The organism is Gaetbulibacter sp. NE (assembly GCF_025548475.1).
Taxonomy (GTDB): Bacteria; Bacteroidota; Bacteroidia; order Flavobacteriales; family Flavobacteriaceae; genus Gaetbulibacter_B; species Gaetbulibacter_B jejuensis.
The window spans coordinates 1-57,671 of record NZ_JAOQHY010000014.1 but is presented as its reverse complement, the minus strand read 5'-3'; the positions used below and the strand labels follow the sequence as shown (position 1 = coordinate 57,671).

The following is a 57,671-nucleotide window of genomic DNA, read 5'->3' as shown; positions in this document are numbered from 1 at the left end:
AGTCAGAAAAGTAGATAAAAATTCTGAAATAGCAGTGTTGGTAGGTGAGGCAATACCTTGGTTTTTTAAGTGTTTCTCCCCTTTTTTAAAAGCATCAATAATTAAACTTTTTAACATAATGTGTTGGTAATTAGTAATGTTAAAATTAAAGATTTCACTGGGAAAATTAAAGGAAAAACGTTTCTAAAAACTTTCCAAAGTGTTTCCAGTCAACTTTATATAATCTTTTTTCATTTGCTGTAGAATTAGTGAAAAACCTTAGTTGATATAAGGTTATGAAATTTAGTTCTACTTGATTTTGAATGGTATAGTATAGTGTTGCATGGGAAGACAATACATACTTGCTGTTTTAAAATCACACTTCCCAATTAAAGAGAAGAGCTCCTCTTTACCCAGAGAGTAGTGTTGCGTAAAGATTCTATCCGAGTAGAACTCGGAGGGCAACACCTATGTTTAATTTTTAACGAGTATCAAGATGAAAAAAGTATATGTAATAATATGTGTTCTTGGGGTCAATATGCTATTTTATGGCTGCAATCTTGAGAGTATTTCTGAAGAAGTAAACCCACAAGCGTGTTGTGGTGAAAATGGCGAAATTCCGCCACCACCTCCACCGCCACCACCTCCAATCGACCCAGTTGATTAAATAAAAAAGTTGTTATTTTAGAGGAATGAAACAGATACTATTTTCATTCCTCTTTTTATGTCTTGGATTAAGTTCTTGCTTTTCACAACAAGCACAGGATAGCTTATATTTTTACCAAAATAAAGTTCTCTATCCCAAAAACGCTACAGATGTATTTCAATCGTATAAATTCTTCAATGAAAGACTAAAAAAGGCTGAATTAAAAAACGATATACCTAGCCAATTAAATAGCATGTATTATTTGTCTAGTATCAATTATAAACTGGGAGCTTATGATGAAAGCGAGCAAATATCAGTTAAAGCTATAGGTGTTTTGAACAAGCATTCAACTATTCCAAATCGTATACATTATCAAAAAAGCTTTTATAATCTTTTGGGAATGCTTTATTATGAGCAACAAAATAAAAAGAAATCTTTAAGCCTTTATAATAGGGTGTTAGAGTTGTCGGTAAATGCAAAAGATAGTGCTATTGTCTATAATAATATTTCTAATACTTATAAAAAACATAATGATTTTAATAAGGCTAAACAAGCATTGTCTAAGGCTTATGATTTAACAAAGCGAATAGACGATACTTTAACTATTGCGCTTGTAATGGATAATTTAGGATTTATAAATTCAAAGTTATCTAATACTGATGAAGGATTAAGGTTAATGAAGCAAGCTTTAAAAATGAGGAGCTCTGTTAAAGATACAGTTTCTAAGTATAAAAGTTATACACATTTAGCACAATACTATTTTAATACAGGCAATAGTAGTTTGGCTAAAGAAAATGCGTTGAAAGCATTTGAAATAGCAGAAAAAATTAAGTCGGCATCCTACAGGCAAGATGCTTTAGGGTTATTAATAACATTAAATGAAGATCCTTATGTTACGCAATATAAAAAAGTAAATGATAGTATAAATAAAGCAGAAAAAGAGACGAAAAATAAATTCGCTTTGCTCAAATATGATTATTCTAATTTTGAAAAAAAACTACTATTAAGTCAGTTACAAGAACAAAAACAAAAGTCAAAAACCGTTATTGCTTCTCTAGTAGCTATTGGTGTAGTACTACTATCTTTAATTTTATACGTTTTTCTAAAAACAAAACATAACAAAGACAAACTCTTACAGGTTGTCGAAACTGAATCGCGCATTTCAAATCAAGTCCATGATGAAATTGCAAATGAAGTGTTTCAAGTAATGATAAAGTTCGATAATCAGGAAGAGAACTCACAAAAAAGTAAACTGATAAAAGAGTTAAACAATTTATACTATAAAGCACGAGATATATCTAAACAACACAGTGTCATAGATGTGAAAAACTCATTTGAAGATAGTTTGATAGAGTTAATGAATAGTTACAATGATACTGATACTAATGTAATTATTAAAGGTGTAAAAGACATTGTATGGAAGGGATACTCTGAAATAAATAAAATCACAGTTTACAAGGTGCTACAAGAGTTATTAATTAATATGAAAAAACATAGTAAGGCTTCTTTGGTAGTTATTTCATTTCTGGAAACTAAGGGTAAACTTGAAATAAAATATAGCGACAATGGAGTGGGCTGTACTATAAAAAAAGGAAATGGACTAGAAAATACGGAAAACCGTATTCAAGCAATTAATGGAACAATTACTTTTGAATCCAAAGAAAATAAAGGATTTAAAGCAATAATAAATATTTCATAATGTTTCAAAAAGTTTTAATAAATGACGATCACGATGCAATTCTTTCTAGTATAACACAAATACTGAAAAGCGCTGGAGTTAATGTGATAGAACGTGCACAGTATTGTGATGAAGCATATTTAAAACTAAAAAAGGCTCAGCTAGAAACTGCAGAATTTGATTTGTTAATAACCGATTTGTCCTTTAAAAGAGATCATCGAAATGCTAATTTGGAAAATGGAGAAGATCTCATTCAAAAAGTAAGAGAAGACTTTCCAAACATGAGCATCATAGTATATTCCATGAAAGATCAGCTTCAAAAAGTAAGGCTGTTGGTAAATCAATATGGTGTTAATGGATATGTCTGTAAAGATCGTAATGGCTCTAAAGAATTATATGAAGCTATTAAATCTGTAGCTTTAGGCAAGATGTTTTTATCTCCACAAGTAGACAGAGCCTTACACCCAAATGCTAATATGGAGATAGATGAGTTTGATATTCAGCTTATCAACCTTCTGTCCAAAGGATGGTCTCAAGATGATATTAGCGAAGATTTAAAAACGAAAAATATTTCACCCAATAGCTTAAGTACCATCGAAAAAAGACTTAATAAATTAAAAGTTCAATTTAAAGCCAATAATACAATCCATTTAGTAGCAATTACTAAAGATTTAGGATTAATTTAAGGACTGTTACGGATAACAGTAACGCTTATCAGTGTTTTGACTATAACTTTGTCTTACTATTAGTTTGTATTAAATTAATATATAGGGAGTAAAAGCGCATCATGTTTTTGGTGCGCTTTTTTGTGTTTTATATCGGTGTTTACGGAATTCCGTAAGGGATTTATTTTAAACATTACTAAGTTTGATTATATAGACTGTGAAAAAAAAGATGAGAGCTGTTTAACTAGTTTATTAGGTTTTAATCTTAATTATTATAAGGTTTATAATATCTCAAATATATTCATATATAATCTATGTGTTTTCAAAGAAAGTAATCATAAATCTATGATAAAGAACCTTTTTAAGTACTTAACTAAGCCAACAATAGTTAATTGGCAATTTTATAATTATAATACCTGTAATAAGCAGTTGTTCAGTCTTAAGTTGATTTTTGAGGGTGTTATTCAAATTAAAATCAACAATGTAAAAGTACCAAAAAGAGAATTGTATATTGTAGCAACTATCCCTGGGACAAACAAAGTTAAAATTGATTTAAGAAACATTTTTTTTAAAAACACTCTATTTCTTGAGGTCAATCCTAAATATTTCATCAATTTCAATTCTCCTAAAATACACTCTTTAAAAATTTACAACTTTCATAAAGTAAAGAATCTCTATTATAAACGAAAATTAACCTCTTTTTTAAGTAGAAAAAGAGCTTTAAACCTTGGGGTAAATATGGGTATAAGTGGATTAGAATATTCAAAAAAACTTGATTTGAAACATACTAGATTTCGTAGTATCTGCTTAAGCAATAATATTTATCTAGAACAAAAAGAATATACATTAAATGAAATAGTTGAACAATATGGATAAACTAACTTACCAATCACCAAAGCCCTCCAAATTCATGAAGCTTTTCTGGAAAGCAGCAGGAGGAGACGCTTACATCTTGAGTCAAGCTACATACAGTGACCAAATTAAATATTTTTGTCTTGGAGGGATAGTGATAGCAACTGCTATCATGGCAGGATTATCTGGAGGCTATGCGTTTTACACGATATTTAAGCCAAAACAATCTAATGTTACAGACCTATGGTCAATGACCGAAGGTAGTACCATTATTAATAATATTACAGGATTTACTGAAACAACTGATATTGGGACAATGCTTATCGCAATTCTTTTTGGAGTTATTTGGGGACTGATTATTTATAATATTGATAGGTTTATTGTTACAAGTACAGGCAAGGGTGATGGAACGGAAGCCATTACTTGGGGTGAATTTAAAAGTGCACTGCCAAGAATTATTATGGGGTGTATTATAGCCATATCTATCTCTAAGCCTTTAGAAATTAGAATTCTTAAAGGCGAAATAGACGCCAAACTTCAAGTAAAACAAGAAAGTTTAAAGCAAGAGGCAATTAAAGGAATTGAAAATAAGTATACAGCTAGAATTGCTGAAAAGAATACTAAGATTGCTGAGTACCAAAAGCAAATTGATAAATCTGAAGATGCGGTTACCCAAGCTGAAATGAATCTAAACGCAGAAATGACGCAAGAAAATAACAGAGGGTATGGTCCGCAAGCAAAGAGGCTTGACCTAATTATGCAAGATAGGCAAAAGGAAAGAGATAAGATGCGCTCAAATCTTGAACCATTGATAGCAGATTTAAATAAAGAAATTAAAGAATATATTGCTGATAAAAACAAGGAAATAGATAACTTAAGTTTTAGTTTATCTGGTTTAGATGGGCTTGCGGAACGCATCACAATTGCTGAAGAGGAATACCCAGCTGTTTCTTGGTTTTTAACATTACTTTTTTTAGCTATTGAATTAACACCAATTTTCTTTAAGTTAATGTTAATTAAATCACCATATGACTATATGTCGGAAAATTATAAAGCATTGGAGCTTGCTCAAAATGGAGTTTATGTAGAGGAAGATTACTATGAAGATAAAGAAGGAGTACAAAGAGAATTGGTTAGATTTCTAAAGGCTGAAAAGCTGATACAAGAGCAAAAAGAATTTCATGATGCCCAAATGAGGATAACAAAATATGCCATTGAAAAATTTGAGGAATCAGAGAAAAAGAAAATTGACGAAAATCCTGATGATTTTATCAAATACTCTTGATGAATGCGTCTTAAGTTTTTCGAATATAGTAAATTTTTGTGGTGGTTCGCTGGTGAAGACCCATTTATCCTTAAAAACTGTAACAAAACGGTAAGAGTCAAATTCAGTTTAATAGGAATTCTGGTTATAACAGTAATGATAACCACATTTATAAGCATTTCCTATGGACTTTATAAGCTACTTGAGTCTTATTATGTTGGACTTTTAATTGGGTTTTATACTGCCGTTTTAGTAATGTTTTTATATATGTTCATTCTTTACACAGTTACTAAAGACGTATTGCCACACAAGAAAGGAAAGTCAATTGAAATTTTTACCTCATACATTATAAGGTTTGGTTTTTTATTTGCCTTAGGCTTGGTGGTGTCGCAACCAATTGAATATATGTTGTTTTCTGATGAAGTAAATAAACTTATGAATGGGAAAATTATTGAATCTATCAAGGAAAAAAACAAGAGTTTGAATATTGAATATTCTATGAAAGTTAAAGAATTAGAGGAATTGAATATATCAAATAATGATTTGAAAAATGAAATTATAAGATTCCAAGAAGATAAGGATTTAACTCTTCAGCAATTTATGGATTACCAATATTCAAGAAATTTTTTCATTGAAAAGATGATTCTTATGGACAAACACTTAATTTATATTTGGTTTTTTTCAGCAGTATTCATAATTCTTTTTTCCCTACCTGTTTTTTTAAAGATTAAGATTGATTTTAATACAAATTATTATAAAAATAAGCGAATCATACAGAGAGATTTATTGGAATGGCATTATGATAAGTTTTTGGAAAGCTATAATGCAATTATCAAAGAAAAATTTCCAAGCTTCACTTTGACCTATAAGTCACCTTATGCTGACCCTCCATACAATACCCAAAAAATTTCTAAACCCCAACTGGCATCTGAGAGTGAATTTTCTAAATGGTTATTAAATGAAGGTAATTGAAATTGAAATAGATTTTGAAGACTTTCATTATGTGTCTGGAATTCTTGAACTCAAAGTATCGGGAACAAGAATTAGTGATGGTTTAAGTGAAGTATTTGATGTAAACGATGTATTGTCAGTAAAGTTTAATGCTAAAGAAAAGTTCCTTTCTCCTAATATACCTGAAGGTATTGCTAAAGATAGGGTTTTTGCACTATCATTACCCAAAGAAACTCCAGTTTACTTACCAGAGGACAGTTCAAAAGGGTATAGTGTCCATTTTGATAAAATAATCTGCGATGATAGGTATGTCTCAGAGAATGGCTATTTAAAAGTCGATAGGAAAAACACGACTAAGGATGGATTAAAAGTTTTTTCAACCATAGTCTTAGAGGCTTATGGCTTGATGAAAAAAACGAGGACTGAGGTTGAAAAAGTCACTTTCTATGAGTTATTTGATAAGGCAGTAGGACCTGGTAAAATTCTGATTGAACCAAAAAAAGAATTCTATGAAATTGGTGAGAAGGTTAAAATAAAGGCGATTCCTGATAAAGATGCACATTTTTATGGTTGGGATGGAGATTTTAATGAGCTCAGTTCTGATGAGGTAGATATTGAGGTAGAAAAGGACTACAAATTTTCTGCTAACTTTATAAAGACTGACAAAAAAGCGTATGTCACTAATGTTGTTAAAGATGTAGCCAAAGATATCTCCTCGAGAGACTTTTGGGATAGTTTATTATCTCCTCAATCGAGTACATCTTATTCTTCAGGTGGTTACAGCAATAGAAAAGTAAATTACTCCAAAGGGTTTTGGGGTAGTTTGGGAGATGGTATTTCTGCGCTCTTTATGATAATAGGGTATTTGTTTTATGCGGCTATCTTTTTCTTTTTTATAGCTGCTTTAATACAGACTTTAGGATGGAGTCTTCTATATATAATCGGCGTTATTTTTATCATTTGGCTAATCTCTTTTATTTCAAGACGTATTCAATTGTTTAGTTTGTTTGGTTATATCCTTAATGTTCTTTTCATTTTTTTTATTGGATTTGGGTTATTTAGTATGCTTTCAAATTTCAGTTTTGATTCGTCAGAATACAAAAGAACTGAGCCTAAACCGGAAACAATTGAAAGGGAAAAAGACAATTCAACAACGGATTATGTCCATCATGTTAGATGGAAGGATTTCAAGAACAATCACTACGAAACGTATTTAAAAGTAAATAGTGATTTTGTTTTGTATGAACAACAAATAAAGGAGACTTTACCTAGAATAAGAACTGAAAATGATTATAATCTAATTTTAAAACGCTTATATCAAGAATCTGAAGAGGCTCTCTACCATGTAGTTCATGCTTTAGATTCTGTCAAATCAAGTAATAAAATTAACCAAAAAGATTTCCCTCAGGTTGTGGTGAGTATGGTGCAAAGCATACCGTACTATGCTATATTAGATATGAGCTGTAACCCTTATGATTACAGAGATGAAACTATGAGGGATTTACTGTTGAATAATCCATGTCAAGGGTATGTGAAGTTTGGATTAAAGTCACCTTCAGAGTTTTTAAAAGATATTAAAGGAGATTGCGATACAAGAACCTTATTTCTTTTCTGTATTTTAAAACATTATGGTTTTGATGTAGCTATATTTGGTAGTGAAGTATATAAACATTCATTACTGGGTATTGTGATGAATGTTAATAGTCCTAATGCCTTATATAAAGAATACAAAGGCAAGAAATACTATCTATGGGAAACAACATCAAAAAACTTTAATATTGGACAAATACCTCAGGAAATAAGTGAAGTTCAATATTGGAATATAAATTTAAACTAAAATATTATGAATCAAGAAAAGTTTTATGTCTTAGGCGTTTTAGTATTATTCTACTATATGGTCACAATCATATTGGTCAATAGGGTAGTCCTTTATAAAAGTCTGAAAGCCTCAGGTTTGGAAGATGAGGCTGTTAGAAAAAAATTGCCTTATTTGATTTCAGTGAATGCAAGTTTAATCGTATCGTTTTTTATACTCTTCGATACGCTATTAAATATTATTACTTATCAACTCGATGAGGGAACAAGTGTGGTGGAGTTGTTAAGTTGGTCTTCGGTGATTTTATTTGTGAGTGTTTGTGCGCTTCTCATCTCTTACCTCTTGACCTTATTTGTTATGAAATTAGGATTGAAAATAAATAGTTCTATTCTGTTTTCCATACTTTGGTTTTGCTTCAACGCAATTTCGGTAGTAATGTTTAATTATATATATATTCAAATTTCAAAGAGTGATGCGTTTACGATATTTTAGTATTATAGGATTTTCTTTAGTATTAACTTTTTCATGTAAAAAGGAAAAAGAATTAGAAAGGTTTGATCCAGAAGAAATGTTAGAAAAAGAAAAGGATTCAGTTAAAAACCTATTGAGTTTATCAAGAGCTTTAATAGAGAAAGGAAAATATAACGAAGCCAAAAAGAATCTAACAATCATAATCAATAATTTTGGCACCTATCAAGAGGTTATAGAGGCTAATCAACTATTGATAAATCTTAATTTAGAGCTGCTTGTTAAACAGATAAGCAATACAAAAAGTATTGATTCTATAAATATTTGGATTAAAAATGTTAGCGACCCTGATATTCGTCAGTTGGCAGATAGCAGAATAGCGGATATACTATCTAATTCTGAAGATTTAGCCCAATTAGAAGATTATCTTGAGTCAGATGGTTACAAGGCGCATCAGGACTTGGCGAATCAAAGAGTAAAGGAATTAAAAGAAAAAAATAAGGAACAGGCATATCAAAATGCCTTAGCTGCAAAGGATTCTAAAAATTGGAAAAAATTTATTGAGGACTACCCCAATCATCCAGAAAAAGAAAAAATTGAAGAAACAATTATCCTGTTAGAGGTAAATGAAATTTTTGCTGGAGAATATGGAGAAATTCCACCAGCCCAATTGTTGGGAGATAAAAACTTCAAAGAATCTAATATGGAAATTACTAATGATACTCGATATACTTTAACATTAAGGTATAGTGGTCCAGAAATAAAAAAAATTGATATTCCCCCAGGGACAAAGAAAACTGTTAATTTTAAAAGTGGTGAGTATCGGGTAACAGCTTCTGTTAATGCGGCTGGAGTTAGAAATTTTGCAGGAAATGAGAGTTTATATGGTCAATACTCTAGTACATACTATATTTCATCAAATTAAATCGTTTTGAGAGTTTTATTATACTTGATAATATTTTGTTTCCTAAGTGCCTTTTTAAGTGCTCAAACACTTACAGGTAGAGTGGTAGCAATTACTGATGGCGACACATTTAAGCTACTAACCAAAGACTCAACACTTATAAGAGTGAGAGTCGCAAATATAGACTGTCCTGAAAGCAAACAACCATTTTCACAAAGAGCCAAACAATTCACCTCTAGTGCTGTATTTGATAAGCAAGTTGAAATAAAAATAATTAAAAATGATCGATACGGTAGGGCCATTGCCTATGTGTTATATAACGATAAAAATTTAAGTGAAGAATTACTCAAAGCAGGTTTAGCTTGGCATTTTGTTAAGTACTCTAATGATGAGAGTTTACAATCTTTAGAAGATAAAGCTAAACAAGATAAAATTGGGTTATGGATTGATTCAAAAGCAATGGCGCCATGGGAATGGAGAAGTTCTAAAAAGAAAAAGAAAAAAGAATGAAAACTATAAGAACAATTTGCGTTATTCTATTTTTGGTTTCTTCATTTTCTGTATTAAGCCAAACAGTACACATTACTAAAACAGGGGAGAAATACCACAAAAAAACATGCCGTTATTTAAAATATTCTCATAAAGAATTAAGCATTCAACAAGCCATACAGTTAGGCTATAAAGCTTGTAAGGTGTGTAAGCCTTCAGTAAAACAGAATGCACCAGAGAAAACAACAAATAATAATTCATTAACTGAGTCTACTGCGCCTAATCCTTTACCTTCAAAGAAAACTGTAGCAACACAATGCATAGGAAAAACAAAGGCTGGCAAACGCTGTAAACGTAAAACCAAAAATGCTAATGGCAGATGTTTTCAGCATTAGCTTTTAAAAGTCTTACGATATTTAAATAATTAATTTTTTAGGTATTGAGGAAACCCGTAAAGTAAACTTAATATCTCCATTTACTTTTGGTTTATATTAATTATAAATCAACTAAAAATGAAAAAATTATTTGTGGTATCTAGTTTGTCTGTTTTAATTTTATGCACAAGTTGTGCTTCAATATTTACAGGAGCTAAAAGAAATGTTTTGTTTGAATCTAACCCATCAGGCGCTAAAGTTTATGTCAATGGTTTTGAAAAGGGTACAACGCCTACACAAATTAAGGTTAAGGCAGATGATCATATAAACTTTAAACTAGATGGATATAAAGAACGAGTAGTGATAATGGACAGTAAGTTTAATTTAGTTGCAATTTTAAATGGAATTTCAATTATCGGTTGGGGAATTGATGCTTTAACTGGTTCCTTAAAGCGTGTCGATACTCAATATGTAAAAGTTGATTTAGAGTCAACAACAAAAGATGCTGTAAGCGTTACAGAATATTTGGAAAAAGGCAAAATTCAAAAAGTTAATATAAATACCAAAGATAAAGTTATTGAAACAGTTCTTATTTTAAATTAAAATATGTTAAAGAGGTAGTATCTCAACTACCTCTTTGCCTTTACGGAAAACCTCAAATTCACCTATTTGAATTTTTGTATCTTGAAATAAGTTATTAATTAAATTTTCAATAATGTCAGACAAAATTAAAATGACACCAAAGCGAATAAAGTTTATTGAAACGTATGCTGGCTTTAATGACCATGAAACACTTAAGGAAATACTATTTGCGCAACAACTACAAATTGAGAAATTAGAAAAAATTAGAAGTAACACATCAGTATTGGTTTGGTGGCTGGTTGCATTGCCTTTAATTTTTGGAATACTAATGGTGGTTTTTGGAATTGGATGAGTAGCCAAAATATAATTAACTAAAGGGGTTTAATCCAACCTTAATTTTCTATCTTTAATCTCCTTTAATAATTAATAGCGACTCACCACGAGGCGCTTTCTTTATGAAACAATTTTAACTAAATGTCTAAACAAACCAAAACCAAGTCCATAGAAGAAACACTGTGGCAATCTTGCGATAAACTAAGAGGTTCTATAGAACCTAGCGAATACAAACACGTTGTACTAGGTTTAATCTTCCTAAAATTTGCAAGCGATAAGTTTGAGGAACGCAAAAAAGAGCTCATAGCTGAAGGCAAAGAAAAGTACGTAGAAATGAAAGATTTCTACAATATGAAAAACGTGTTCTTTTTACAAGACACAAGTCGCTGGAGCTACATAAAAGCCAATGCCAAACAAGATGATTTGGCGCTAAAAATAGACACAGCATTACATCAAATAGAAAAAAACAATCCAGCACTTAAAGGTGCGTTACCAGATAACTATTTTTCACGTTTAGGTCTAGATAGAACCAAACTCGCATCACTTATTGATAAGATAAGCGAAATCAATACCATTGCAGATAAGCAAAACGATATTGTAGGGCGTGTGTATGAATATTTCCTATCCAAGTTTGCCATAAAAGAAGGCAAAGGAAAAGGAGAATTCTACACACCAAAGAGTATTGTAAACCTCATTGCCGAAATGATAGAACCGTACCAAGGCATCATTTACGACCCAGCTTGTGGTTCTGGTGGTATGTTTGTACAGTCCATAAAGTTTATAGAAAACCATCACGGTAACAAAAAGGAAGTTTCTGTGTACGGACAAGAGTATACCAATACCACTTATAAGCTAGCAAAAATGAACCTTGCCATTCGTGGTATTGCTGCCAATTTAGGTGAAAAAGCAGCAGATACGTTTGGTGCAGACCAACACCCAGACCTTAAGGCAGACTTTATTATGGCAAACCCACCCTTTAACCAAAAAGATTGGAGAGCCGAAAACGAACTCACCGACGACCCACGTTGGCGTGGTTACGAGGTACCACCAAAAAGTAACGCTAATTATGGTTGGATTTTGAATATGGTAAGCAAACTATCCACTAATGGTGTGGCTGGTTTTATCTTGGCCAATGGAGCGCTCTCTGGTGGTGGTGATGAATATAAGATTCGTAAAAAATTAATTGAAAACAATCTCGTAGAAGCCATTGTTATTTTACCAAGAAATATGTTTTATACTACAGATATTTCTGTAACCCTTTGGATTTTAAACAATAACAAAAACGAAAAAACCGTAAACAAAGGTACCGAAACGCGACACTACCGCAATCGTGAGGAAGAGATTCTCTTTATGGACTTACGCCAACAGGGAGAACCTTTTGAGAAAAAGTACATCCAATTTTCAAACACCCAAATAGAAGCCATTGCCAAAACCTATCATACTTGGCAAACAGTAGCCCCAAATAACGATACCGTCACTTCGAGTGTCCCGACTGAAAACGTCGGGATGTATCGAGAAGTTTATAAAGATATACCCGAATACTGCTACTCAGCAACCAAAGACGAAGTCATTAAAAAAGACTATTCCCTAGTTCCTAGTAAATACATAGAGTTTGTAAACCAAGACGAAAATATCGATTTTCATACCAAAATGCAAACTTTACAAACCGAGCTTAAAGACTTATTAGAACAAGAGGAAGCCTCTAAAGCCGAATTACAAAACGTGTTTAAAGCATTGGGCTATGAGTTATAAAATGCTTGGGGATTACATACAGCCTGTTAATAACAGGAATAAGTCGATTATTACTGAAGATTTAAGAGGTTTAAGTATGTCTAAAGAGTTTAGAAAGTCAACATCTAATATTGTTGGTGTAGATTTATCTAAATATAAATTGGTTTATAAAAATCAATTTGCTTGTGATTTTATGTCTGTAATCAGAGTTCACAAGTTGCCTGTCGTTTTACATTCTGAAGAAGAACCAGTAATTGTATCACCAGCCTATACGGTATTTGAAGTTACAGATGAAAACGTATTATTACCTGAATATTTAATGATGTGGTTTAGACGCCCAGAGTTTGATAGATATGCAGACTTTAGATGTGATAGTGCTATTAGAGGTGGATTTAAATGGGATGAACTTTGCGAAGTAACGCTACCTATTCCATCCATAGAACAACAACAACAAATCGTAGACGAGTACAACACGGTAACCAACCGTATACAACTCAATGAGCAAATTAACCAAAACCTAGAAGCAACTGCCCAAGCCTTATACAAACATTGGTTTGTAGATTTCGAGTTTCCCATAGACCTCTGTCAGTCTGAGCTTGTCGAAGACCCTAACTGTCACCTCGAGCACGTCACCTCGAGCACGTCACCTCGAGCGCAGTCGAGAGGCGAGAAGCGAGAGGTCTCTTTAGAAACTCTCAATAAAATAGATTTCACCAAAGGCTACAAATCTTCTGGCGGTAAAATGGTATACAATGAGGAATTGGATAAAGAGATTCCTGTTGGGTGGAGTGCGGAAACTGTTAAGGGTTTCTCATTAGATATGAAATCAGGAGCAACACCAAATAGAAGTAAGATAGACTACTGGAACAGCAATGACTATTCTTGGATAAAAACAGGTGAACTGAAAAATAGCGTTATTATTAACTCAGAAGAATCAATATCATCATTGGGTCTTAAAAACAGCTCTACCAAATTACTTCCAATAAATTCAGTCTTAATAGCAATGTATGGTCAAGGAAATACTAAAGGACAGGTCGGTTATCTGAAAATTGAAGCGACAACAAACCAAGCCTGTTGCGCAATGATATGCGAAGATGAAAGTCATTCTACATTTCTATATTATCATTTAAGAGTGAACAGGGATGAAATTGTAAAAGATGCAATTGGAGGTGCTCAACCCAATTTAAGCAAAGAGTTAATTGAAAAAATATCAATTATCAAACCTACCAAAGATATTTTATTAAAAACACCGTTTACCGAGATATTAAATAGTCGATGGAAAACTAGTTTAGAATCCCAAAAACTCAAAGACCTACAAAGCTTGTTATTAGCAAAAATGACACAGGGAGTAACTAAAACGGTAGGAGTGTAATTATGAAATCGTACTACAACCATATCGCAGATTTTTCAGATTCTGAAATATTAGAAGGTTTATTAGGTTATGGAATGTTTCCAAATAAAATACCACCATTTTTAACTAGTAAACCTTTTTATGATTATGTCATTGATAAATCTCCTGCATTTGCTAAAATAGGATATGATTATATAAGCTATGAAAATATAAGAAATATTAATGTACCTCGTATTTTAGCAATTCCACACCCTTTTGGTTATGCTAATTTATGTGCCTTAATTTCAAAGGAATGGTCAAACACACAAAACTATTTTAAAGATAAAACAGAGCATCAAACTCATAAAATAAGTAGGGTTCATTTAAGAAAAATGATGAATAAAAATTCTTTATTTGAGATGAACTATAAAAACTTTGATGATGATGGGTTTCCTGAAAACGACTTGTTAATTAGAAGTAATTACATTGTAAAAGCAGATATTTCAAATTGCTATCCTAGTATATATTCACATGCTATACCTTGGGCACTAATAGGTAAAAAGCAAGCCAAACTAAAATCTAAATCTAGGTTTAAAAATGAATGGTTTAATAAATATGATGAGTTATCCAGAAAAATAAAAAATAATGAAACTAACGGTATTTTAGTTGGCCCTCATGCATCAAATATAATATCTGAAATTATTTTAGTTAATGTAGATTACGTACTTGAGCAAAAAGGATATCGCTTTACAAGATACATAGACGACTATACTTGTTACGTTGGCACATATAACGACGCAGAACAGTTTTTAATTGATTTGTCAACTGAACTAAAAAAGTTTGAATTATCATTAAACCATAAAAAATCAGAAATATTAACCTTACCATTTGCGCTGTCTGAAACCTGGATTCGTAAACTTAAAGCATTTCATTTTCCAGAAATAAAAACTAAAGAAGGTAAGCACGTATTACGGATAGCAGAGTTGAAATCTTTTTTAGATTTAACTCTTGATTTGATGAAATCGGAAAAGGAGAACTCTGCAATTTTAAGTTATTCAATCAAAATTATTTCAAGTAAGTATTTGGGACATCAAGCTAAGGCTTTTTATTTTAAAAGACTTCATCATTTAATTTTGTTATATCCTTATTTACTGCCTTACCTAGATGAGTTTGTAATTGTTCCGTTCAATTATAAAAAGGCACAAATAAAAGAACTTTTAGATGATATCTATGATTTTAGCATTCAAAAAAGCATACCTGAAGCAACTAGTTATGTCCTCTACCTTGCTATTAAATACAATATCGATTTAAATAAAGACTACACAAAAAAAATATTAAAACGAGAGGATTGTATTTCAATGCTATTGTTGTATTTATATAAGAAAAAACATTGCCAAAGCTTAAGAAAAATTAAGAAGAAGGCTGAAGATTTAAAGTCAGTTGATTTTGATAAGTATTGGTTATTCATATATGAGGTATTACCCAAAAACAAATTAAAAGACCAATTTGTTAATATGAAAAGTGATAAACTTTCTTTTATAACACCTGAGTTTCAGAGCTATCTAACACCTATAAATAAAGGTTGTGTTAATGGTATATTATCAATTCTTAATTCTTTGAGAGGTAATGCATCATGATATGAATTTAAAACAACTACAAACCTTTCTTAACCAAAATGAGATACCTACTGTAAAGCAGAATGTTGGATTTTTAGAGATTATTAATAAATCGCATAACGAAACGATAAATAGTAATTTGTATGCGCATTTTTTATCCTGTAAAATTAATCCTATAAAACATGCTTTTTTAGATGCATTACTCGATTTAATAGAAGAGAAGGCGTCCAAAAAACTATCAATAGCTCAATTTCAGGTAAGAACCGAGTTAGCAACAACTACAGGGAGAATAGATATTGTATTAGAAGACAATTTAAATCTTAATACGATACTTATCGAAAATAAAATTTATCACAATCTACATAACGACTTAAAAGAGTATTGGACTTTTTTTAAACTTAATGAATCAAAAAAAGTTGGAGTATTACTCACCCTAAAGCCTCACACAATTCCTATTGAAGTACAGGGTAAATTTATAAACATTACGCATTGGGAGTGGATTTCTAAAGTTAAAGAAATCCTTGATGTTGATAGTTTGAAAGATGAAGCTTACAAACGTTATGTTACCGATTTTTTTAACACAATAGAAAATATTTCTACAACCTATAAAATGAATAATTCAGCAAAATTCTTTTTCAATAACGCTATTCAGGTTAATAAAGCGTATGATACTATAGTTGAAGGACATGGATACTTAATTTCACAATATCAGCTTATTGCAGAGAAGCTTGGACTTCAAACTTATGGAAGTGATATAAATTGGCGGAATATTTGGGATGAAGAGAACCACTTAGATACCTTTATAACTATTGATGCGCAAGATTTAGTTTCCGGAAAGTATCCTAGATATAAAATCATATTAGAGCTAATGAGGAAAGATAAAGATCGTGTAGAGGAGTTATCCGTAAAGTTTGAGAATCATGCTCAATTTAATGATAAGTTCAGAGGACAAACACGTGGTATGCATTGTCACTTTTTGGTAAAAGAATATGATATAGACCTAAATGACCTAGATAAGTTTGCTGAAATTGTTGAGCATAATATTAAAACTGACTTTAATAAGATTTTTATTGAAGTTGTAGAATATCTATATCCAGATAAAAACATTAATATCTGGAAACATAATTTTATGGCAGTAAATAAAAATGATTAATTTATAAAGACTCATGGCAAAATACTCAGTCCACCAACAACCTGTAGAAACTTTATTAAGCTGGATAAAATCTGGCGAAATTGCTATCCCAGAGATACAACGTCCATTCGTTTGGAAAAATTCTAAAGTAAGAGATTTAATAGATTCTCTGTATCAAGGCTATCCTGTAGGTTATATCATTACTTGGCGTAACCCAGATGTAAAGCTTAAAAATGGAGAATTATCAGCTGGTAAAAAAGTACTCATTGATGGGCAACAACGTATTACGGCTTTAACAGCTGCCGTAGTAGGCCAAAGGGTGTTAAATAAAAACTACAAGGAAATTAATATTCGTATTGCTTTTAATCCGCTTACCGAAAAATTTGAAGTCCTAAATAAGGCTTTCGAAAAAAGTCCAGAGTGGATTAACAACATTAATCCAATCATCAATGATGAGATTTCAGTATTTGAAGCCATTGATGATTATATGACTTTAAATCCTGAAGCTGATAAACGGAATGTAATTAAGGTGATTGAAAAACTAAAAGGGATAAAAACCAAACAGGTTGGTATCATAGAGTTAGACCATTCTTTAGATATTGACACAGTTACAGATATTTTTATTCGTATCAACCAAAAAGGTGTGGTGTTGAGTAATGCCGATTTTGTAATGTCTAAAATTGCGTCAGATGAAGTACATGAAGGTAACAAAATGCGTAAGCAAGTCGATTACTTTTGTAGGTTGTTGGTAGATAAAGATTTTAACAAACACATATTAGATAACGATACAAACTTTGCAAATACCGAGTATTACAAAGCTATTAAGTGGATGGCTACAGGCAGTGACGATTTGTTTGTGCCAGATTATATAGATGTACTTCGTGTGGCGTACACCTATAAGTTTAGTCGTGGTAAGTTTAGTGATTTAGTAGCCTTATTATCTGGTCGTAATTTTGAAGCCAGAACTTACGAGAATGAAATAGCAGAACAGAGTTACAAAATGCTTTCAGAAGGATTAATGGATGTGGTAAACCAAACGAGTTACCAACGGTTTATTATGCTGATAAAGTCTGCTGGTTTAATCAATCAGAAATTGATATCCTCTAAAAACAGTTTGAACTTCTCGTATGCTTTATACTTGAAATTACGTCATCAAGGTATGCCAGAGTCTGAAATACAGCATTACGTAAAGCGTTGGTTGGTGTTGTCTCTATTAATTGGGCGTTATTCTGGGTCTGCTGAATCTATGATAGATGAAGATATCAAACAAATTAATGAAAAAGGAATAGAGGTATATTTAAAACAAATGGAACAAAACCATTTAGGTCAAGGATTTTGGGAATTTGCTTTAGTAAATCAATTAGAGTCTTCTAGTATTAATAACAATGCATACAATGTGTATTTAGCAGCGCAATGTTATAACAATGCGCCTGCATTTTTATCAAAAAGTATGAAAATTAGTAGTCTAATTGAGCAACGTGGAGACGTACATCATATTTTCCCAAAAAAGTACTTATCTAAAAACAGTTATTTGCCAAAACAGTATAACCAAGTAGCCAATTTTGTTTATACCGAACAGGCTACTAATATCAAAGTTGGTATGATGACACCACAAGACTATCTGGCTAAGGTTAAGGATCAAATTCTAAATAAGGTTTATGATATTAGTACACTAGATTCTAGAAATGGATTAGAAGAAAACTTATGGCACAATGATATACCTAACACAATTTATACAGCTACACATGTAGATTATAACGATTTTCTAATAGAAAGACGTAAATTAATGGCTGCTAAAATTAAAGCCTATTATGATCAATTGTAATTTATAATAAATGCAAAAATTCACAGAAGCACAATTGGAAAATGTATTTGCCGAGTTATTGGCAAACGAAGGGTATCCGCATCATTTGGGTAATACCATTAAGCGTGCTGATGATGAGGTAATTATTGAAGATGATTTACGCAAGTTTTTAGAGCAAAGTTATGCCAAGGACCATATTACGGCTACAGAAATAGAGGGTATTATTTTACAATTAAAAACCTTACCTGCCAGTGACTTGTACGAAAGTAATAAGCGCTTTATGCGAATGTTATCTGATGGGTTTATTTTAAAACGTGAAGACCCAACCCAAAAAGATATTTATATTAACCTGATAGACTATTCAGGTCTAGAAAAACAAGTTCAGGGTGATAACTTAGAGACCATAGTTGCAGAACCAGAAGCTAGTTATTCTGATACTAATATCTACAAATTTGTTAACCAACTAGAGATTGTCGGTTCTCACAAACGTATACCAGATGGTATTCTCTATATCAACGGTTTACCTTTGATTGTGTTTGAGTTTAAAACAGCAATTCAGGAAAATACCACCATTCATGATGCTTATGTGCAATTAACAACCCGTTACAAAAGAGATATTCCACAATTGTTTATTTATAATACCTTTTGTGTTATTTCAGATGGCGTCAACAACAAAGCAGGGTCTTTTTTTGCATCTTATGAGTTTTTCTATGCTTGGCGACGCATTGCAGGTTTAGCCAAAGAAGTAGATGGCATAGATTCCATGTTTACCTTAGTGCAAGGAATGCTACACAAAAACCGCTTGCGAGATATTATTCGCAACTTTATTTACTTACCAGACAGTAGTAAAAAAGATGAAAAGATAGTATGTCGCTATCCGCAATATTATGCGGCAAGAGCTTTGTACGATAATATAAAACTAGCTCAAAAACCAGAGGGTAACGGTAAAGGAGGTACCTATTTTGGAGCTACTGGTTGCGGTAAGAGTTTTACAATGTTGTTCTTAACGCGCTTACTTATGAAAAGTGAGTACTTTAAAAATCCAACCATTGTACTCATTACAGACCGTACCGATTTAGACGACCAGCTTTCAGCACAATTTACAAATGCTAAAAACTATGTAGGTGATAATGGTGTTGTAAGTGTAGAAAGTAGAAGCCATTTACGCGAGCTATTGCAAGGTTGTGAATCTGGCGGTGTGTTTTTAACCACCATACATAAGTTTACTGAAGATTTAGATTTACTTACTAAACGAACAAATGTGATTTGTATTAGTGATGAAGCTCATAGAAGTCAAACCAATCTGGACCAAAAAATTAAGATTACTGAAAAAGGTGTTCAAAAAACCTATGGCTTTGCGAAATACCTGCACGATTCTTTGCCTAATGCCACTTATGTAGGGTTTACTGGTACACCAATTGATGCGACTTTAGATGTGTTTGGTAAGGTGGTTGATGCTTACACCATGACCGAATCGGTTAAGGATGAAATTACAGTAAGAATTGTTTACGAAGGTAGAGCAGCCAAAGTGATTTTAAATAATAGTGAACTTCAAAAAATTGAACAATACTATGAGGGAGCTGCCGAAGCTGGCGCTAATGAATATCAAATAGAGGAAAGCAAAAAGCAATCGGCAAATATGAATGCTATTTTGGGAGACCCAGATGTGCTACAAAAAATAGCTGTAGATTTTGTAAACCATTATGAGAATAGAGTAGAAGAAGGAGCTACGGTAAAAGGTAAGGCAATGTTTGTGTGTCCAACACGTCCAATTGCCTATGAGTTATATAAAAACATAATTGCTCTCAGACCAGAATGGTCAGAAATAAAACAAGCCGAAGAGGGTGCAGAATTATCAGATAAGGAAAAGAAGGAAATAAAACCTATGGAACGTGTTAAAATGATTATGACACGAGGTAAGGATGATGAAGAAGATCTGTATAATATGTTAGGTACTAAAGAGTATCGAAAAGAATTAGACCGTCAATTTAAAAACGAAAAGTCCAACTTTAAAATAGCGCTAGTAGTAGATATGTGGCTCACTGGTTTTGATGTGCCGTTTTTGGATAGCATTTATATCTATAAGCCAATTCAACAACATAACTTAATACAAACGATTTCTAGAGTTAATCGAAAATTTGCAGGCAAGAATAAAGGCTTAGTAGTAGATTATATTGGTATTAAAAAAGCAATGAACTTAGCCTTGGCGAAGTACGGCAAAGGCGACCAAAATAACTTTGAAGATATAGAAGCATCCCTAATTGTAGTTCGTAATCATTTAGATTTATTAGGGAAGTTCTTCCATAAATTTGATAGTTCTAAATACTTTAAAGGTACAGCGTTAGATCAACTAAATACCTTAAACCTAGCAGCCGAATTTGCACAAGTAACCAAAGAAGCTGAAACTCGCTTTGTGGGATTAGTCAAAAGGCTAAAAGCAGCCTATGATATATGTGCTGGTAGCGAAAAACTGACCCAAGAAGAAAGAAATTATACGCATTTCTATTTAGCGGTACGTTCTATAGTATTTAAGCTCACTAAAGGAGATGCTCCAGATACGGCTCAAATGAACGCTAAAGTACGAGATATGATAAAAGATGCATTGCAAAGTGATGGTGTAGAGGAAATCTTTAAACTTGGGGATAGCATGGAAGCAGAGCAAGATATTTTTGATGACGACTATCTAGCCAAAATAGATAAGATTAAACTACCAAATACTAAAATAAAACTACTTCAAAAGCTATTGGCTAAAGCAATTGGAGAGATAAAAAAGGTAAACAAAGTCAAAGGTGTAGATTTCACCAAGAAGATGGATGCTTTGGTAGCAAGATATAATGACCGTAGTGAAAATGACGTGCTACGTAGTGAAGTTTACGAGGAAATGGCAGAAGCCCTAACGAAAATGATAATGCAAGTTCGTGATGAGTTTAATGCAGGGGATGAATTAGGTATCGATTTTGAAGAAAAAGCCTTTTATGATATTCTTTTAGAATTGTGTAGAAAGTATGACTTTACCTATCCAGAAGACAAACTAATAGAATTAGCTAAAGCCGTGAAAGATTTGGTAGATGGTCAGGCTAAGTTTCCAGATTGGAATAAAAGAGCAGATATAAAAGCGGCATTAAAAGTGGGATTGATATTGCTATTAGATGAACATGGCTATCCACCAGTAGAACGAGACGAAGTCTACGAAGAGATATTCTCGCAAGCAGAGAATTTTAAAAAAAATAGTGGTGATTGAAATTTTGAATAAATACATTAAATGTTAAAGAATTATTTAACCTCAATTTTAAGAGATATAATAATGACCTGTTAGGTTTTAAAATTATTAATTAAAATTTCATGGAATTAGTAAAGCTAGAATGTGCTTAATACATCATAAAAAACACATATAGTTGCTGAACGTATTGTTGAAGATATAAATGCTGTAGTAAGAATTGTACGATTTCCAAGTTGGCAAAAAACAAGTTTAAGTGAATGAGAGCTATAAAAGTTATTAAGAAAGGTGTTGCTGAAATATAAATTACATAAAGAACTGGCTTTATTTGATAAGGCATTTATGTTAAGGAGTATTATTAAAAATTAAATTCCTAAATGTCTTCTTATTTTATTCACAAGACCAGATTTTTCTTTTGATGATACATGAAAGGTTTCTTGTGTATTATAAAGGCTAATATTTGTATTATCTCTTTCTTTAAGATGGGCTAGGTTTATAATAGTACTTTGGTTAATTCTCTCAAAATGATAGGGCGTTATTTTTTTAATTAATTCATTAATACTAACCCGTACGTTTTTAATTAATAATTCATCATTCTTACCATAAAAATGAACATGATTTTTATTGGGTTGTTCTCCACTTCTGTTTCTTGATGTGCTGATGTAATAGAGTTGCTCGGGTAAAAACCTAATGTCCTTATTGACACCTACTTTTAATGTAATGGGTGTATTTAAAGAAGTTGTACTATCTTTATGTATCTTACCTATAATTTTATTTTTAAGGATTGTTTTAAATTCTTCAACATCAAAAGGTTTGCTTAAATATCCTGTGATGTTAAGATTGTTAATGACTTTTTTTTCGTTGTCGGTGGTAGAGGTTAAAAAAATTATTTTTTTATGTATCCCAATTTTTTGAGCTAGTTCTAATCCGTTATAAACGGGCATTTTAAAATCTACTATTAATAAGTCAAAGTCTTCAGGTATAGCTTCTTCAAATGCGTTTTTAGAGCTGCTATAACTTTTTATGTGTTGTAAGTCATAGGCTTGTGAAATACTATCAATCTTAGACTTTACACGTTCTAAAGTCTTTAAATCATCATCAACCAGTATATATTTTATCATTTAGCTTAGATTTATAGTTAACTCAGAAAGGTATTGATTGTTAGGCAAAGGTTTATTTAAAAGTTCGCTATTAGGGTAATAGGCATCTAATAACTGTTTTAAAGCAGTTAAACCAAAACTGTTTTTTGATGTAGTTTTATAATCCTCTCGTTCTTCAATACTATTTACTAAACTATAACTTAACATATTGTTATCATCTTCTTTAAGAACAATACTAATAAAAGAGTCATCATTGTTTAAACTTCCATGTTTTAATGCGTTTTCTATAAAAGGAAATAACAATGTGGGTTTTATAACAATGTCTTTGGTACGTTTTTTAGTTAACTGGTTTTTAAATTCAATGCTTGTGTGTGGTTTTAAGTATTTTATTAACTCCAAAAACATATCTATATATTCTAGTTCTTCTTTAAGATGAATATCTTTTTTGTTTAAAGCGTTCACGTTATAGTCTAAGAGTTTAAATATATGTTTTAGTGCTTTAAGTGGAGGTAACTTACTTGATACTTTTCCAAATCTATAATGAAATCCTAAAAAGGAGCTATAGCTAATATCAGTATCCTCTAAATCTTCATATATCTGACTAATAATATTTTTTAAAAAATGGGCTCCTAATCGTGTGGTGTTAAGTTCAATGTTCTTGAATCTCAAGTAATTTTCATAAGCATTTTTTTGATGATCAAGTTCTTCTTTTTTTAAGGCTATTTCTTTGTCTTTTTCACTTAATGTATTGTAAAACTTTTCTTTATAATCTTCTAGTTGTTTTTCAAGTTGAAAAACCTCTGTGGTTTTGTTAGCTAGCTGTTGCTCTATTGGTTGTAGTTGTAGTAATTGAGTTTTTAATGAATTATATTTTTTTCTAAAACTTCGTTTCTTATAAAGGTTGTACCAGTTTCTTAGAAGCAAGAGTATAAAAAGAATTGATATAATGAGGCAAACAAGAAATAAAACTGCAAAATCTTCTTGTAAAGATTCAAGTTCATTTGATGATGAAATGTAATCGTATTGATAATTCATATTCAAAAATAATAGGCTAATTTTTATGATTAACTAGTAGGAGAAAAAAGTCTGTCACAAAACAAAGTAATATTATCCCAAATATAACCTGTATGTCACAAATAGTAAAAAGAAAAATATAAAAAGATGAAATTTGGACTATAAGCAAAAACTTAATTGAAGAGCTTTAAACAAGGAGTATTAATTTTAAAACAAAAAACGATGTCATTAAACAAAGATTATGATTACACACAAGCAGATTTAGACAATCACGCCAACCAGTTAAACCCAAATAACGACGAATACTGGCATTCTAGAGAAGAAAATTAATAACTAAAAAAAGGATGACAATGAGTAAACCTAAATCTAAAACTAGCAAAGCAGGAAAAGTAAGTCCTAATTGGCCAAGTAAAAACCCAGGTAAACCTTCAGGTAAAGGACGTGATTATAACCCACCAAAAAAATCAAAATAGATATTCTGTTTTTGAGACTGGATAAATGATATGTGTGAGTTTAAAATTTCCAAAAAAAGAAAAGCAATACTTTGTATTGCTTTTCTTTTTTTGTGCACATCAATTATCCAATCTTTTCATAAACAATCCAACAGCCTCCTCAAAAACAGCAACAGGGATTCTATGTTCTAAAAGCGGAAGAATCTTAATAGCAATAGGCTGTCCTGCATTAAGATGCTCACCAATGTAATTGAGTGTGTCTTTGGGGTTTATAACAGTATCTTTTGCACCTAGCACCATAGAAATAGTACTTCCATTATTAGAAGGTGTATTTGGTGTTTGTTGCGCAACAGATCTAGAGGCTAGGGCAGGATTAAAAAGTAGTGCTGGTATTTGCATCAGTTTACTAAGGTGAAACCCTGCAAATCCGCCCATGCTGCTACCTATAACAACATCAATACTTTTGTTTGCATATGAGTCGTAAAGCCATGAAATAGCATTAGAGTTATTCTGATAATCAATAGAAGGCGCAATAACAGTTCCATAAGCCTCAAGTATGTTGCGCTTTTCTAGTTTTAAACTACCATTTAATCCGTGTAGATATAAGATGTTCATTGTATTTTAACTTAAAATCAAATATACTATAAGAAAACCGAGGAATGTAGTGTATTTAAAAAAAAACAGACTCAAACAAAAGTCTTCACAGTTATATAACTATATCCTAACATCCAACAACCCTACACCAATTTGGCTATTCAAAGCATAAACCTCATTGTCAATGACTTCATAATAGCGTATACCAAGAACCACAAGACCAATATATGTTGGAGCAACAACAATCTCAGGAATCAATTCAAAAGAGATGGAGTCAGAGTCAATAGCAAAAAATTGTGTGGGCGAAACCTCTAATGAAGAGGTTAAACCTTCAAAGTCAAAATCCATAACGCCAAGACTAATTCCAATGTGAGTAGCGGATTTAGGAGACTTAAAATCGCTAACCTTTAAATCAGAAAGAGATAACTTTTGTGAGGTCCAATCAAAATGAGAATATTTTGTAACAGCTTCAAGCAACTTGTGATGAGGAGTAAATGCAAACTGTCGCAAAAGGGTTCTTCCTTTTGCAGTTTGTAACCCAATACCAACACGTCGAAACCCACGTTCCGAAACCAAATCAAGAGCTTTTAGTGTGGTCAGTAAAGACATCATTCTACCATGCAAAGCACTATCCTTATACCCATGTAAAAAAGGCATTAAAGCTAATCGCAAACATTTTTTCACTTGACTACAATGCCCAAACTCACTAGCGTTTTCACGTACGCGCTGCATGTTGGGTTGTGTACGTATAGCTTTGCTATTAAAACCACCACCTGCCTTTCTAGCATAGCCAACACCTTTAATGAAGTAATAATTAATACCGTCTAGTGTACCACTAATTTTCAATATGCCTTTTTGTCGTGCCATAATGCGTATAAGGTAATGAAAATTAGCGAGTTAATCAATAGGTATAGTGTATATATAGCGTGTTAACTCTAGGTGATATTCAGGTTTTATTCGGGTTTACCTTGCATTAACCTTAATACAAACCCAGGTCACCACCAATACCAAACCATCTTTTATGCCTAATCTACTACAACTTCCAGTGATTTAGTAAAAAATAAGCAGTGAAGTAAAGCATGTTAAAACATTAGAAATTGAAGAGACACTATTGCAACAAAATCTATTAACACACCTGTCTTAGGATAGTATAGGGACTTTCTATTAATAGGAAAAAAAAAATTAAAATGAGCTCAAAGAAGCTTGAATCGTAATTTTTTAGAGCGGGTAATACTGAGGGCATTTGTAGAGCTTACTTCTTAAAAACAACTATAAAAACAAAAGCCACAACGTGTATACTAGTTGTGGCTTTCGACTTTAAAAGACAAAAGAAGTCTTATTTTTTTATAAACTGAAGCGCTGTCCCATTCTCAAATGTTATAAAATACAATCCATTTACGAATCCTCGAACATCAATTTGATCTTCACTGGTAATACTACCTTTTTCAATTTCTGCACCTAATGCATTATAAATAGTATAAGAAAGCTTCGATTCTATATTCATAATTTGAATAAAATCACTTGACGGATTTGGGTAAAGAGAGAGTGTCTCATTAAAAACTTCAGAGTCATTTAAAGATAATGTAGAATCAACTTTAAAAATAACAATATCTTTAGGGAAACTACCAGGATAACTCTGTATTGTAGTTTTATTAGAACCATCTAAATTATAACGATCCAGTAAATCTCCATTTGTTGAAAGTAGATACATATGGTTGTTTTCAACATCTAACTCAATATCAACATATAAAAGCGAAGCACCTGCAGTAAAGGTCGTTAATACAGTTTTTGAGTTCCCTAATAGATCTGTTGTAAAAATTTCTCCAGCGGTAAAATCTCTACTAATGTGGTAAATTAAATTATTAGCGAGGTCTGTAGTAAAGTCACTAGGGTATTGTGTGCCACCTGTATAGCTATATATAAGAGTACTATTACTACCATCTAAATTGTATCGTGTTAAATGATCTCCATTAACATCTAAAAGATACATATGATTATTATTGACATCCAACTCTAGTTCGTCCAATAAATTAGTAGCTGATGGTGTATATGTTATAAGAGAGTTTTTGTTGTTGCCCACTAAATTTGTTGAGAATACTTCACCATTTACAGTATGATAAATTATACCGTTTGTGGTATCTAATTCCATATCTCTTGGTATTGTTGAGTAGGAGTAAATAAGTGTAGAGTTGTTACCATCTAGATCATATCGCATTAAGTTTCTGCCATTAAAGTCAAGCACATATATATGGCTGTTGGCAACATCTAATTCAACATCATGCGCTAAAGAAGAAGAGCTAGCTGTGTAAGAAACTAATGAGTTTTTTGAAGTACCATCTAAGTGAGTAGTAAATATACCTTCTCCAGAATCAACATGGTATATTAAATCGGTTTGGGCATTAACAGTGTTGGCATAGAATAAATAAAAAAATAGGGCAAGTGATAAGTAGGTTTGTTTCATTTGATAATTTAGGTTTAATGTTAACTAAAACGTGTTAAGTTTAAGCGGTATCGTTTTGAGTCGCAATGTAGTAAAAATCTTATTTTTAAGCTATACAGTATTTATAGTTTTTGATTAAATACTTTAGTATTAAAATCGTGCCCTTTTCATATAAAAAATAAAGTGCGTTAAAGTTTAAGGTAATTAATTCATAAATAATACACATAAAAAAACGGTTTAGCGCGAACTAAACCGTTTATTTACAAATAATTAAAATTCTGTAGCGAGATCGAGATTTGAACTCGAGACCTCCGGGTTATGAATCCGACGCTCTAACCAACTGAGCTACCTCGCCATTTGCTCTAATGCGGCTGCAAATATAAAAACAAAATTAATGTCAACAAACATAATACACTTAAAATATTTTTTAAAAATTAGTTTTTAAACTAAACAATTAATGTATATATTGAGCACTATAATTAAATTTACCTATGGACGAAAAGATTAAGTTTGAAATGGAATTCCCTATTCACGCTTCTCCACAGTTGTTATATCAATATATTTCAACGCCTTCAGGACTATCTGAATGGTTTGCTGATAATGTAAATTCTAGAGGAGAAATATATACCTTTATTTGGGATGGTAGTGAGGAGAAAGCAAAAATGTTAAGTAAAAAAAGTGGCGAGCGTATAAAATTTAGATGGATGAGTGACGATGAAGATGGAGCATCATATTTTTTTGAAATTAAAATTCAAGTAGATGAAATAACTAAAGACGTGTCTTTGATTGTGACAGATTTTACTGAAGAAGATGAAATTGACGAAGCCAAAATGCTTTGGGATAATCAAATTTCAGATTTAAAACAAGTTTTAGGTTCTGCTTAGACAAACACTTTTATAATTGATATATTTGTCCCGATTTTTAATCGGGATTTTTTTTATGGTTAATTTAAACGGAACTATTTTAGACCAAAACGAAGTAAATATAACACTAGAAAATAGAGGTTATAAGTATGGAGACGCACTTTTTGAAACATTAAAGGTGGTGCACTCCAAAATATTTTTTTGGGAAGATCACTATTTTAGACTTATGGCTTCTATGCGTATTCTGCGCATGGAAATTCCTATGGAGTTTACAATGGAATTTTTAGAGCAGGAAATTATCAAGACAATTTCAGTAAATGGTTTAGCAAAGTCTGCTGCTCGCGTTAGATTAAACATTGATAGAGGAGAAGGAGGTAAGTATACACCAATTACTAAAAAAATAAATTACAGTATTGTAGTTGATGAACTAGAAAACGAGTTTTACACTATAGATACAAAACCTTATACTGTCGATTTGTTTAAAGACTACTATATGTCTCCTGGTTTACTAAGTGCTATAAAAACAAACAATAAAATCATTAATGTTTTAGGAAGCATTTATGCTCAAGAAAACAGTTTTGAAAACTGCTTACTGCTTAATACCAATAAAAATGTAGTTGAAGCACTTAATGGAAACCTATTTTTAGTAAAAGGTAAAACCATTAAAACACCACCACTAGAAGATGGTTGCTTAAAAGGAATAATGCGAAAACAACTTATTGAGATAATTGCAAAACTAGAAGATTACGAGCTTTTAGAAGCATCAATTTCTCCTTTTGAGCTTCAAAAAGCAGATGAGCTGTTTACAACAAACGTAATCACAGGAATTCAACCTATAACCAATTATAGAAAGAAAAGTTTCACAGCTGATGTAGCTACTTTACTGGTTGAAAAATTAAATATTAAGGTAAGACTATCTTAGTTGTAACTAGGGTTTTCAGGTGCATTGGACCAAATAGAATAGTCACCACCTAACTCTAGCATTTTCTCTTTCCAAAAGAAATTATCGTAGCTTTTTTCAATAATACCATTTTTATACATGTTCATTGAAACTACCCAAGAGTTAGATTGTAACTCCATATCTAGTTGGTTAGGTTCCCAACCAGAGTAACCTAAAAAGAATTTAATATCAGAGGGTTTAAGCTTGTTATTATTAATAAGGTCTAGAACAACTTCAAAATCTCCTCCCCAATATATTCCTAAAGAAATCTCAATACTGTCTGGTATTAAGTCAGGAACTTTATGGATAAAGTATAAGTTGTCTTGTTCTACTGGTCCACCATTGTAAATCTTAAAATTGGCGTCAGTGTCTGTTATTAAGTCTTTTAGTTTGTATTGCAGTGGCTTGTTTAAAATAAAACCAATAGAGCCTTCATCTCCATGATCAGCAAGTAAAATTATTGATCTGTTAAACGACATGTCACCAATAATAGAAGGTTCGGCAATGAGTAAGTATCCTTTTTCGGGCTTTAAAGTAATCATAGGCAAATGATTTTGTATTAAAACTAAAACATATTTTAATAAAAACCAACATTTTGACTAGGAAACTCTATAAAACAAAAAAGCCCACTTTTAGGGAGTGGGCTTTTTTTAAAGAAATTAAAATACTAGTTGATAGCATTATTTAAATCTGAACCAGCTTTAAATTTTACTACGTTTTTAGCTTTTATTTTTATTGTTTGTCCTGTTTGAGGGTTTCTTCCTTCTCTAGCAGATCTTTTAGAAACTGACCAAGAACCAAATCCTACTAAAGAAACTCTGTTACCTTTTTGTAAAGATCCTTCGATATCAATTAATAATGAATCTAATGCTTTTTTTGCAGCAGCTTTAGTAATTCCAGCGTTTTCTGCCATTCCATTGATTAAATCTGTTTTGTTCATAAATTTAAATTTTTAATTATTAAAATAATAGTTGGGTTAAACGTTATTGTTAATCCTCGTACAAATTTATACGGAATATCCATTCACGCAAGTAATAGCAAGGGAAATGCAATTTTTTGTTAATAACTTTGAGAATTTGTTAATAAAGAAGGTGCTTTTTATCGATGTTTTTAATATATCAGTAAATATAAGGGTTTACAGCACTTTAGCGTCGTCATTAAATGAATATCCATTTATTAATGATTTTACATCCATTTTTCGCTTTCCTGGAAGCTGAATTTCTTTAATAATAATGTAACCGTCTTTGACTGAAACTTTTAAGCTGTTATTGTTTATTTTTAGTGAGCCAATGGTATTTGAATGAGCTGTATGTTCCTTTTCAACTTCAAAAATTTTAACACTAACAGTTTCTCCGTTGTTTTCTAAAAAGCTCCAAGCAGAAGGAAACGGATTAAGACCTCGTATTTTGTTATAAATAGCATCTAAAGGCATAGTCCAGTCAATCTTACAATTGTCTTTATTAAGCTTGTAGGCTGTTTTTAGGTTGTCATTTTTAGGTTGAATAGTTGTAGAAACTTCATTATTTTCAATCTGCTTAACAGTATCAATAACCAATTCACTACCAATACTCATTAGCTTGTCATGTAATTGACCTACAGTTTCGTTTGGAGAAATAGTTGTTTCTTTTTGAAGAATCATAGCTCCTGTGTCAATCTTTTCATCAATAAAAAAGGTGGTAACACCAGTTTTAGTTTCACCATTAATAATAGCCCAATGTATTGGAGCTGCACCTCTGTAATTAGGAAGTAATGATGCGTGGAGATTAAACGTTCCATATTTAGGCATGCTCCAAACCACTTCTGGTAGCATTCTAAAAGCAACTACAATTTGAAGGTTAGCATCTAGTGCTTTTAACTCATTTAGAAAAGCTTCAGATTTTAAATTTGTAGGTTGCATCACATTAAGGTTTTGTGATTGTGCATATACCTTTACTGCCGATTCGTTTAGTTTTCGTCCTCTACCAGCAGGTTTGTCTGGTGCAGTAATTACACCAACAATATTGTAATTGTGTTCAACCAAAGTTTTTAAAGTGGCAACTGCAAAATCTGGAGTTCCCATAAATACTATTCGTAACTTTTCAGTCATAGATTAATTTAATTTATATGTGTTTGTTGGAGTAATGCTTATAATGTTGTGCTCCAACAATAATTTTAAAGTGTGTAATATTTCGGAGTCATCAAACGGAAGCAATTCTATCAATGCTCTTGACGACAAGTCTTGTTTTTTTAAAGCAACAATAATACCATTTTTAACGGATTTAGTATCTGTTGAATGTTTAGATTTTTCTTTGGATTTGCATACTGAACAAATTCCGCAATTAGTTGATGTTTTCTCGCCAAAATAATTTAGCAATACAATGTTTTTACAAACAGAACTAGTATTTGTATAGTGTAAAACAGCTTCAATTTGATCGTGCTTTAGCTGATGTTGTTTTTCAATATTTGCAGCAATCCTGTTTATGGTTTTGTCATCTTCTCTAGGTTGTAGAAAAGTAAGTTCAGAATCAGTGTTTGAATATTGAAAGTCTACAATATCATCGGTTTTAAGCTGGCTTAATACTTTAAGAACGTGTTCTTCTGTAGTTGATGCTTTTTTGGCAACTATTGAAACATTAATATTAAGTAAATGTTCAAAAATTCCGCCATAAGTTCTAAGTATAGATTTTATAATTACAGCTTGCTTTTCATGAGTTTCAAGATAATTGAACAACGCAGCATTACTTACAATAAATTGTAGTTTGGTTTTATAATTGAATTGTTGCGATAAGCTAATTACACTATTTCTGTCTAATATTTGTAAAGCGTTAAAGGTTAATGAAGATTTAAAGTCATAAGCTTTACAGAAATTGACAAAACTAAACTGATACTGGGTTTGTTCACCTTCGCCATAAGAGATTTGAAAGTAATTGCATAGTTTTCTATATACCAGTTTTATAAAGTCTATTGATGGTAATGTTTTTAAAAATTGATTTCTTAAATGTTGTTCATCGGCATTTGTTTTTAATAAAATTGCATAAGCATCATCACCATTTCTTCCTGCTCGACCTGCTTCTTGATAATAACTTTCAAGACTCTCTGGTAAATTAAAGTGGATAACATTTTTTACATCAGCTTTGTCTATTCCCATTCCAAAAGCTGTTGTGGCAACCATTATTTCAACCGCATTGTTGGTCCATTGGTACAAACGGTCTTGCTTTTCTTTAGTATTTATACCACCATGAAAAAAAGTACAACTAAATCCTTTTTTTGCTAAAAACTCACTTACTTCAACGGTCGCTTTTCTATTTCTTACATAAACAATCGATGATCCTTTATTGGCTTGTAAAGCTTGCTCAAGTTTATAATACTTGTCTTCGGTTTCAATGATTTGATACGAAATGTTTGGACGACTAAATGAGGCTTTGAATACTTTTGGTGAAATAAAATCCAGTTCGGTTATAATTTCATCAACAACGTTTGCTTTTGCAGTAGCTGTAAGTGCAATAATATTAACAGAAGGATGTAATTGCCTTAAAATACTTATGTTTTTATAAGCAGGTCTAAAGTCGTTTCCCCATTGCGAAATACAATGCGCTTCATCAACAGCAATTAGGTTCACATTCATTTGCTGTATACGATCTTTTACAATTTGTTGTTGCAAACGTTCAGGAGATAAGTATAAAAACTTATAGTTGCCATAAATGCAATTGTCTAAAAGCGTATCTAGTCTGTCATAAGAAATACCACTTGTTAAAGCCATTGCTTTTATTCCTTTTTGGTTAAGTGCATTAACCTGGTCCTTCATTAAGGCAATTAATGGAGAAATAACAATGCAAATACCGTCTTTAATAAGCGCAGGAATTTGAAAACAAATAGATTTTCCTCCACCAGTAGGGAGCAATACAAAAGTATCCTCATTATCTAGTACTGCATTAATGATGTCTTCTTGCAGTGGTCTAAAACTAGTGTGGTTAAAATAATGTTCAAGTATGGTTATAGGATGTTGCATCACTATAAATTTAACAACTCTAGTATAAAGTTAGCCCTTTCTTCAATAGGACCAAAAGGAACATCAATTAAATTGTAGTTGAATCTTTTGTAAGTGTTTAGTAAATGTTTGTGTATTTCTACTGCTTGCTCAAAGTTTTCGTAGCGTTCAGCATCGCTAATAAAAATCTCTTGCCAAGGTGCTAAAACAAAAACATGATCGTAGACAAGGTTTTGAGAAGCCTCAATAAAAGGTTCAGGATACGTGTCACCAATATAGTCCATATATGCTAATATGTCAGGTATGCCTCTATCAAGAAAAATAGTATTGGAGCTGTGAGCGTTTGCGTCTTCAAACTGCTTAATTCTACCTTTTAAAAGAAGCTCGCTAAATAGTAAAGGTTCAGTTAAAAATAGTTGCTCTACACCATTTTTTCTAGCTTCAAGTGTTACTTGACGCGAAATTTCATCAAAGCAAGTATATCCTCTTTCTTTTAGTTCGTTAATTATAGAAGATTTTCCTGTACCTGGTCCTCCAGTAATAACAATTGTTTTCGTACTCAAATTGGCAAGATTTTAGCTATATAAAGCGTATAATGTGTTTTGGTCGAAAATAATTATTTTTTAACAAAACAAAGGTTTAATTGCATAATATTTTTGAAGCAGCAATTACCTGAAAAATATAACAGAATAAAGTAAAGCAAAATGTATTTTTGCATTTTTAAATAAAAACTATGGCAGAAGATAAAAGAACAGAGGAATTTTATAACAAATTAAGAGAGCAATTATACGATACAGCTAGTTGGCCTTCAGAGTATTTATATAAATTTATAGTAAAATCAGAACTAGATAAAATAGCTGAAATAGAAGCGCTTTTTGATAATATGGGAGCAGTTATAAATACTATTGAATCTAAAAACGGTAAATATACTAGTGTTTCGATTAATTTATTGATGAGAGATCCTGATGCTGTTATTGCAAAATACAAGGAAGTTACCGAAAAAGTAGAAGGCGTAATTTCATTATAATTTAGGATAGAACTAATTATTTTTTTGTATTTTGCGCTAGTGCATAAACAACTACATGCACAATAATAAAATACCTATATCTTATTTTGATAAACGATTTAGAATACAATACAGAGCGTGAGCATTTAATCATTCCGGAATATGGAAGGCACTTGCAGAAAATGATTAATTACGCTAAAGAACTTCCAACAAAAGAAGAGCGCAATAAAGTCTCAAAAGCCATTATATCTGTAATGGGAAATTTGCAACCTCATTTAAGAGACGTACCAGATTTTCAACATAAACTTTGGGATCAATTATTTATTATGGCCGATTTTGAGCTAGATGCAGATTCGCCATATCCACAACCATCAAAAGATGAGTTGCAAGCAAGACCAGAGCCTTTAACATACCCGCAAAATCATCCTAAATATCGTTTTTATGGAAACAATATAAAGACGATGATTGACGTTGCTAATACATGGGAAGAAGGAGAGCTAAAAGACGCTTTAATCTATACCATTGCAAACCACATGAAAAAATGCTTCTTAAACTGGAACAAAGATACAGTTGAAGACGATGTGATTTTTGATCATTTATTTGAACTTTCAGGTGGTAAAATAAACCTTAAGAATAGTGATGAAGACCTTTCGGACTCAACAAGTTTAATGAGAGGTAAAAAGAAGTATTCTAAAAAACAAGGACACAAAAAAAGTAATTCTAATCGTAACAGAAAACGCTACTAACATTTCATGGGTACATTTGTAATTGAAGGAGGTCACCAATTAAAAGGAAAAATACAACCTCAAGGCGCAAAAAACGAAGCACTTCAAATTTTATGCGCAGTTTTACTAACTCCAGAGCAAGTAACTATTAATAACATACCAGATATAGTTGATGTCAATAAACTTATCGCATTATTAAAAAAGCTAGGTGTAAAAATCAACAAAATAGGTTCTGGGTCTTACACGTTTAAAGCAGATGAGGTTAACTTAAAATATCTTGAATCTGCCGAGTTTAAAGAAGATGGTAGAGGTTTAAGAGGGTCAATTATGATTGTTGGTCCACTTTTAGCACGTTTTGGAAAAGGATATATTCCTAAACCTGGAGGTGATAAAATTGGTAGACGTAGACTAGATACCCATTTTGAAGGTTTTATAAACTTAGGTGCAAAATTTAGATACAATCGCGAAGACTATTTCTATGGTGTTGAAGCCGAAAAACTAAAAGGTACTTATATGCTTTTAGATGAAGCTTCAGTAACAGGAACAGCAAATATTGTTATGGCTGCAGTTTTAGCCGAAGGGACTACTACAATTTACAATGCAGCATGTGAGCCTTATTTACAACAGCTTTGTAAAATGCTCAATAGAATGGGAGCGAAGATAACTGGAGTAGGTTCTAATATGTTAACTATTGAAGGTGTTGATAGCTTAGGAGGAACTGAACATAGAATGCTTCCTGATATGATTGAAATAGGAAGCTGGATTGGACTTGCTGCAATGACAAAAAGTGAGTTGACCATTACTAATGTAAGTTGGGATGACCTTGGACAAATACCTAATGTGTTTAGAAAACTAGGTATTACTGTTGAAAAACAAGGTGATGATATTCATATACCAGCGCATACTGATGGTTACGAAATACAAAGTTACATTGATGGCTCAATACTTACTGTAGCTGATGCGCCATGGCCTGGGTTTACACCAGATTTATTAAGTATTGTTTTGGTAGTGGCTACACAAGCTAGAGGTAGTGTATTAGTACACCAAAAAATGTTTGAAAGCCGACTGTTTTTTGTGGATAAATTGATTGATATGGGAGCGAAAATTATACTATGTGATCCACATAGAGCAACTGTTATTGGTCATGATTTTAAATCTACATTAAAAGCAACGACTATGACATCGCCAGATATTAGAGCAGGAGTGTCGTTATTAATCGCAGCTTTATCAGCTAAAGGAACATCTACAATTCATAATATTGAACAAATTGATAGAGGTTATGAAAATATTGATGAACGCTTAAGAGCAATTGGTGCAAAAATTACTAGAGTAGAAGGTAACTAAACCTAAAATATAAGTATAAAAAAGGCTTCGAAATTTCGAAGCCTTTTTTTGTATGTGTCTATACAAGGTTATTCTTTTACAACCTTATAAACAAGTTTTTTACTATCAGTTTTAAGATGTACAAAGTATACACCACTATCATAACTAGATAAATTTATAGTAGCTTCATTGTTAAAAAACATGCTATTGTTTTTTATCATTTTCCCTGAAATATCAAAGATTGAATAAGAGGCATTAGTAATATCTTTTAAGCCTTCAATAGTTACATTGTTTTTTGTTGGATTAGGATAAATTTTAATATCAGTATTAGTAAATTGATTGTCTCCAAGTGTTGCACCTTCAATAATTAATATAGATTCATTAATGTTAGGGTTAAATAACTCATCAACGATACCAGAAGGCCATTTAACAACTATCTTAGTGATTGCAGTTTGTGTTCCTAAACCAAAATGTGTCATTAGTGAGTTCATAGTTCCGTAGCTTTCACCCGAACGTACTTCTCTAATTTGAACACCAGTCGCAGTATGTAATTCTATTCTTGCTCCAATACCATTAATATTACTTGGGCCTCCTTGTAAACGTATTTCACTCCAATTATTTGAGTTTCCATTGTTGTAGAATAAAATGTCTGGGTCGTTTGTTGGGCTGTTATAGCCTATAGCAAAACCAGCTACAACATCAATAAAACCATCATTGTTGAGGTCTCCAACAGCAGCACTTTGTATATTGTCACTGCCTAAACCAAAAGGTGATGGCATTTTTGAAAAAGTAAGGTCGCCATTGTTTTTAAATAGTGCATGAGAAGCATATCTACTAGTGATAAAAAGATCGATAAAAGTGTCATTGTCAAAATCTTCCATAATAACCTGAATTCCTCCACTACCTAAATCGTTTAACTCTGTAGCAATCCCAGAAGTTGCAGTTATATCTGTAAACGTACCGTTACCATTATTTACGTATATAATACTGCTAACATCATGGTTTATTAACACGCAGTCTAAATCGCCATCGTTGTCTATGTCCTCAAAATTAGCTGACCATGATTGTGCATAAGGCACTAAACCAGCTGCGACACCAACTTCGGTAAAGTTACCGCTGCCATCATTTTGAAATAATAGGTTGACACGTCTACCATCGTTTGGGTTACTTACTCCAAGTCTACACTTTGAGATGTAAAGGTCTTGGTCGCCATCATTATCATAGTCAACCCAAATAGAACCATAATTACCTGAATTATCAGAAGGAATCGTAGAAACAGCATTTATTAAACCAGCATTATCTTGTGTCATATTGCCATTGCCATCATTATTGTACGCAGATGAAACACCTTCATCATGACAAGCAAAAATATCAATTGTACCATTGTTGTCAATATCAATAAAATTAAGGTTTTGAATGAAAATATTTGAACCACTTAATGAATTTGAAGTGTAATTTGTTCCAGTTGAATTTGCAATTAATAGCTTTTTGCCATTGTAAGCTCCTCCTGTAAAAATATCGTTATAGCCATTTTCATCGACATCGGCAATACAAAGTCCCCATTCATTACCACTACCAGCTAAATTACCGTAGTTTAATCTGGTAAATACTCCATTAGTGTTTTGGTATTCTATTTGAAGATATCTAGCATCATCCAGTCTAATGATGTCATCTAAACCGTCTCCATTCATATCGCAAACTCCTATGGCTACTCCACTTGTTAAATTAGGGTTTACCAAATTTGAAGTTGCATTAGTAAATGTTACCTGTGCGAAATAAATAGAAGGAAAAAGTAGTATACTACTTAAAAGTAATTTTTTTATCATGATGAGATTTTTTTGTGATTAAATATAGTGTTTTTATTATATAATTGTCTAGTTGTTAGTTAATTTGTTCTTTAAAAGTTTGTAGAATGTTTAGTCTTTTTTTGTGGTCAAGATGGTTGCTTTGTACTTTAATTTAAGGTTTTATTAACATCTAGAGGGCTTTCTAATTTGTAATTTTAATTTTTAAAAGCGATACATTAATTCTAATCAAAATCTAATCAAAATGAAAAAACTATTACTACTCACTTTGGCAATTGCGTTTACATTTAGCGTAAATGCTCAAATTGAAACACCACAATCTAGTCCTGCTAGTAAGCTTGAACAAAAGGTTGGTTTAACTGATGTTACTCTAGAGTATTCTCGTCCAGGAGTAAAAGGAAGAGCTATTTTTGGAGATTTAGTACCTTATGATAAACTTTGGAGAGCAGGAGCTAATAAAAATACAATGGTGACATTTAGTGATGATGTTACTATTGATGGACAAACACTTAAGGCTGGTTCTTATGCTATTTTTGTTAAGCCTATGAAAGGTTCTTGGGAAGTATTTTTCTACACTGATACAAATAACTGGGGAAATCCTCAAAATTGGGATGATGCTAAAGTAGCAGCTAAAACTACTGTTAAAACTTACGAAGTACCATTTAATGTTGAAACGTATACAATTGATGTTAATCAAATATCAAATAGTGGTGCTGCATTAGAGTTTATTTGGGAAAAAACTTATGCTGCTGTACCGTTTACAGTGCCAACAGATACAAAAGTAACCTCTTCTATTGACAGAGTAATGAATGGACCGAGTGCTAATGATTATTATGCAGCTGCTGTTTATTATTTAGAAGAAGGTAAAGATATTAATAAAGCTAAAGAGTGGATAGACAAATCAATGTCTTTGACAGAAACTCCTAGATTTTGGCAATTAAGAAAAAAGTCGTTAATTTATGCTGCTGCAGGCGATAAAAAAGGAGCTATTGAAGCAGCAAAAAAATCTTTAGCTGCAGCCAAAGAAGCAGGAAATGATGATTATGTGAAAATGAATACAGATTCATTAAAAGAATGGGGAGCAATGTAATTGTAAACCAATAATAATACTAAAAAAGCGCAACAATTGTTGCGCTTTTTTTATTCATAATGTAAACCTATTTTTTGTCTTACAGTATCTAACATTGTAATTAGAGTTTTACTAAATTCAAACGACATAACATCACTTTCTGTTTTTCCATCTCTAAGTAATTGGTTAAAGTGTATGGTTTCAAAATTATAACCGTTGGTAGTATATCCAAAATCGAAATGTTCTTCTTTGCCTTCATTAGGAATTAAACTCACAGTCGAAGGCTCTTGAAAACGACTGTTTATTTTTACAATTCCGTTTTCGCAATAAAATATAGCTTCAGTAGGTGTTTTTTCTAAAAGGGTACTTTTTAAATGCGCTTTTATAGAATTGTTATAATCAAAAGTGATTGTACAAGATGAATCTACGCCATTTTCAAAAAAAGTAGCATTGGTTTCTAAGGTATTTGGTTGGCCTAAAGTAGATAATGCTGCAAAAATAGGGTAGATACCAATGTCTAAAAGACTTCCTCCTCCTAACGACTTTTTAAACACACGAGAGTTCATGTCAACTGTTGGTTTAAAACCAAAATCAGCTTCTAATTTTGTGATGTTTCCAAAGGTTTTGTCTTCAAGGTGTTGAAGCGCAAATTTGTAATGTGGTAAAAAATACGTCCATAAGGCTTCCATGAGCAGTACTTTGTTTTCTTTTGCTATTGTAATCATGTCTTCAACCTCATTTTTATCCATAGCAAAAGGTTTTTCGCATAACACCGCTTTTTTATTTTTTAGACATAATATGGTGTTTTCTTTATGGAGCGCATGAGGAGTCGCAATATAAACTGCGTCAATATTTGGGTCTTTAGCTAAATCTTCATAACTGTTGTACGCTTTTTCGGCATTATAAGTTTTAGCAAATTCGTTAGCTTTTTCTTGGCTTCGGGAAGCCACAGCATATAATTGACAATTGTCAATAGTTAAAATATCTTGGGCAAATTTATTGGCTATTTTTCCAAGACCAATAATTCCCCAGCGTATGGTTTTAGTTTGTTGTGACATGTGTTTTTTGATTCAATTGAATACCTAATGCTAATACAATAACAATAAGGCAACCTACAAAATTTAACCATAGATACGGTAGGTTGATTAGACTAAAGTGGTTTAAGAAAAACAGAGCAATAACAATAACTTGAGTTAATAATGCAGCAATAAAAACCGCATTTCCTTTAACGTGTTTAAAGAAAAAAGCAAGTAAGAAAATACCAAGCACATTTCCGTAGAAAATAGAACCAATGATGTTTACCAACTGAATGAGGTTTTCGGCTAAATTAGCAACACAGGCTACACCAATTGCCATTAATCCCCAAGCTAGAGTAAACCATTTTGAGGCTTTTACCATTTCAGCTTCAGATTTTTCACTTACATTTCGTTTATATAAATCGATAGTTGTTGTAGATGCCAATGCGTTGAGTTCACTAGAAGTGCTAGACATTGCAGCACTTAAAATAACAGCAAGCAACAACCCAATAAGACCACGAGGAAGGTTCTTCAAGATAAAAGAAATAAACATGTAGTCTTTATCATTACTTTCAATCTTTAGGTTTTTAGCTTCAGCAGCTTTATCAATTAAAACTCTTGCTTCAGCTCTTAGTTTGTCATTTTCGGTATTGAAGTTTGCAATTGTAGATTTTGAAATGGACTTTCCTGTAGTGTTAAACGAATTAATAGCTTCCTTTTTAACATGAAAAAGTTCTTGTTGCTGTGTTTGAAGTTGCTTGTAGTCTTCAGCGTATTCTGAATTTAAAACGGTTTCAGTCGCTAAAGGATTAAAATTTAAAGGAGCTTCATTAAACTGATAAAACACAAACACCATAACACCAACCAATAGAATAAAGAACTGCATAGGGACTTTTAACAAGCCGTTAAAAATGAGTCCTAATTGCATTTCTTTAACCGATTTTCCTGAAAGATAACGCTGTACTTGACTTTGATCTGTTCCAAAATAGGAGAGCATCAAAAACGTACCACCAATAATTCCACTCCAAAATGTATAACGGTTATTAAGATCGAATGAAAAATCTAAAACATCCATTTTACCACTAGCTCCTGCAATTTCTATGGCATTGCTAAAGGTGATGTCTTCTGGTAGCTTATTGATGATTAAAATAAAAGCGACAATCATTCCTGAGAAAATAACAAGCATTTGGTGTTTTTGAGTTACGTTTACTGCTTTTGTACCACCTGTAACTGTGTAGATGATTACCAACACACCAATAATGATATTGAGTAAAAGCAGATTCCAACCTAATACAACTGATAAGATTATAGCAGGTGCAAAAATGGTTATTCCTGCAGCTAAACCTCTTTGTATTAAAAAGAGTATTGCTGTTAGAGTTCTTGTTTTTAAATCAAATCTATTTTCTAAAAACTCGTAAGCTGTATATACTTTGAGTCGATGGTATAATGGAATAAACACCATGCATATAATAACCATAGCAATAGGAAGTCCAAAATAAAATTGAACAAAGCCCATGCCATCATTAAACGCTTGACCAGGAGTTGATAAAAACGTAATAGCACTCGCTTGTGTTGCCATTACTGAGAGTCCAATAGTCCACCAATGTGCAGTATTGCCTCCTTTTATGTAATCTTCAACATTTTTACTACCACGAGTTTGCCAAGTACCATATAAAACAATAGTAAAAAGGGTTAATGAAAGTACAATCCAGTCTATTGTTTGCATAATTAGTAAGCTTGTGTAATTAAGTAGAAAAACAAAATGTACAAGGCATTAGCTACCAAAATTAAGGTGTACATTTTTTGCCATTTGTAGTTGTCTTGCTTCATTAGTTTTTTAAACTTTCTTCGGTTGAAATATCTTCTTTCCCAATAGAAAGCATATTGGCAAATAAACGGTAAGCACCAGAAACTCCAGCAGGAAACTCTCTAAAAAAGCTTAATCCTGTATAAATATAATACCCTTTGCCATGCTTTGCTACGAGTAAGCTGCCTTCTTTAGCAGTTTCTCCTTTGTCGTGCATTGAAAGCAAAGGTGTAAACTCATTAGCCCATTCATTAGGAAAATAAAGCCCACGCTCTTGAGTCCAACCTTCAAAATCTTTTGTAGTGATTTTATTAGGGTAATTAAGAAGTGGATGTTCAGGGTTTAAGAACGTAACTTCAGCAAACTCATCAGTAACACGATCTCTAGACAATTGTAATTTGTAAGGTGCTAAATTATTGGTTTTTAATCCTCTGCTAGTATTGTATTGTACAATCATATTTCCACCATTAGCCACATAATCAAACAGTTCTTGTTGTTTATATTTTAAGTCTTCAACTGTGTTGTAAGCTCTAATACCAACTACAACAGCATCAAACCTGCTTAAGGTTTCTGTGTTAATGTCTTCAGGTTTTAGTATCACTACATTATAACCTATTTGTTGTAAGCTTTCAGGAACTACATCACCAGCACCTTCAATGTAAGCGATGTTTTCACCTCTCTTTTTAATGTCTAATCTTACAATTTTACTTTCGCTAGGAAGTAATACAGTTTGATACGGAATATGGTCGTAATCAATCTCAATAAGTTCTCTAGTAAACACTTGGTCACCAACATGAACCATTGGCGTAATTAGTCCTTCGCTTTGATTTTTAGGAGGTACAACAGTAAATATTAATGTTTGCTCCTGACCACTATTTGCAATTGATACTTTTTGTTTTTCAGGATAAATGTTCCAATCTTGTGGATGTGCAATTTGTACATAACCTTCAAGATTATCTTTTCCTGATTTTACGACAACCTGAATGTCTTTTTGCTGACCGTTTTCAAAAATGATAACCTTTTCAGATACTTTAGCAGAGGCTTCAGGGATAACTTCAAAAGGTTTATAAACTTCACCTTTTACAGGATCGTTGGTTTTGTAAACTATAGGTCTTGTAAATTCTATAGGTGTTTGGTTGATTTCTAATTTAAAAGTAGCTGTATATTCTCTAGGTGTTTCAGGATGTCCAATTAACGCTTTGTCTTCAACTTTGTACATGCCCAAAGTACCTTTTTTTGTTAGCCAATATGGTGTAGTTGGAAGCTGACGCGGAGAAATGAGAATAGTATCTTTAAGGTTTTCTTCAATATTATCTTTTAAAGGAAAGCGTTTGTATAGGCGTTTTTTTCTTCCGCTATCTTTTAGTTGTAAGCCAGTAAACATAATGTTTGCGTCACTTCTGTTGATCATTTCAATAGAAAGTGGCACTTTAGAATTTGCTGTTGCGTGGTTAGAATTAGCAACAACTTCAAGAAACAAACCAGCGCAATTAGCGATAATATTTTTGATTTCTTCAGATTTTATAGTTTTCCAATGCTCATTTTCTAAATCCTGAATTAAGGTATAGGCTTCAACAAGCTTTGGAATGGATGCCGAAGGGTTTGAAAAATCGTAGTCTTTTTCAACTTGATAAAGAATGTCTCCAATGGCTTTTCCGCCTTTAATACGATTCCATGAAGTGTCAATACCATCAAAAATATTGGTTTTGTCAGTTGGTAACGAACCATTGATTAGTTCGATATATTCCATTTGCTCACCTCTACTACCAGAACTCCCAAAACCTTGTGATTTGTGCTGACTTCTACTAAGCGCTGCAATCTCAGGATTACTCAATCCGTTTAATGGAAAATACACTCCAGTATCAATGGATAATAAATTGGTTTTATCGGCTTTTTCAAAAGCGTCTTGGCTACCATAAAACCACCAACTAGTATTAAAAAATTGACGTTTTGGTTGCCATGGACTAACTGTTTTTAATTGCTCAGGATAAACTGATGCGTTGTTTGCTAAATCAAAGGCTTCAACACTAAGCATTGCAGAACTTGTGTGATGGCCATGTGTGCTACCAGGACTTCTATGGTCAAAACGGTTAATGATAACGTCTGGTTGAAATTGGCGTATAGCAAGTACAACATCGCTCAACACTTCGTCTTTGTTCCAAATTTCAAGAGTTTCATCAGGATGTTTGGAGTACCCAAAATCGTTAGCTCTGGTGAAACGTTGTTCGCCACCATCAATGCGACGAGCAGTTAAAAGTTCTTGTGTTCTAATAACTCCAAGAAGTTCGCGTATTTCGGGTCCAATTAAGTTTTGACCACCATCGCCACGTGTTAAAGATAGATAAGCAGTACGTGCTTTTAAGTGGTTGGACATATAAGAAATTAAACGTGTGTTTTCATCGTCAGGATGCGCAGCAACGTAGAGTACCGAACCTAAAAAATTAAGTTTTTGTATGGATTCGTATATTTCTGAACTATTAGGTTTTTTAGGTTGTTGAGCAAACGTTGAGTAAGAAGAAATTGCAATTGCTAAAAAAGAAAACAGTAGTTTTTTATGCATGGTTTTTTGGTTTGTGGGCAATAAATATAAAAAGAAAACCAGCGCATCTGCTGGTTTTAATGTTTCTTTAACGTGTGGTTTGGGTGATTTTGAAGTATTATTTGTTCTGTTTGAAATTTTGTCCAGTCTTAAATCCGCAATAACCTATAAAATTTAATAATAGTATTTGGAAGCCAAAAAGTATGTTTGAAATTAAGAGTAAACCATTTTCTTTAGGTTTTACTTCTGGTTCAATTTCTTGGTCGCTTAAAGGAGGGTACACTGTCCAACTTGATGATTGTTGGTTTAATAGCTCTAGTATAGAAATTAGTTCCATTAAAATTAAAACTAAAAGGGTAGTAGAAATCATCAAGATTAGATTTGCAACTAAATTATTGAATTTCCTACGTAGTACCCTTACTAAATATGCTCCAAAGAATATTATGGAGCTGCAAAACAAAATGAACTGAGTGTTTTCAATTACTAAGTAAGTATCGTGAAAGTTTAAATTTAGAGTAGAATTAGTTGTTAATCCTTCAAACCCAAAAATGAGTAGGTTTATAATAAGAACAAATAGTGTTATTCCTATCAACCAAAAAACCTCTTTTTTATTTAGTTTGAACTGTTTCAAGTTTATAACGCATCTGATCCATCATCAAGAAAATCGTCAATGGCGTCTTTTTTAACTAGTGTTACAGGTTTTTGCAAGATAAGGTTGTTTGGGTAAGTCACTAAATCTCCATTATCTAACCTTAAATGTAACTGAAACGCAGCAATGTCTTCAATAATCGCTTCCAGAGGAAAATCTTTATCATGGATTTGTATTTTATCACCAACCTTATAAGGGAAGTTAAAAAACATAATAATACCTGAAGTAATATTGCTTAAAATAGACCATATTGCAAATAAACCAATACCAATTACAGCAAACACCGAAGAAAATACTAAAGCCATATCTTTAAACTCTGCACCAAAAATAAAGGCCTCAATAAGTACTGCAATCATAAATAAAGTTGCAGTTACGTAACGGTTAATGAGATGAATTCGAGCATCGTTAATACCACTTTTCTTTCCTATTTTTCGTACTGCTACTGCAGAAATAAATCGTATAAATAAGAGTATAGCGATTAAAATAGCAGATTGAATTAATTCGTTTTTATAAGTTTCTAAAAGCATTGGAATAGGGTTTCTTTAAACAAAGATAAAACAGAAAACTAATAAGACCATTAGTTTTCAACTAAACTATTTAGTGTTTTATAAAGTAGGTGAGTAGGTAACCCAACCACATTAAAATAAGAGCCTTCTATTTTAGTAATACCAACTTGTCCTATCCATTCCTGTATGCCATAAGCTCCAGCTTTGTCAAAGGGTTTGCAAGTATTAATATAGTAGTTTATTTCGTCGTTGGTTAAACTTTTAAAAGTCACTTTGGTAATTGCATTTACCGTTTTTTGAAGTGTAGGAGTCGTAAAGCAGATAGAGGTGATGACTTCGTGTGTTGCATTGCTCATAGATTGAATCATATTAAACGCTTCAGCTTCACTATTAGGTTTTCCTAAAGCTGTATTGTTATGCCAAACTATGGTGTCGCTGGTTATTAAAATGTCATTATCCTTAAGTTCTTCTTTAAAGGGTAAAGCCTTAAGTTGTGACAGGTAATCACTGATTTCAAAATGCTGTAAACGCTTTGGATATTCTTCTTTAACAGGTTTTAAACGTACTTCAAAATCCAAACCCAATTCTTTGAAAAATTGTTGTCTTCTAGGAGAACCAGAAGCTAAAATGATGTTATGGTTTTTGAGTAAGTCGTTAAGCATTAATTTATTAAAATGAATTTATACAGTAATAATGATAGCATACCGAAAAGCATTACTAATTTAAGAATATTACTAATAGCGTGATAGTCTTTTTTTGTTTCTGCAGTAAATATTTTTATGCTCACATAAATTAGTGGAGCAATTATGAACAGTAAAAAGTAAGCAACCACAAGTTGTTGCTTAAATAAGTAAGTGACTACATAATATACCGTTGCAGCAATGGGAACAAAGGATAAAGCAAACACAATTTTTTTGGCACGTTCACGACCAAGTGCTATTGGTAATGTGTTCATTCCTGCTTTATGGTCGCCATCAATGTCTTCGATGTCTTTAACCATTTCACGCAGTAGGTTTATAATAAATGCAAACAATGCATAATCCCAAAGGATTTTAAAAAACGTGACTTGAGTTGCTTGATTTTCTGGAGTAATAGCAGGCAAAAGCTCAAAAAGACCAACAATAATAATACTTAAAGCAACCAATATAGAAACCAATAGATTGCCAACTAAAATAAGTTGTTTAAAATAACTAGCATAGAGGTATAGTAGTCCTGAAATACCAACAAAAAGTACAAAAAATCCGCTTCTTCCTACTAAATGAGATAAATAAAACCCAACACCTACACCAATAACGTTAAATGCGATAAAGAGGTTGTAGGCTGTTTTTTCAGATACTGTTTTACCAACAATTACCTTATCTGGTTTGTTGATTGCGTCAGTTTCTTTATCGTAAATATCGTTGATGATATTTCCGCCAGCAGCTAAACAAAGCGTTGCAATAACTAATAAAGAAAACCCAAATCCATTAAGAGTTATCGCTACTCCAAAAGGCTCAAAAAGTGCATATTTTATTAATAGCTGCACTATGGCAATCATTAAAAGGTTTTTATAGCGGATGAGGTTGAGTATATTCAATGTGTGTTTTTGTTAGTTGTTAGATTTTTTATTGATGGCTGCATACTGCCAACTAAAAATTAGTCGTATTTAGCACTAAAATCGGTATTCCATTTTCCTTGTACTTTAAGGACTTGTTCTATAACGTCTCTTACAGCACCTTTACCACCATTTTTATGAGATACATATTTTGAAATTCCTTTTATTTCAGGAACTGCATCTTGTGGGCAACAAGGTAAACCTACTAATTTCATAACAGGATAATCAGGAATATCGTCACCCATGTATAGTACATTTTCGGTTTTAATAGAGTTATTGTTAAGGAACTCGTTAAGTTGTTCAATTTTGTTGTGAGCTCCAAGATAAACATCTTTAACACCCAAACCTTCTAAACGCACACGAACGCCTTCGTTTGAACCTCCTGAAATGATGCAAATATTAAATCCAGCATCAATGGCAGTTTTCATGGCAAAACCATCTTTGGTATGCATGGTTCTTAGCATTTCACCAGAAGTTGTTAAGGTTATGGTGCCATCAGTTAATACACCATCTACATCAAAAATAAATGTGGTAATATGTTCTAGGTATTCTTTATAGCTTTTGTCTTCCATGTGTTTTTTGTATTGAAGCTGTTAAGAGTTTATAAATAGCTTTATGATGCTCGTTTTCCAGTAATTTTAAATGTTTTTTTATTGTTTTTTTATCATTGCGTTTTGCAGGACCAGTTTGAGCCATGTAAGGCGAAATATCTTGCACTTTTTTAGCAGTTTCTGTAATTAAAGGTTTTAAAATTTCAAATTCTACACCTTCAGATTCAGTGATTTCATGAGCAACTCTATACAGTTGATTGGTAAAATTATTTACAAATACAGCTGCTAGGTGTAATGCTTTACGTTGGTCACCATTAACTTTATAGGTTTTACAACCTATAGCTTCACCAAGTGTTTTTAAAGTTTGATAATCGGCTTTGTTAATAGTTTCTATGCATAAAGGAATTGTTGAAAAATCAACATCAGCATCTTTTGTGAAAGTTTGTAACGGATAAAACACACCTCTTTTAAGCTTTTTGTCTAGGTCATGAACACCTATACTTCCAGAGGTATGCACAACCAATCTATCTTCAAAAGGCAATTGAGAAGATAAATGTGAAATTGCATCGTCTTTTACAGCAATGAGGTAAACATCAGCAGGTTTTAACGCTTTAATGTCGTCGGTAATTTCAACTTCATTTTGATAGGTTTCAATTGCATTTAAGCGTCTGTTGTACCATTGTGTTACCGAAACGGTTTCAGCTGTTTTAAATGTTTTGTAAAAATGTGAAGCAACATTGCCTGCACCAATAATTATAACAGAAATCATGTTGTAAAAATAGGTAAGTATTACATCAAATAAAAGTGTTATAAGTTATCTTTGTAATAATGGAAAAAAAAGAATTAGATACAAGAGAAGATGTTTACCTACTTGTATCATCATTTTACACAAAGGTGAGAAAAGATAATCTTTTAGGGCCAATTTTTAATACTGCTATAAAAGATTGGGACGAACACTTAGATAGGTTGACTACGTTTTGGGAAACAAGTTTATTTATGACTCGAAAGCTAGAGCAGAAATACATTGGTAACCCAATGGAAGCTCATGTAAAGGTTGATAAAGATAATAACCATAGTATTACTGAACTTCATTTTGGAGTTTGGTTGAATTTGTGGTATCAAACTATCGATGAATTATTTGTAGGTGAGTATGCAGATATTGCCAAAAGAAGAGCGCGAAAAATGGGAACATTTTTACATCTTAAAATTTTTGAAGAACGACAAAAGCATAAAAAAGATTAGTACGTTTTAACATCTGTAAATAAACTAAAAGCCTTAAATTTGCACGACTTATTAAAAGAGTCCTAATATCATGCAAAATATATTCTCTAAAATCCTTTTTTCTACTAGACTTACTGCTGTTTTATTTATTGTTTTTGCTGTAGCAATGGCTACTGGTACTTTTTTAGATGCTAGCCAAGATACATCACCAACGCCATATACCAGAAACCTGATTTATAATGCGTGGTGGTTTGAAGCCATTATGGTAATTTTTGTTATCAATTTTATAGGTAACATTTTTAGGTATAAGTTACTACAAAAGAAAAAATGGGCAACCTTTATTCTGCATGCAGCATTTATTTTAATATTAATAGGAGCATTTGTTACTCGATATATTAGTTATGAAGGCATGATGGCTATTCGCGAAGGCGATACCGAAAATGTCTTTTTATCTCAAAAAACGTATATCACAACTTATATTGATGGAGATTTAGTAATTAATGGACAAAACCAACGTAGGGTTTTAGAAAGCGAAGTAGACTTTTCTCCAAGAATGAACAATACTTTTTATGCTTCAACTACTTATGATGAAATGCCAGTAAGCATTGAGCTTGAAAAATTTATTGCTGGTGCTGAAAAAGATATTGTACCTGACGAGAATGGAGAAGAATATCTTAAAATAGTAGAATCTGGTGGTGGGCAACCACACAATCACTTTTTAAAGGTAGGACAAGTACAAAGTATTCATAATGTGTTATTTTCTTTAAACAAGCCTCAAGAAGGAGCAGTTAATATTACATATAAAGATGGTTCGTTAACTATTGAATCTCCTTTTGAAGGTGAATATTTAACAATGGCTACTGGGCAAACAGGAACTTTGGTGAAAGACTCTATTCAGCCACTTATGTTACGTTCAAGATATATAATTGGTAATATGCAAATGGTATTCCCAAAACCTGTTGTAAAAGGAGTTTTTGATTTGGTTAAAAAACCTGAAATCTTAAAAAGTGATGAAGACGGTTTAGTACTAAAAGTAACTGCAAATGGTGAGACTGAACGAGTAAGAGTGCTAGGAGGTAAAGGTAGTGATAATGCTTTTGAACAAATAAAAGTTGGCGGATTGGATGTTGCTGTAAAATACGGTTCTAAGCGTATTGAACTACCGTTTAGTATTAAGCTTAACGATTTTATTGCTGAACGTTATCCAGGAACTGAAAACAACTATTCTTCATACGCTAGTGAAGTAACTGTTATTGATGAAGCTAAGGAAAATTTTAATTATAGAATTTACATGAACCACATTCTTAATTATGGAGGTTATCGTTTTTTTCAATCGAGTTTTGACCCAGATGAAAAAGGAACTATCCTTTCAGTAAACCATGATTTTTGGGGAACTTGGATAACTTATATTGGTTACTTTTTACTGTATTTAGGTTTGTTGGGTATTATTGTAAGCAAGTATTCTCGTTTTGGAGATTTACGTCGTATGCTTAATAAAGTAAAAGAGAAAAAAGCAAAAGTACTAACGGTTCTTTTACTGTGCATTGGAATGTTAGGTTATGGACAAGAACATTCTGAAAACGATGGTCATAATCATTCAAAACCTACAAAAGCGCAAATTGATTCTATTCTTCATGCTAATGTAGCTCCAAAAGAGCATGCCGATTTGTTTGGGCACATGGTTGTACAGGACTATAGTGGACGTATGAAACCTATGAATACCTATGCGTCTGAGATGCTTCGTAAATTAAGTAAACACGATACTTACGAAGATTTGGATGCCAACCAAGTAATGTTGTCAATTCAAGAAAGTCCGTTGCTTTGGTACAACGTTCCTGTAATTTATTTAAAACCAAGAAAGGCAGATACTATCAGAAGTGTAATAGGTGTTTCAAAGGAAGAAGATTATGCGGCATTAGCCGATTTTTTCACAGAAACAGGAGCTTTTAAACTGCAACCTTATCTTGATAGAATTACTAATGTAAATGATTTAAACGCTTACCAAAAGGAGTTTAAAGAAGCTGAACAACGAGTGTACTTATTATACAATGCAATTGAAGGACGCTCGTTAAAGATTTTTCCTGTACCAGATGACGAAAACAATAAATGGATTTCTCCAATAGAGTTTAGAGAAGAAGGCTATAGAGAAACTATAAAAGATTCGTTGTATGCTAATTTTATTAACAATGGGCTTAATGCTTATTTGGTGAATGTTTACAACGCTAAAACCTCTGGAGATTATACTATTGCAGAACAAGTACTTGATGGTATTAAGAAAACTCAGCAGAAGTTTGGTAGTGAAGTCATGCTTTCAGATGACAAGATACATACCGAAATTCAATATAATAAATACGATATCTTTAAAAAATTGTTTAGTTGGTATATGTATGCTTCAACGGTATTATTTGTGCTATTGATCGTTCAGATTTTTAAAGACAAAAACAAGACAATTGATTATATCGTAAAAGGTCTTATAGGAGTAATTATATTACTGTTTTTGCTTCACACAGCAGGACTTATTGCACGTTGGTACATTTCTGGTCATGCACCTTGGAGTGATGCTTATGAATCTATGATTTATGTAGCTTGGGCTACCATGTTGTTTGGTTTAATTTTCGGTAGAAAGAGTAATTTAACCATTGCTGCCACAGCTTTTGTAACAGCTATGTTGTTAATGATTGCACACTGGCAATGGATGGATCCTTCAATTGCTAACCTTCAACCTGTACTAAATAGTTATTGGTTAATGATACATGTAGCTATTATTGTGGCGAGTTATGGACCTTTTACATTAGGTATGGTGTTAGGAATTGTAAGTTTGTTGTTAATGGTATTTACAACCAAAAACAATAAACTTAAAATGGACCTTAATATTAAAGAACTAACCATCATTAATGAAATGGCATTAACAGTTGGTTTAGTAATGCTTACTATAGGAAACTTTTTAGGAGGTATGTGGGCGAACGAAAGTTGGGGTAGATATTGGGGTTGGGACCCAAAGGAAACTTGGGCTTTAATTAGTATTATGATTTATGCTTTTGTAATTCACATGCGTTTGGTTCCAGGTCTTAGAAGTAGATACATTTATAACTTGTCTTCTGTGATTGCAATAGCAAGTATTATATTCACTTATTTTGGGGTAAATTTCTATTTATCAGGATTACACTCGTATCAATCGGGTCAACAAATAGCTAGTTTTAAAATTATTGCAATTGCTGTTGGTGTTGTTGCTGTTTTAGGTGTTTTAGCATATAGAAAATGGGTGAAGTTTTATAAGAAATAATTAGTGGTTGTCATTAAATCAATGTCATCACATACTTATAAGCCATACCAAACGCAATAGCAAGCCCAAAACTAAGAAGCGTTCCAATAAGGATATATTCGGTAAGTTTTCGGTCTTTAGCTTTTGAAAGATCTCCAAACCTGAAAACAGATTTGGCAGCAATTAAAAACCCAATGCCTTCCCAATAATCCATTACTATAAAGGCAAAAACAAACAAGCGCTCGAGCATGCCTATGTATGCTCCTGCATTTTCTAAAGATTCACCTTTAAGGTCTTCTTCTAATTGCCATTTAGAAATTAATGTTTTCATAATTACCGATGAAACCACAGTAACACCTAACAAACCTGTAACAAACAATAAAAATTGACTAGAGAAAAAGCTGTCTGTGTTTATGCTATAAGGTTCATAAATGTTTACAACCAATGCAATTACTATAAGGTGTGCCAATTGATCTAACCCAAACAATAAACGTGTATTCAGTTTGTTTTTTAGGTTGAGTTTTATCACATCTATACCATAATGGCTTATTAGTATTATTAATAGTCCTAGCCAATATTTAAAATTGAATTGAAGTACAATAACCAACGCAATTAAGTGTACTAGGATATGCCAATACAAGTATTTGGATTTGTGTTTAAATTCTTCTTTGTGCTTTACCCATTTTTCTGGTTGTAGCAAAAAGTCTCCAACAATATGAGCAAGTACTAGTTTTATAAATAAAGATATCATAGTGTTTTAACTTGGGTTTTATAATAGGTTAGCATTTTTGAAATTTCATCAAATCCACCACGTTTAAGCCCTTCGCTAATATTACTTTGTGACTTACCTAGCAATTTAGCAATCTGCTTTTGGTTCAGTTCTGGATTGTTGAGTGATGCTTTAATAATTTTAGAAGACGTAGGGCTCCAACTATTCATGGTTAATTGAGCAAGCTCTAACATAAGGTTTAGGGTAGTATCAAAATCTTCATATTCAGATTTTAACGCAAGCGTACTATTTTTCATGCTTTCAAAGCATTCACCCGAATTAATAAATGCACTACCATTAGATTCTGTTATCTTATCCGAAGTGTATGTTTTTTCGCCTAAACCAATAGCAATTCTAACATCAATAGCTTTAAAAGTTTTTATAGTGGCTTTTATTAAAGTTGCAGCTTCAAGCGCTTGTTCAGGAACAACTTCTAGTTGAAAACTATCACCTCTGTATATTTCCCAAGCTGCTGGCTGTTTTCCGTAAGTGCTCAAAGTCTCTTTAAGTGCAGTTAACCATTCATTTGGTGCGCTCTCTCTAGAATTTATAATATCACCTGTTAAAATACTTGTCATTTTTTTCAATGTCTATAATCAAATCTATGATTTTTTAATCAGAAAAACAAAATTATCTGCTAAATATAGGATAATTTAAAATATCTGCTAATAATCAGATAAAATAAATTATCTGTTTTTGAAAAGATATAGATAAAAGTAAAACCATATCTAATTATCTTAGCGGTCAGTATTTAAAATTTAAGATAAATGAAAATTATAAAAGAGTTTAAAGAGTTTGCTGTAAAAGGAAATATGATGGATATGGCAATAGGAATCATTATAGGAGCATCGTTTAATAAAGTTATAGATGTTTTGGTGAAGAAAGTGTTTATGCCACCATTATCATTGCTTTCTGGCGGAATTAATTTTCAGAATAAAAGCATCATTTTAAAAGAAGCAGTTAAGGATACTTCAGGAACTATAATAACCGATGAGGTTGCTATTGGCTATGGTGCTTTTGGCGAAGCCTTTTTAGATTTTCTTATTATAGGTTTTACGGTGTTTGTGGTAGTTAAGTTCTTAAACCGATTAAGAAACAAATCGCATGACACTAATGATAAAACAGTTGCAACTCCTAAGGATATTGAACTGTTAACAAACTTGACTGCTTTAATGGAAGAACAAAACAAGCTGTTAAAATCTAGGTTAAAAGACTAGGTGTTGATTCTTGAAACTAGAAAAAACTTTACCTTTATAGAGAAAAAGAGAGTTAACTTAAACGGTCAACATTAATTACTAAAAATTTGAACTTTTGAAAAAGATAGCATTACTAATTTTTGCGGTTATAGTTTGTAGCTGTAAAGAAAAAAAAGAAACAACAAACGAAGTAGCATCAACTAGTTTAGAAACATCAAAAACAAACATGGAAAAAGAAAATATCTATCAATTTACAGTAAAAGATCTTTATGGAGACGATTTTGATTTTTCAACTTTAAAAGGAAAAAAAGTTATGGTTGTTAATACAGCAAGTGAGTGTGGTTTAACTCCTCAATACGAGCAGTTGCAAGAGCTGTATGAAAGATTTAAAGATAAAAACTTTACAATTGTAGGGTTTCCTGCAAACAATTTTGGAGGACAAGAACCAGGAACCAATACTGAAATTGCATCGTTTTGTAAACAAAATTATGGCGTAACATTTCCTATGATGGGTAAGATTTCAGTAAAAGGAGATGACATGCACGAAGTGTATACGTTTTTAACTGAAAAGTCTAAAAATGGGTTGGAAGATTCTGAAGTTGCTTGGAACTTTCAAAAATATCTTATCGACGAAAACGGACATTTAGCAAAGGTTATTTCCCCGAGAACATTACCAACAGACGAGTCGGTAATTAGCTGGATTGAGTCAAAATAGGGTTGTAGTTTCAAAAATTTTGTGCATATTTGCGGTATTATGATTGCATAAATTTAAAAACAGGATAACGCTGAAGTTCTTTTTCGGCTTTTAATTTGTCTAAACTTAAATGGCTTAGACTAGTTTTTACATTTAAAAGTATTAAAAATGCAATCAAACAAAATTACCCTTAAACAATTCCTTAAATATTTTAAAATAGCTGTAACAGGTAAAGAACAAGAATTTACCTCAGGCAGTATTCGAAGAGCAGTTTTCATGTTATCAATTCCAATGATTCTTGAAATGCTCATGGAGTCTATTTTTGCTTTGGTAGATATTATGTATGTCTCTAAAGTAAGTGTCAATGCAGTAGCTACTATTGGTTTAACAGAATCGGTTATTACCTTAGTGTATGCAGTAGCTATAGGATTAAGTATGGCAGCCACAGCAGTTGTAGCAAGACGTGTTGGTGAAAAAGATATAAAAGGCGCTTCGCAAGCTGCTGTTCAAGTCATTATTCTTGGTATAGCAGTATCAATACTTATTAGTGGTATTGGAATTCTGTATCCTAAAGAAATTTTACAACTTATGGGAGCAGAACCAGATCTCATTGCTGAAGGTTATGGTTATACTCAAGTTTTGTTAGGAGGTAACATAACCATTATGTTATTGTTTCTTATTAATGCCATTTTTAGAGGAGCAGGAAACGCCTCTGTAGCCATGTGGACATTAATTCTCTCTAATGGATTAAACATTATCCTCGACCCTATGTTTATTTTTGGTTTTGGGCCAATTCCTGCTTTTGGAGTAGAAGGAGCAGCAATAGCAACCACAATAGGAAGAGGGACAGCAGTATTATTTCAACTAGTAATCTTATTTTATGGTTATAGCAAAATTAAGATTGGTATTAAGGATTTAGTCGTACGAATAGGTGTCATGCTCAACCTTATAAAAGTCTCTCTTGGTGGAATTGGTCAATTCTTAATAGGTACATCTAGTTGGGTGTTTTTAATGCGAATTATGAGCGAATTTGGTAGCGAAGTTTTAGCAGGCTATACCATTGCTATTCGTGTAATGATGTTTACACTAATGCCTGCTTGGGGAATGAGTAATGCTGCTGCTACATTGGTAGGTCAAAACCTTGGAGCTCAAAAACCTGATAGAGCAGAACAATCCGTTTGGAAAACAGGGCGCTATACAGCTTATTTCATGGGCTTAGTGTCCCTTATTTATTTAGTATTTGCTACTCATATCATTGAATTATTCAATACGCAGCCTGATGTTGTAAAATATGGTAGTCTATGTTTACGTGTTTTGGCAGCTGGTTATATATTTTACGCATATGGTATGGTGGTAATCCAATCATTTAATGGAGCAGGAGATACCAAAACACCAACTTATATCAATTTTGTTTGTTTTTGGTTGTTTCAATTACCATTTGCTTACCTCACGGCAATTACTCTAGATTTTGGTCCAATAGGTGTTTTTGCATCCATTACAGCTGCCGAAGTTTTAATAGCAGTTATAGGAATTATCTGGTTTAAAAAAGGCAAGTGGAAGTTAGTTAAAGTATAGCTGTGAAGCTAATTTTAATTATTGATAATTGATTGAAAACCAACGTTGGAAGTTGTTTTTTTGCGTTTTATCGATTAAATTCTTAAAAATCAGGGAGTAAAGATATTTTTACTGTCTACCATTAAATTTAATTTGGTAGTATTTAAACTATTAGCATCATTTCTTCCCTCTGATAGTGCTGCTTGTTATTTTTTCTAATTAACAACAGATTTATGAGAAAAAGATACTTAAAATTAGCTTTACTTTTCTTCTTTACCTTCATATGTCAAAACGTGAAGTCCCAGTCAGGTATTTATGAAAGTTATGTTATCATAGATAGTGGATCGGGTAATAATTATTATGATTTAAACCCGCACACCCAAACTGCAAATTTTGATTTCAATGGAACAAATTTAGGAACTTTTCAAAGTACTGATTCGTTTGTTTTAAGTGGAGGACAAAACAATATTTATAAATGTGGTACAGATGATGTTACATCTGGGTATTTGAATTATAGAATATATCCAACAGGTAGTCCTTCAGGTGCTTTTGTTTCTATAGATTTAAGCTCTAATGTACAGAACTTTTTTGGAGCTGCTTGCTCAGGGTCTGGAGATAATCAATATTGGACTACAAACAATGCTAATATTAATATTTTAGCAGGTTTAACATCTGGTATTGATTACACAATTGAAGTTTATACAACAGCAGATTTTACTGTTGGCGGTGTGCCAAATCCATTTCCGCATACTATTAATGATGGAGGAGCCAATTTTAGCGCTAGCTTTAGAGTAGATGATCCTCCAATCGCTGTCTGTACAAATTATGTTGCTCAACTTGATAGCTCTGGTAATGTTTCTATTTCAGCAGCTAATGTAGATGGAGGCAGTACCGATGATTTTGGGATAGCATCGATGAGTGTGTCACCAAACACATTTGATTGTTCTAATGTAGGAGCCAACACGGTAACATTAACAGTTACTGACAATAACGGAAACGTATCGACTTGTAGTGCAACAGTAACCGTTCAGGACAACACAGCACCAACAGCAGTTTGTCAGAATGCAACAGTTGTATTAGATGCCTCAGGAAACGGAAGCATCACGACTTCAGATATAGATAATGGATCAAACGATGCTTGCGGAATAGCAAGCTTGTCATTAGACCAAACGAGTTTTGATTGT

At 32.3% G+C, this 57,671-nt stretch carries 53 protein-coding genes, 1 tRNA gene and 1 pseudogene (1 of these 55 running past the window's edge); 31 read left to right on the top strand and 24 right to left on the bottom strand.

Features of this window, described 5'->3' with window-relative positions:
* Window positions 1–117: the 5' end (the start) of a hypothetical protein gene (locus OD803_RS13540; protein WP_262733879.1), read on the bottom strand. 573 nt of this gene lie to the left of the window's left edge; the window shows 117 of its 690 coding nt (coding positions 1–117); the start codon lies at window positions 115–117; its stop codon lies beyond the left edge, outside the window.
* 554 nt (window positions 118–671) lie between these two features.
* On the opposite strand from OD803_RS13540, the gene OD803_RS13535 reads away from it, so the two are divergent.
* The 18 genes from OD803_RS13535 to OD803_RS13450 all read left to right on the top strand — a co-directional run bounded on the left by OD803_RS13535 (window position 672) and on the right by OD803_RS13450 (window position 21,855).
* On the top strand, window positions 672–2,324 hold the full coding sequence (locus OD803_RS13535) for a tetratricopeptide repeat-containing sensor histidine kinase (protein ID WP_262733877.1): 1,653 nt from the start codon (window positions 672–674) through the stop codon (window positions 2,322–2,324).
* On the top strand, window positions 2,324–2,989 hold the full coding sequence (locus OD803_RS13530) for a response regulator transcription factor (RefSeq protein ID WP_262733876.1): 666 nt from the start codon (window positions 2,324–2,326) through the stop codon (window positions 2,987–2,989). The genes OD803_RS13535 and OD803_RS13530 overlap by 1 nt, the downstream gene beginning before the upstream one ends.
* Before the next feature lie 324 nt (window positions 2,990–3,313).
* The gene (locus OD803_RS13525) at window positions 3,314–3,844 is read left to right on the top strand and encodes a hypothetical protein (protein WP_262733875.1); all 531 of its coding nucleotides are present in this window, start codon (window positions 3,314–3,316) and stop codon (window positions 3,842–3,844) included.
* On the top strand, window positions 3,837–5,105 hold the full coding sequence (locus tag OD803_RS13520) for a DUF4407 domain-containing protein (RefSeq protein ID WP_262733873.1): 1,269 nt from the start codon (window positions 3,837–3,839) through the stop codon (window positions 5,103–5,105). Before OD803_RS13525 ends, OD803_RS13520 begins: the two co-directional genes overlap by 8 nt.
* 3 nt (window positions 5,106–5,108) lie before the next feature.
* Window positions 5,109–6,056 (top strand): DUF4407 domain-containing protein, encoded by a 948-nt coding sequence (locus OD803_RS13515; protein ID WP_262733871.1) that lies wholly within the window; start codon window positions 5,109–5,111, stop codon window positions 6,054–6,056.
* Window positions 6,043–7,872: a hypothetical protein gene (locus OD803_RS13510; RefSeq protein ID WP_262733869.1), complete on the top strand. Its 1,830-nt coding sequence runs from the start codon at window positions 6,043–6,045 to the stop codon at window positions 7,870–7,872. Before OD803_RS13515 ends, OD803_RS13510 begins: the two co-directional genes overlap by 14 nt.
* 6 nt (window positions 7,873–7,878) lie before the next feature.
* Window positions 7,879–8,343 (top strand): hypothetical protein, encoded by a 465-nt coding sequence (locus tag OD803_RS13505; protein WP_262733867.1) that lies wholly within the window; start codon window positions 7,879–7,881, stop codon window positions 8,341–8,343.
* The gene (locus OD803_RS13500) at window positions 8,321–9,244 is read left to right on the top strand and encodes a hypothetical protein (RefSeq protein ID WP_262733865.1); all 924 of its coding nucleotides are present in this window, start codon (window positions 8,321–8,323) and stop codon (window positions 9,242–9,244) included. Before OD803_RS13505 ends, OD803_RS13500 begins: the two co-directional genes overlap by 23 nt.
* Before the next feature lie 6 nt (window positions 9,245–9,250).
* Window positions 9,251–9,733 carry a thermonuclease family protein gene (locus OD803_RS13495; protein ID WP_262733864.1) on the top strand — a complete coding sequence of 161 codons (483 nt, stop codon included), beginning with the start codon at window positions 9,251–9,253 and terminating at the stop codon, window positions 9,731–9,733.
* Window positions 9,730–10,107, top strand: a complete 378-nt coding sequence (locus OD803_RS13490; RefSeq protein WP_262733863.1) for a hypothetical protein — start codon at window positions 9,730–9,732, stop codon at window positions 10,105–10,107. The genes OD803_RS13495 and OD803_RS13490 overlap by 4 nt, the downstream gene beginning before the upstream one ends.
* 117 nt (window positions 10,108–10,224) lie before the next feature.
* Entirely contained in the window at window positions 10,225–10,689 is a 465-nt protein-coding gene (locus OD803_RS13485) for a PEGA domain-containing protein (protein WP_129761719.1), read from the top strand.
* Between the two features lie 112 nt (window positions 10,690–10,801).
* Window positions 10,802–11,020, top strand: coding sequence for a hypothetical protein (locus OD803_RS13480; RefSeq protein ID WP_262733861.1), 219 nt, complete (start codon window positions 10,802–10,804; stop codon window positions 11,018–11,020).
* 122 nt (window positions 11,021–11,142) lie between these two features.
* On the top strand, window positions 11,143–12,753 hold the full coding sequence (locus tag OD803_RS13475; RefSeq protein WP_262733859.1) for a type I restriction-modification system subunit M: 1,611 nt from the start codon (window positions 11,143–11,145) through the stop codon (window positions 12,751–12,753).
* Window position 12,754: 1 nt separating this feature from the next.
* The gene (locus OD803_RS13470; protein WP_262733857.1) at window positions 12,755–14,104 is read left to right on the top strand and encodes a restriction endonuclease subunit S; all 1,350 of its coding nucleotides are present in this window, start codon (window positions 12,755–12,757) and stop codon (window positions 14,102–14,104) included.
* Between the two features lie 2 nt (window positions 14,105–14,106).
* Entirely contained in the window at window positions 14,107–15,699 is a 1,593-nt protein-coding gene (locus tag OD803_RS13465) for an RNA-directed DNA polymerase (protein ID WP_262733856.1), read from the top strand.
* A 1-nt stretch (window position 15,700) separates the two neighbouring features.
* A complete protein-coding gene (locus OD803_RS13460; RefSeq protein WP_262733855.1) occupies window positions 15,701–16,831 on the top strand; it encodes a PD-(D/E)XK nuclease family protein in 1,131 nt (376 codons plus the stop codon).
* 13 nt (window positions 16,832–16,844) lie between these two features.
* Window positions 16,845–18,635 (top strand): GmrSD restriction endonuclease domain-containing protein, encoded by a 1,791-nt coding sequence (locus OD803_RS13455; protein WP_262733854.1) that lies wholly within the window; start codon window positions 16,845–16,847, stop codon window positions 18,633–18,635.
* Window positions 18,636–18,645: 10 nt separating this feature from the next.
* The gene (locus OD803_RS13450) at window positions 18,646–21,855 is read left to right on the top strand and encodes a type I restriction endonuclease subunit R (RefSeq protein WP_262733853.1); all 3,210 of its coding nucleotides are present in this window, start codon (window positions 18,646–18,648) and stop codon (window positions 21,853–21,855) included.
* Between the two features lie 341 nt (window positions 21,856–22,196).
* On the opposite strand, the gene OD803_RS13445 is transcribed toward OD803_RS13450, so the two are convergent.
* Both OD803_RS13445 and OD803_RS13440 read right to left on the bottom strand, forming a co-directional pair.
* Window positions 22,197–22,952: a LytR/AlgR family response regulator transcription factor gene (locus OD803_RS13445; RefSeq protein WP_262733851.1), complete on the bottom strand. Its 756-nt coding sequence runs from the start codon at window positions 22,950–22,952 to the stop codon at window positions 22,197–22,199.
* Entirely contained in the window at window positions 22,953–23,966 is a 1,014-nt protein-coding gene (locus OD803_RS13440) for a hypothetical protein (protein WP_262733850.1), read from the bottom strand.
* Between the two features lie 329 nt (window positions 23,967–24,295).
* Between OD803_RS13440 and OD803_RS13435 the strand changes: the two genes are divergently transcribed.
* On the top strand, window positions 24,296–24,418 hold the full coding sequence (locus OD803_RS13435) for a hypothetical protein (RefSeq protein ID WP_262733849.1): 123 nt from the start codon (window positions 24,296–24,298) through the stop codon (window positions 24,416–24,418).
* Window positions 24,419–24,517: 99 nt separating this feature from the next.
* Here the strand turns inward: OD803_RS13435 and OD803_RS13430 are convergent, their stop codons facing one another.
* The 4 genes from OD803_RS13430 to OD803_RS13415 all read right to left on the bottom strand — a co-directional run bounded on the left by OD803_RS13430 (window position 24,518) and on the right by OD803_RS13415 (window position 27,786).
* Entirely contained in the window at window positions 24,518–25,012 is a 495-nt protein-coding gene (locus tag OD803_RS13430) for a YqiA/YcfP family alpha/beta fold hydrolase (protein ID WP_262733847.1), read from the bottom strand.
* Between the two features lie 99 nt (window positions 25,013–25,111).
* Entirely contained in the window at window positions 25,112–25,858 is a 747-nt protein-coding gene (locus OD803_RS13425; RefSeq protein WP_262733845.1) for a hypothetical protein, read from the bottom strand.
* Between the two features lie 469 nt (window positions 25,859–26,327).
* Window positions 26,328–27,452: a T9SS type A sorting domain-containing protein gene (locus OD803_RS13420; protein ID WP_129761706.1), complete on the bottom strand. Its 1,125-nt coding sequence runs from the start codon at window positions 27,450–27,452 to the stop codon at window positions 26,328–26,330.
* A 260-nt stretch (window positions 27,453–27,712) separates the two neighbouring features.
* Window positions 27,713–27,786: transfer RNA gene (locus tag OD803_RS13415), tRNA-Met, on the bottom strand.
* Window positions 27,787–27,922: 136 nt separating this feature from the next.
* Between OD803_RS13415 and OD803_RS13410 the strand changes: the two genes are divergently transcribed.
* Window positions 27,923–28,315: an START-like domain-containing protein gene (locus OD803_RS13410; protein ID WP_129761682.1), complete on the top strand. Its 393-nt coding sequence runs from the start codon at window positions 27,923–27,925 to the stop codon at window positions 28,313–28,315.
* Window positions 28,316–28,370: 55 nt separating this feature from the next.
* Entirely contained in the window at window positions 28,371–29,216 is an 846-nt protein-coding gene (locus tag OD803_RS13405) for an aminotransferase class IV (RefSeq protein WP_262733844.1), read from the top strand.
* On the opposite strand, the gene OD803_RS13400 is transcribed toward OD803_RS13405, so the two are convergent.
* The 5 genes from OD803_RS13400 to OD803_RS13380 form a co-directional block, all read right to left on the bottom strand.
* Window positions 29,213–29,776, bottom strand: coding sequence for a YqgE/AlgH family protein (locus OD803_RS13400; protein ID WP_129761680.1), 564 nt, complete (start codon window positions 29,774–29,776; stop codon window positions 29,213–29,215). The genes OD803_RS13405 and OD803_RS13400 overlap by 4 nt on opposite strands.
* Before the next feature lie 125 nt (window positions 29,777–29,901).
* Entirely contained in the window at window positions 29,902–30,174 is a 273-nt protein-coding gene (locus OD803_RS13395) for an HU family DNA-binding protein (protein ID WP_129761679.1), read from the bottom strand.
* Window positions 30,175–30,369: 195 nt separating this feature from the next.
* The gene (fmt, locus tag OD803_RS13390) at window positions 30,370–31,320 is read right to left on the bottom strand and encodes a methionyl-tRNA formyltransferase (RefSeq protein ID WP_262733842.1); all 951 of its coding nucleotides are present in this window, start codon (window positions 31,318–31,320) and stop codon (window positions 30,370–30,372) included.
* Between the two features lie 3 nt (window positions 31,321–31,323).
* Entirely contained in the window at window positions 31,324–33,222 is a 1,899-nt protein-coding gene (locus OD803_RS13385) for a RecQ family ATP-dependent DNA helicase (protein ID WP_262733840.1), read from the bottom strand.
* A gap of 2 nt (window positions 33,223–33,224) precedes the next feature.
* Window positions 33,225–33,764 (bottom strand): AAA family ATPase, encoded by a 540-nt coding sequence (locus OD803_RS13380; RefSeq protein WP_129761676.1) that lies wholly within the window; start codon window positions 33,762–33,764, stop codon window positions 33,225–33,227.
* A gap of 170 nt (window positions 33,765–33,934) precedes the next feature.
* On the opposite strand from OD803_RS13380, the gene OD803_RS13375 reads away from it, so the two are divergent.
* From OD803_RS13375 to murA, 3 genes are all read left to right on the top strand, one after another.
* Window positions 33,935–34,228, top strand: coding sequence for a DUF493 family protein (locus tag OD803_RS13375; protein WP_262733838.1), 294 nt, complete (start codon window positions 33,935–33,937; stop codon window positions 34,226–34,228).
* A gap of 86 nt (window positions 34,229–34,314) precedes the next feature.
* Window positions 34,315–34,953 carry a DUF4290 domain-containing protein gene (locus tag OD803_RS13370; protein ID WP_131508596.1) on the top strand — a complete coding sequence of 213 codons (639 nt, stop codon included), beginning with the start codon at window positions 34,315–34,317 and terminating at the stop codon, window positions 34,951–34,953.
* Window positions 34,954–34,959: 6 nt separating this feature from the next.
* A complete protein-coding gene (gene murA, locus OD803_RS13365; protein ID WP_129761673.1) occupies window positions 34,960–36,276 on the top strand; it encodes a UDP-N-acetylglucosamine 1-carboxyvinyltransferase in 1,317 nt (438 codons plus the stop codon).
* 68 nt (window positions 36,277–36,344) lie between these two features.
* On the opposite strand, the gene OD803_RS13360 is transcribed toward murA, so the two are convergent.
* Entirely contained in the window at window positions 36,345–38,081 is a 1,737-nt protein-coding gene (locus OD803_RS13360; RefSeq protein WP_262733836.1) for an FG-GAP-like repeat-containing protein, read from the bottom strand.
* A 223-nt stretch (window positions 38,082–38,304) separates the two neighbouring features.
* Here OD803_RS13360 and OD803_RS13355 point away from each other — a divergent pair, with 223 nt between their 5' ends.
* Window positions 38,305–39,150 carry a DUF2911 domain-containing protein gene (locus tag OD803_RS13355; RefSeq protein WP_262733835.1) on the top strand — a complete coding sequence of 282 codons (846 nt, stop codon included), beginning with the start codon at window positions 38,305–38,307 and terminating at the stop codon, window positions 39,148–39,150.
* Between the two features lie 50 nt (window positions 39,151–39,200).
* Here OD803_RS13355 and OD803_RS13350 read toward each other — a convergent pair whose 3' ends face one another.
* The 9 genes from OD803_RS13350 to OD803_RS13310 form a co-directional block, all read right to left on the bottom strand.
* The gene (locus OD803_RS13350) at window positions 39,201–40,187 is read right to left on the bottom strand and encodes a Gfo/Idh/MocA family protein (RefSeq protein ID WP_262733834.1); all 987 of its coding nucleotides are present in this window, start codon (window positions 40,185–40,187) and stop codon (window positions 39,201–39,203) included.
* Complete coding sequence (locus tag OD803_RS13345; protein WP_262733832.1) at window positions 40,171–41,871, bottom strand: sodium:solute symporter; 1,701 nt, start codon at window positions 41,869–41,871, stop codon at window positions 40,171–40,173. Before OD803_RS13345 ends, OD803_RS13350 begins: the two co-directional genes overlap by 17 nt.
* Window positions 41,872–41,974: 103 nt before the next feature.
* Window positions 41,975–44,512: a PIG-L family deacetylase gene (locus OD803_RS13340; RefSeq protein WP_262733830.1), complete on the bottom strand. Its 2,538-nt coding sequence runs from the start codon at window positions 44,510–44,512 to the stop codon at window positions 41,975–41,977.
* A gap of 97 nt (window positions 44,513–44,609) precedes the next feature.
* Entirely contained in the window at window positions 44,610–44,861 is a 252-nt protein-coding gene (locus tag OD803_RS13335; RefSeq protein ID WP_262733828.1) for a hypothetical protein, read from the bottom strand.
* A 263-nt stretch (window positions 44,862–45,124) separates the two neighbouring features.
* Window positions 45,125–45,667 (bottom strand): mechanosensitive ion channel family protein, encoded by a 543-nt coding sequence (locus tag OD803_RS13330; RefSeq protein ID WP_262733826.1) that lies wholly within the window; start codon window positions 45,665–45,667, stop codon window positions 45,125–45,127.
* Between the two features lie 50 nt (window positions 45,668–45,717).
* Complete coding sequence (locus OD803_RS13325; RefSeq protein ID WP_134199928.1) at window positions 45,718–46,308, bottom strand: Maf-like protein; 591 nt, start codon at window positions 46,306–46,308, stop codon at window positions 45,718–45,720.
* Complete coding sequence (locus OD803_RS13320) at window positions 46,308–47,222, bottom strand: geranylgeranylglycerol-phosphate geranylgeranyltransferase (RefSeq protein WP_262733824.1); 915 nt, start codon at window positions 47,220–47,222, stop codon at window positions 46,308–46,310. Before OD803_RS13320 ends, OD803_RS13325 begins: the two co-directional genes overlap by 1 nt.
* A 59-nt stretch (window positions 47,223–47,281) precedes the next feature.
* Window positions 47,282–47,812, bottom strand: coding sequence for a KdsC family phosphatase (locus OD803_RS13315; protein WP_129761648.1), 531 nt, complete (start codon window positions 47,810–47,812; stop codon window positions 47,282–47,284).
* The gene (locus OD803_RS13310) at window positions 47,793–48,560 is read right to left on the bottom strand and encodes a Rossmann-like and DUF2520 domain-containing protein (RefSeq protein WP_262733823.1); all 768 of its coding nucleotides are present in this window, start codon (window positions 48,558–48,560) and stop codon (window positions 47,793–47,795) included. Before OD803_RS13310 ends, OD803_RS13315 begins: the two co-directional genes overlap by 20 nt.
* Window positions 48,561–48,619: 59 nt before the next feature.
* Here OD803_RS13310 and OD803_RS13305 point away from each other — a divergent pair, with 59 nt between their 5' ends.
* Together OD803_RS13305 and ccsA are read left to right on the top strand one after the other, a co-directional pair.
* Complete coding sequence (locus OD803_RS13305; protein ID WP_262733821.1) at window positions 48,620–49,033, top strand: group III truncated hemoglobin; 414 nt, start codon at window positions 48,620–48,622, stop codon at window positions 49,031–49,033.
* 70 nt (window positions 49,034–49,103) lie between these two features.
* Window positions 49,104–52,295, top strand: coding sequence for a cytochrome c biogenesis protein CcsA (gene ccsA, locus OD803_RS13300; RefSeq protein ID WP_262733819.1), 3,192 nt, complete (start codon window positions 49,104–49,106; stop codon window positions 52,293–52,295).
* A 13-nt stretch (window positions 52,296–52,308) separates the two neighbouring features.
* Here the strand turns inward: ccsA and OD803_RS13295 are convergent, their stop codons facing one another.
* Complete coding sequence (locus OD803_RS13295) at window positions 52,309–53,025, bottom strand: DUF3307 domain-containing protein (RefSeq protein WP_262733818.1); 717 nt, start codon at window positions 53,023–53,025, stop codon at window positions 52,309–52,311.
* On the bottom strand, window positions 53,022–53,621 hold the full coding sequence (locus tag OD803_RS13290) for a SatD family protein (RefSeq protein WP_262733816.1): 600 nt from the start codon (window positions 53,619–53,621) through the stop codon (window positions 53,022–53,024). The genes OD803_RS13295 and OD803_RS13290 overlap by 4 nt, the downstream gene beginning before the upstream one ends.
* Before the next feature lie 189 nt (window positions 53,622–53,810).
* Here OD803_RS13290 and mscL point away from each other — a divergent pair, with 189 nt between their 5' ends.
* From mscL to OD803_RS13270, 4 genes and pseudogenes are all read left to right on the top strand, one after another.
* Window positions 53,811–54,260 carry a large conductance mechanosensitive channel protein MscL gene (gene mscL, locus OD803_RS13285; RefSeq protein ID WP_129761642.1) on the top strand — a complete coding sequence of 150 codons (450 nt, stop codon included), beginning with the start codon at window positions 53,811–53,813 and terminating at the stop codon, window positions 54,258–54,260.
* 94 nt (window positions 54,261–54,354) lie between these two features.
* On the top strand, window positions 54,355–54,954 hold the full coding sequence (locus tag OD803_RS13280) for a glutathione peroxidase (protein WP_269468244.1): 600 nt from the start codon (window positions 54,355–54,357) through the stop codon (window positions 54,952–54,954).
* A gap of 147 nt (window positions 54,955–55,101) precedes the next feature.
* The gene (locus OD803_RS13275) at window positions 55,102–56,508 is read left to right on the top strand and encodes an MATE family efflux transporter (protein ID WP_262733814.1); all 1,407 of its coding nucleotides are present in this window, start codon (window positions 55,102–55,104) and stop codon (window positions 56,506–56,508) included.
* Window positions 56,509–56,720: 212 nt separating this feature from the next.
* Window positions 56,721–57,671: pseudogene (locus OD803_RS13270) on the top strand (HYR domain-containing protein); the annotation flags it as partial.

Bases quoted from the DNA above. Each gene is read 5' to 3' on its own strand.
- OD803_RS13535 (WP_262733877.1), top strand. From the start codon at position 672: ATGAAACAGATACTATTTTCATTCCTCTTTTTATGTCTTGGATTAAGT.
- OD803_RS13530 (WP_262733876.1), top strand. From the start codon at position 2,324: ATGTTTCAAAAAGTTTTAATAAATGACGATCACGATGCAATTCTTTCT.
- OD803_RS13525 (WP_262733875.1), top strand. From the start codon at position 3,314: ATGATAAAGAACCTTTTTAAGTACTTAACTAAGCCAACAATAGTTAAT.
- OD803_RS13520 (WP_262733873.1), top strand. From the start codon at position 3,837: ATGGATAAACTAACTTACCAATCACCAAAGCCCTCCAAATTCATGAAG.
- OD803_RS13515 (WP_262733871.1), top strand. From the start codon at position 5,109: ATGCGTCTTAAGTTTTTCGAATATAGTAAATTTTTGTGGTGGTTCGCT.
- OD803_RS13510 (WP_262733869.1), top strand. From the start codon at position 6,043: ATGAAGGTAATTGAAATTGAAATAGATTTTGAAGACTTTCATTATGTG.
- OD803_RS13505 (WP_262733867.1), top strand. From the start codon at position 7,879: ATGAATCAAGAAAAGTTTTATGTCTTAGGCGTTTTAGTATTATTCTAC.
- OD803_RS13490 (WP_262733863.1), top strand. From the start codon at position 9,730: ATGAAAACTATAAGAACAATTTGCGTTATTCTATTTTTGGTTTCTTCA.
- OD803_RS13485 (WP_129761719.1), top strand. From the start codon at position 10,225: ATGAAAAAATTATTTGTGGTATCTAGTTTGTCTGTTTTAATTTTATGC.
- OD803_RS13480 (WP_262733861.1), top strand. From the start codon at position 10,802: ATGTCAGACAAAATTAAAATGACACCAAAGCGAATAAAGTTTATTGAA.
- OD803_RS13475 (WP_262733859.1), top strand. From the start codon at position 11,143: ATGTCTAAACAAACCAAAACCAAGTCCATAGAAGAAACACTGTGGCAA.
- OD803_RS13470 (WP_262733857.1), top strand. From the start codon at position 12,755: ATGCTTGGGGATTACATACAGCCTGTTAATAACAGGAATAAGTCGATT.
- OD803_RS13465 (WP_262733856.1), top strand. From the start codon at position 14,107: ATGAAATCGTACTACAACCATATCGCAGATTTTTCAGATTCTGAAATA.
- OD803_RS13460 (WP_262733855.1), top strand. From the start codon at position 15,701: ATGAATTTAAAACAACTACAAACCTTTCTTAACCAAAATGAGATACCT.
- OD803_RS13455 (WP_262733854.1), top strand. From the start codon at position 16,845: ATGGCAAAATACTCAGTCCACCAACAACCTGTAGAAACTTTATTAAGC.
- OD803_RS13450 (WP_262733853.1), top strand. From the start codon at position 18,646: ATGCAAAAATTCACAGAAGCACAATTGGAAAATGTATTTGCCGAGTTA.
- OD803_RS13445 (WP_262733851.1), bottom strand. From the start codon at position 22,952: ATGATAAAATATATACTGGTTGATGATGATTTAAAGACTTTAGAACGT.
- OD803_RS13440 (WP_262733850.1), bottom strand. From the start codon at position 23,966: ATGAATTATCAATACGATTACATTTCATCATCAAATGAACTTGAATCT.
- OD803_RS13435 (WP_262733849.1), top strand. From the start codon at position 24,296: ATGAGTAAACCTAAATCTAAAACTAGCAAAGCAGGAAAAGTAAGTCCT.
- OD803_RS13430 (WP_262733847.1), bottom strand. From the start codon at position 25,012: ATGAACATCTTATATCTACACGGATTAAATGGTAGTTTAAAACTAGAA.
- OD803_RS13425 (WP_262733845.1), bottom strand. From the start codon at position 25,858: ATGGCACGACAAAAAGGCATATTGAAAATTAGTGGTACACTAGACGGT.
- OD803_RS13420 (WP_129761706.1), bottom strand. From the start codon at position 27,452: ATGAAACAAACCTACTTATCACTTGCCCTATTTTTTTATTTATTCTAT.
- OD803_RS13410 (WP_129761682.1), top strand. From the start codon at position 27,923: ATGGACGAAAAGATTAAGTTTGAAATGGAATTCCCTATTCACGCTTCT.
- OD803_RS13405 (WP_262733844.1), top strand. From the start codon at position 28,371: ATGGTTAATTTAAACGGAACTATTTTAGACCAAAACGAAGTAAATATA.
- OD803_RS13400 (WP_129761680.1), bottom strand. From the start codon at position 29,776: ATGATTACTTTAAAGCCCGAAAAAGGATACTTACTCATTGCCGAACCT.
- OD803_RS13395 (WP_129761679.1), bottom strand. From the start codon at position 30,174: ATGAACAAAACAGATTTAATCAATGGAATGGCAGAAAACGCTGGAATT.
- fmt (WP_262733842.1), bottom strand. From the start codon at position 31,320: ATGACTGAAAAGTTACGAATAGTATTTATGGGAACTCCAGATTTTGCA.
- OD803_RS13385 (WP_262733840.1), bottom strand. From the start codon at position 33,222: ATGCAACATCCTATAACCATACTTGAACATTATTTTAACCACACTAGT.
- OD803_RS13375 (WP_262733838.1), top strand. From the start codon at position 33,935: ATGGCAGAAGATAAAAGAACAGAGGAATTTTATAACAAATTAAGAGAG.
- murA (WP_129761673.1), top strand. From the start codon at position 34,960: ATGGGTACATTTGTAATTGAAGGAGGTCACCAATTAAAAGGAAAAATA.
- OD803_RS13360 (WP_262733836.1), bottom strand. From the start codon at position 38,081: ATGATAAAAAAATTACTTTTAAGTAGTATACTACTTTTTCCTTCTATT.
- OD803_RS13355 (WP_262733835.1), top strand. From the start codon at position 38,305: ATGAAAAAACTATTACTACTCACTTTGGCAATTGCGTTTACATTTAGC.
- OD803_RS13350 (WP_262733834.1), bottom strand. From the start codon at position 40,187: ATGTCACAACAAACTAAAACCATACGCTGGGGAATTATTGGTCTTGGA.
- OD803_RS13345 (WP_262733832.1), bottom strand. From the start codon at position 41,871: ATGCAAACAATAGACTGGATTGTACTTTCATTAACCCTTTTTACTATT.
- OD803_RS13340 (WP_262733830.1), bottom strand. From the start codon at position 44,512: ATGCATAAAAAACTACTGTTTTCTTTTTTAGCAATTGCAATTTCTTCT.
- OD803_RS13335 (WP_262733828.1), bottom strand. From the start codon at position 44,861: ATGATTTCTACTACCCTTTTAGTTTTAATTTTAATGGAACTAATTTCT.
- OD803_RS13330 (WP_262733826.1), bottom strand. From the start codon at position 45,667: ATGCTTTTAGAAACTTATAAAAACGAATTAATTCAATCTGCTATTTTA.
- OD803_RS13325 (WP_134199928.1), bottom strand. From the start codon at position 46,308: ATGCTTAACGACTTACTCAAAAACCATAACATCATTTTAGCTTCTGGT.
- OD803_RS13315 (WP_129761648.1), bottom strand. From the start codon at position 47,812: ATGGAAGACAAAAGCTATAAAGAATACCTAGAACATATTACCACATTT.
- OD803_RS13310 (WP_262733823.1), bottom strand. From the start codon at position 48,560: ATGATTTCTGTTATAATTATTGGTGCAGGCAATGTTGCTTCACATTTT.
- OD803_RS13305 (WP_262733821.1), top strand. From the start codon at position 48,620: ATGGAAAAAAAAGAATTAGATACAAGAGAAGATGTTTACCTACTTGTA.
- ccsA (WP_262733819.1), top strand. From the start codon at position 49,104: ATGCAAAATATATTCTCTAAAATCCTTTTTTCTACTAGACTTACTGCT.
- OD803_RS13295 (WP_262733818.1), bottom strand. From the start codon at position 53,025: ATGATATCTTTATTTATAAAACTAGTACTTGCTCATATTGTTGGAGAC.
- OD803_RS13290 (WP_262733816.1), bottom strand. From the start codon at position 53,621: ATGACAAGTATTTTAACAGGTGATATTATAAATTCTAGAGAGAGCGCA.
- mscL (WP_129761642.1), top strand. From the start codon at position 53,811: ATGAAAATTATAAAAGAGTTTAAAGAGTTTGCTGTAAAAGGAAATATG.
- OD803_RS13275 (WP_262733814.1), top strand. From the start codon at position 55,102: ATGCAATCAAACAAAATTACCCTTAAACAATTCCTTAAATATTTTAAA.